The 57493-nt window shown below is 54.5% G+C and carries 54 protein-coding genes and 1 tRNA gene (1 of these 55 running past the window's edge); 27 read left to right on the top strand and 28 right to left on the bottom strand.

All coding sequences use genetic code 11. From position 1 onward, the window contains the following. Window positions 1–155: 155 nt before the first annotated feature. From hutI to hutU, 4 genes are all read right to left on the bottom strand, one after another. Window positions 156–1379 (bottom strand): imidazolonepropionase, encoded by a 1224-nt coding sequence (gene hutI / locus H8K27_RS05010; RefSeq protein WP_186862121.1) that lies wholly within the window; start codon window positions 1377–1379, stop codon window positions 156–158. Next, the gene (locus H8K27_RS05005; protein WP_186862120.1) at window positions 1379–1990 is read right to left on the bottom strand and encodes a HutD/Ves family protein; all 612 of its coding nucleotides are present in this window, start codon (window positions 1988–1990) and stop codon (window positions 1379–1381) included. The genes hutI and H8K27_RS05005 overlap by 1 nt, the downstream gene beginning before the upstream one ends. 2 nt (window positions 1991–1992) lie before the next feature. After that, the gene (gene hutH / locus H8K27_RS05000) at window positions 1993–3534 is read right to left on the bottom strand and encodes a histidine ammonia-lyase (protein WP_186862119.1); all 1542 of its coding nucleotides are present in this window, start codon (window positions 3532–3534) and stop codon (window positions 1993–1995) included. A gap of 96 nt (window positions 3535–3630) precedes the next feature. Further along, window positions 3631–5334 carry a urocanate hydratase gene (hutU, locus tag H8K27_RS04995; protein WP_186862118.1) on the bottom strand — a complete coding sequence of 568 codons (1704 nt, stop codon included), beginning with the start codon at window positions 5332–5334 and terminating at the stop codon, window positions 3631–3633. A gap of 227 nt (window positions 5335–5561) precedes the next feature. Here hutU and hutC point away from each other — a divergent pair, with 227 nt between their 5' ends. The 4 genes from hutC to H8K27_RS04975 all read left to right on the top strand — a co-directional run bounded on the left by hutC (window position 5562) and on the right by H8K27_RS04975 (window position 7659). Further along, on the top strand, window positions 5562–6272 hold the full coding sequence (gene hutC / locus H8K27_RS04990; protein WP_329604342.1) for a histidine utilization repressor: 711 nt from the start codon (window positions 5562–5564) through the stop codon (window positions 6270–6272). 90 nt (window positions 6273–6362) lie between these two features. Further along, on the top strand, window positions 6363–6560 hold the full coding sequence (locus H8K27_RS04985) for a hypothetical protein (RefSeq protein WP_186862117.1): 198 nt from the start codon (window positions 6363–6365) through the stop codon (window positions 6558–6560). 160 nt (window positions 6561–6720) lie between these two features. Then, complete coding sequence (locus H8K27_RS04980) at window positions 6721–7398, top strand: DUF2242 domain-containing protein (protein WP_186862116.1); 678 nt, start codon at window positions 6721–6723, stop codon at window positions 7396–7398. A 42-nt stretch (window positions 7399–7440) separates the two neighbouring features. After that, the gene (locus H8K27_RS04975) at window positions 7441–7659 is read left to right on the top strand and encodes a DUF3820 family protein (protein ID WP_186862668.1); all 219 of its coding nucleotides are present in this window, start codon (window positions 7441–7443) and stop codon (window positions 7657–7659) included. A gap of 155 nt (window positions 7660–7814) precedes the next feature. Here the strand turns inward: H8K27_RS04975 and H8K27_RS04970 are convergent, their stop codons facing one another. Then, window positions 7815–9530, bottom strand: a complete 1716-nt coding sequence (locus H8K27_RS04970; protein ID WP_186862115.1) for a M14 family zinc carboxypeptidase — start codon at window positions 9528–9530, stop codon at window positions 7815–7817. A gap of 87 nt (window positions 9531–9617) precedes the next feature. Between H8K27_RS04970 and H8K27_RS04965 the strand changes: the two genes are divergently transcribed. Then, window positions 9618–10721 (top strand): threonine aldolase family protein, encoded by a 1104-nt coding sequence (locus tag H8K27_RS04965; protein WP_186862114.1) that lies wholly within the window; start codon window positions 9618–9620, stop codon window positions 10719–10721. Between the two features lie 68 nt (window positions 10722–10789). Here the strand turns inward: H8K27_RS04965 and H8K27_RS04960 are convergent, their stop codons facing one another. The 6 genes from H8K27_RS04960 to H8K27_RS04935 are packed head-to-tail and all read right to left on the bottom strand — an operon-like array spanning window position 10790 to window position 16539. Then, entirely contained in the window at window positions 10790–12133 is a 1344-nt protein-coding gene (locus H8K27_RS04960; RefSeq protein WP_186862113.1) for a TAXI family TRAP transporter solute-binding subunit, read from the bottom strand. Then, entirely contained in the window at window positions 12133–12936 is an 804-nt protein-coding gene (locus H8K27_RS04955) for a competence/damage-inducible protein A (RefSeq protein ID WP_186862112.1), read from the bottom strand. Before H8K27_RS04955 ends, H8K27_RS04960 begins: the two co-directional genes overlap by 1 nt. Before the next feature lie 34 nt (window positions 12937–12970). After that, window positions 12971–13795: an EI24 domain-containing protein gene (locus H8K27_RS04950; RefSeq protein WP_186862111.1), complete on the bottom strand. Its 825-nt coding sequence runs from the start codon at window positions 13793–13795 to the stop codon at window positions 12971–12973. Continuing rightward, entirely contained in the window at window positions 13792–14784 is a 993-nt protein-coding gene (locus H8K27_RS04945) for a sterol desaturase family protein (RefSeq protein WP_186862110.1), read from the bottom strand. The genes H8K27_RS04950 and H8K27_RS04945 overlap by 4 nt, the downstream gene beginning before the upstream one ends. Then, complete coding sequence (locus H8K27_RS04940) at window positions 14781–15602, bottom strand: polysaccharide deacetylase family protein (protein ID WP_186862109.1); 822 nt, start codon at window positions 15600–15602, stop codon at window positions 14781–14783. Before H8K27_RS04940 ends, H8K27_RS04945 begins: the two co-directional genes overlap by 4 nt. Then, entirely contained in the window at window positions 15565–16539 is a 975-nt protein-coding gene (locus tag H8K27_RS04935) for a YVTN family beta-propeller repeat protein (RefSeq protein WP_186862108.1), read from the bottom strand. Before H8K27_RS04935 ends, H8K27_RS04940 begins: the two co-directional genes overlap by 38 nt. A gap of 265 nt (window positions 16540–16804) precedes the next feature. Between H8K27_RS04935 and H8K27_RS04930 the strand changes: the two genes are divergently transcribed. Then, entirely contained in the window at window positions 16805–17161 is a 357-nt protein-coding gene (locus tag H8K27_RS04930) for an FKBP-type peptidyl-prolyl cis-trans isomerase (RefSeq protein WP_186862107.1), read from the top strand. A gap of 137 nt (window positions 17162–17298) precedes the next feature. On the opposite strand, the gene orn is transcribed toward H8K27_RS04930, so the two are convergent. Beyond that, a complete protein-coding gene (gene orn / locus H8K27_RS04925; RefSeq protein ID WP_186862106.1) occupies window positions 17299–17886 on the bottom strand; it encodes an oligoribonuclease in 588 nt (195 codons plus the stop codon). 39 nt (window positions 17887–17925) lie between these two features. Between orn and H8K27_RS04920 the strand changes: the two genes are divergently transcribed. From H8K27_RS04920 to rsgA, 3 genes are read left to right on the top strand one after another with little or no spacing between them, the layout of a single operon-like run. Further along, window positions 17926–19191, top strand: a complete 1266-nt coding sequence (locus H8K27_RS04920) for a M48 family metallopeptidase (protein ID WP_186862105.1) — start codon at window positions 17926–17928, stop codon at window positions 19189–19191. A 24-nt stretch (window positions 19192–19215) separates the two neighbouring features. Then, window positions 19216–19566, top strand: coding sequence for a 4a-hydroxytetrahydrobiopterin dehydratase (locus H8K27_RS04915; RefSeq protein WP_186862104.1), 351 nt, complete (start codon window positions 19216–19218; stop codon window positions 19564–19566). Beyond that, window positions 19566–20471, top strand: a complete 906-nt coding sequence (gene rsgA, locus H8K27_RS04910) for a ribosome small subunit-dependent GTPase A (protein ID WP_186862103.1) — start codon at window positions 19566–19568, stop codon at window positions 20469–20471. The genes H8K27_RS04915 and rsgA overlap by 1 nt, the downstream gene beginning before the upstream one ends. 17 nt (window positions 20472–20488) lie before the next feature. On the opposite strand, the gene H8K27_RS04905 is transcribed toward rsgA, so the two are convergent. The 4 genes from H8K27_RS04905 to H8K27_RS04890 form a co-directional block, all read right to left on the bottom strand. Continuing rightward, window positions 20489–21634 (bottom strand): alginate O-acetyltransferase AlgX-related protein, encoded by a 1146-nt coding sequence (locus H8K27_RS04905; RefSeq protein WP_186862102.1) that lies wholly within the window; start codon window positions 21632–21634, stop codon window positions 20489–20491. Between the two features lie 9 nt (window positions 21635–21643). Continuing rightward, window positions 21644–23041: an MBOAT family O-acyltransferase gene (locus H8K27_RS04900; RefSeq protein ID WP_186862101.1), complete on the bottom strand. Its 1398-nt coding sequence runs from the start codon at window positions 23039–23041 to the stop codon at window positions 21644–21646. Window positions 23042–23061: 20 nt separating this feature from the next. After that, window positions 23062–23718 (bottom strand): alginate O-acetyltransferase AlgF, encoded by a 657-nt coding sequence (locus tag H8K27_RS04895; RefSeq protein ID WP_186862100.1) that lies wholly within the window; start codon window positions 23716–23718, stop codon window positions 23062–23064. Between the two features lie 93 nt (window positions 23719–23811). Next, complete coding sequence (locus H8K27_RS04890; protein ID WP_186862099.1) at window positions 23812–24471, bottom strand: SGNH/GDSL hydrolase family protein; 660 nt, start codon at window positions 24469–24471, stop codon at window positions 23812–23814. Window positions 24472–24874: 403 nt separating this feature from the next. Here H8K27_RS04890 and argF point away from each other — a divergent pair, with 403 nt between their 5' ends. The 4 genes from argF to ppnP all read left to right on the top strand — a co-directional run bounded on the left by argF (window position 24875) and on the right by ppnP (window position 27887). After that, the gene (gene argF, locus H8K27_RS04885) at window positions 24875–25789 is read left to right on the top strand and encodes an ornithine carbamoyltransferase (RefSeq protein ID WP_186862098.1); all 915 of its coding nucleotides are present in this window, start codon (window positions 24875–24877) and stop codon (window positions 25787–25789) included. After that, window positions 25786–26184, top strand: coding sequence for a VOC family protein (locus H8K27_RS04880; protein ID WP_186862097.1), 399 nt, complete (start codon window positions 25786–25788; stop codon window positions 26182–26184). Before argF ends, H8K27_RS04880 begins: the two co-directional genes overlap by 4 nt. A 72-nt stretch (window positions 26185–26256) precedes the next feature. Further along, window positions 26257–27489, top strand: coding sequence for an argininosuccinate synthase (locus tag H8K27_RS04875; RefSeq protein ID WP_186862096.1), 1233 nt, complete (start codon window positions 26257–26259; stop codon window positions 27487–27489). An 80-nt stretch (window positions 27490–27569) separates the two neighbouring features. After that, window positions 27570–27887, top strand: a complete 318-nt coding sequence (gene ppnP, locus H8K27_RS04870) for a pyrimidine/purine nucleoside phosphorylase (RefSeq protein WP_186862095.1) — start codon at window positions 27570–27572, stop codon at window positions 27885–27887. A 182-nt stretch (window positions 27888–28069) separates the two neighbouring features. Here ppnP and murJ read toward each other — a convergent pair whose 3' ends face one another. Further along, window positions 28070–29623, bottom strand: a complete 1554-nt coding sequence (gene murJ / locus H8K27_RS04865; RefSeq protein WP_186862094.1) for a murein biosynthesis integral membrane protein MurJ — start codon at window positions 29621–29623, stop codon at window positions 28070–28072. A 178-nt stretch (window positions 29624–29801) separates the two neighbouring features. Here murJ and H8K27_RS04860 point away from each other — a divergent pair, with 178 nt between their 5' ends. After that, the gene (locus H8K27_RS04860) at window positions 29802–30953 is read left to right on the top strand and encodes a serine hydrolase domain-containing protein (RefSeq protein ID WP_186862093.1); all 1152 of its coding nucleotides are present in this window, start codon (window positions 29802–29804) and stop codon (window positions 30951–30953) included. Window positions 30954–31100: 147 nt separating this feature from the next. On the opposite strand, the gene H8K27_RS04855 is transcribed toward H8K27_RS04860, so the two are convergent. After that, a complete protein-coding gene (locus tag H8K27_RS04855; protein WP_186862092.1) occupies window positions 31101–31583 on the bottom strand; it encodes an Lrp/AsnC family transcriptional regulator in 483 nt (160 codons plus the stop codon). A gap of 196 nt (window positions 31584–31779) precedes the next feature. Between H8K27_RS04855 and kynB the strand changes: the two genes are divergently transcribed. The 11 genes from kynB (at window position 31780) to H8K27_RS04800 (ending at window position 40315) form a co-directional block, all read left to right on the top strand. Continuing rightward, a complete protein-coding gene (gene kynB, locus H8K27_RS04850) occupies window positions 31780–32454 on the top strand; it encodes an arylformamidase (protein WP_186862091.1) in 675 nt (224 codons plus the stop codon). 45 nt (window positions 32455–32499) lie between these two features. Beyond that, window positions 32500–33756 (top strand): kynureninase, encoded by a 1257-nt coding sequence (gene kynU / locus H8K27_RS04845; protein WP_186862090.1) that lies wholly within the window; start codon window positions 32500–32502, stop codon window positions 33754–33756. 60 nt (window positions 33757–33816) lie between these two features. Then, entirely contained in the window at window positions 33817–34668 is an 852-nt protein-coding gene (kynA, locus tag H8K27_RS04840) for a tryptophan 2,3-dioxygenase (protein WP_186862667.1), read from the top strand. A gap of 356 nt (window positions 34669–35024) precedes the next feature. Next, window positions 35025–35246 carry a hypothetical protein gene (locus H8K27_RS04835; protein WP_186862089.1) on the top strand — a complete coding sequence of 74 codons (222 nt, stop codon included), beginning with the start codon at window positions 35025–35027 and terminating at the stop codon, window positions 35244–35246. Window positions 35247–35355: 109 nt separating this feature from the next. After that, window positions 35356–35985: a LysE family translocator gene (locus H8K27_RS04830; protein ID WP_186862088.1), complete on the top strand. Its 630-nt coding sequence runs from the start codon at window positions 35356–35358 to the stop codon at window positions 35983–35985. Between the two features lie 158 nt (window positions 35986–36143). Further along, entirely contained in the window at window positions 36144–36335 is a 192-nt protein-coding gene (locus H8K27_RS04825) for a YgaP family membrane protein (RefSeq protein WP_186862087.1), read from the top strand. Window positions 36336–36453: 118 nt separating this feature from the next. Continuing rightward, window positions 36454–36528: transfer RNA gene (locus H8K27_RS04820), tRNA-Arg, on the top strand. A 17-nt stretch (window positions 36529–36545) separates the two neighbouring features. Then, complete coding sequence (locus tag H8K27_RS04815) at window positions 36546–36755, top strand: hypothetical protein (RefSeq protein WP_186862086.1); 210 nt, start codon at window positions 36546–36548, stop codon at window positions 36753–36755. 18 nt (window positions 36756–36773) lie between these two features. Further along, window positions 36774–37511 (top strand): substrate-binding periplasmic protein, encoded by a 738-nt coding sequence (locus H8K27_RS04810; protein WP_186862085.1) that lies wholly within the window; start codon window positions 36774–36776, stop codon window positions 37509–37511. Between the two features lie 122 nt (window positions 37512–37633). Further along, complete coding sequence (locus tag H8K27_RS04805) at window positions 37634–39568, top strand: ATP-binding cassette domain-containing protein (RefSeq protein ID WP_186862084.1); 1935 nt, start codon at window positions 37634–37636, stop codon at window positions 39566–39568. A gap of 63 nt (window positions 39569–39631) precedes the next feature. After that, window positions 39632–40315 (top strand): DUF4124 domain-containing protein, encoded by a 684-nt coding sequence (locus H8K27_RS04800; RefSeq protein WP_186862083.1) that lies wholly within the window; start codon window positions 39632–39634, stop codon window positions 40313–40315. A gap of 442 nt (window positions 40316–40757) precedes the next feature. Here the strand turns inward: H8K27_RS04800 and murB are convergent, their stop codons facing one another. Further along, a complete protein-coding gene (gene murB / locus H8K27_RS04795; RefSeq protein WP_186862082.1) occupies window positions 40758–41783 on the bottom strand; it encodes a UDP-N-acetylmuramate dehydrogenase in 1026 nt (341 codons plus the stop codon). An 84-nt stretch (window positions 41784–41867) separates the two neighbouring features. On the opposite strand from murB, the gene H8K27_RS04790 reads away from it, so the two are divergent. Both H8K27_RS04790 and H8K27_RS04785 read left to right on the top strand, forming a co-directional pair. Beyond that, window positions 41868–42359 carry a YajQ family cyclic di-GMP-binding protein gene (locus H8K27_RS04790; protein ID WP_186862081.1) on the top strand — a complete coding sequence of 164 codons (492 nt, stop codon included), beginning with the start codon at window positions 41868–41870 and terminating at the stop codon, window positions 42357–42359. 12 nt (window positions 42360–42371) lie between these two features. Continuing rightward, window positions 42372–43022: a retropepsin-like aspartic protease family protein gene (locus H8K27_RS04785; protein WP_186862080.1), complete on the top strand. Its 651-nt coding sequence runs from the start codon at window positions 42372–42374 to the stop codon at window positions 43020–43022. 33 nt (window positions 43023–43055) lie between these two features. On the opposite strand, the gene aroG is transcribed toward H8K27_RS04785, so the two are convergent. The 9 genes from aroG to tldD all read right to left on the bottom strand — a co-directional run. Beyond that, window positions 43056–44123, bottom strand: coding sequence for a 3-deoxy-7-phosphoheptulonate synthase AroG (gene aroG / locus H8K27_RS04780; RefSeq protein WP_186862079.1), 1068 nt, complete (start codon window positions 44121–44123; stop codon window positions 43056–43058). A 358-nt stretch (window positions 44124–44481) separates the two neighbouring features. Beyond that, entirely contained in the window at window positions 44482–44895 is a 414-nt protein-coding gene (locus tag H8K27_RS04775; RefSeq protein ID WP_186862078.1) for a tetratricopeptide repeat protein, read from the bottom strand. 3 nt (window positions 44896–44898) lie between these two features. Further along, complete coding sequence (locus H8K27_RS04770; protein ID WP_186862077.1) at window positions 44899–49200, bottom strand: cellulose biosynthesis protein BcsC; 4302 nt, start codon at window positions 49198–49200, stop codon at window positions 44899–44901. A 141-nt stretch (window positions 49201–49341) separates the two neighbouring features. Beyond that, window positions 49342–53868 (bottom strand): UDP-forming cellulose synthase catalytic subunit, encoded by a 4527-nt coding sequence (gene bcsA / locus H8K27_RS16700; protein ID WP_186862076.1) that lies wholly within the window; start codon window positions 53866–53868, stop codon window positions 49342–49344. Then, complete coding sequence (gene bcsQ, locus H8K27_RS04760; protein ID WP_186862075.1) at window positions 53868–54635, bottom strand: cellulose biosynthesis protein BcsQ; 768 nt, start codon at window positions 54633–54635, stop codon at window positions 53868–53870. Before bcsQ (H8K27_RS04760) ends, bcsA begins: the two co-directional genes overlap by 1 nt. After that, a complete protein-coding gene (bcsP, locus tag H8K27_RS04755; RefSeq protein WP_186862074.1) occupies window positions 54632–55204 on the bottom strand; it encodes a cellulose biosynthesis protein BcsP in 573 nt (190 codons plus the stop codon). The genes bcsQ (H8K27_RS04760) and bcsP overlap by 4 nt, the downstream gene beginning before the upstream one ends. A 17-nt stretch (window positions 55205–55221) precedes the next feature. Continuing rightward, the gene (bcsD, locus tag H8K27_RS04750; RefSeq protein WP_186862073.1) at window positions 55222–55713 is read right to left on the bottom strand and encodes a cellulose biosynthesis protein BcsD; all 492 of its coding nucleotides are present in this window, start codon (window positions 55711–55713) and stop codon (window positions 55222–55224) included. Between the two features lie 518 nt (window positions 55714–56231). Beyond that, window positions 56232–56999 (bottom strand): cellulose biosynthesis protein BcsQ, encoded by a 768-nt coding sequence (gene bcsQ, locus H8K27_RS04745; RefSeq protein WP_186862072.1) that lies wholly within the window; start codon window positions 56997–56999, stop codon window positions 56232–56234. 33 nt (window positions 57000–57032) lie between these two features. Next, window positions 57033–57493 carry the 3' end of a metalloprotease TldD gene (gene tldD / locus H8K27_RS04740; protein WP_186862666.1) on the bottom strand. 1000 nt of this gene lie beyond the right edge of the window, so the window shows 461 of its 1461 coding nt (coding positions 1001–1461); its start codon lies beyond the right edge, outside the window — the gene reads right to left on this strand; the stop codon is at window positions 57033–57035.

The raw sequence follows: 57493 nt of genomic DNA, 5'->3' as shown, positions 1-57493 counted from the left end.
CCAAATACGGGTTGGTTTTGCCGTACGTCGCTTCTGCTGATGCACAAGCACACTGACATTATACGTCGCTGGCATGAGATAAAAAACAAGACAGCCAGCCGGATAAGGTCGCCAGGCTTGCAGGTATTGCCGGAAATCCGTAAAAATCTGCCGGTTTACAGCCGGGGCTGGCCGGCAAAGACGACGTGACGCAAGGAGTTGGCGCCGATGTGGTACGCGAGGTCGGCAGGCCGGGTAATGTCCCACACCACGAAATCGGCGGCCTGACCGGTTTCCAGCGTACCGGTTTCCTGCTGCAGGCCAAGTGCCTGCGCTGCATGGCAGGTCACGCCCTGCAGGGCTTCCATCGGTGTCATGCGGAATAAGGTGCATCCCATATTCATGGTCAGCAACAGAGAGGTCAATGGCGAGGTTCCGGGATTGCAGTCGGTCGCCAGCGCCACCGGAACACCGGCAGCACGCAATGCGGCAACCGGAGGCAGCACGGTTTCCCGCAAAAAGTAAAAAGCACCGGGCAACAGCACCGCAACCGTGCCATGCGCTGCCATGGCGCTGATACCATCTGCAGACAAATGCTCCAGATGATCGGCAGATAATCCCCGGAAACGCGCGACCAATGCCGCACCGCCCTGATCGGACAATTGCTCCGCATGCAATTTGACGGGAATGCCTGCCGTCTGCGCTGCCAGAAAAACACGCTCGGTTTGCGCCGGAGTAAAGCCGATTTTTTCGCAAAAAACATCAACCGCATCCACCAGCCCTTCTCCGAGCAGAGCGGGCAACATGACTTCACACACCTCCCGGATATAGTCATCAGCACGGCCCGCATATTCGGGCGGTAAGGCATGCGCCCCCAGAAAGGTCGTTCTGACACGCACCGGAAACTCGCGTCCGATACGCCGCGCAACCCGCAGAATCCGGGCTTCCGTCTCCAGATCCAGCCCGTAGCCGGATTTGATCTCAAGCGTTGTGACACCTTCTGCCAGCAACGCGCGCAGACGCGGCAGTGCTGCCGTCAATAATTCCTCTTCGCTGGCAGCACGCGTTGCCCGGACTGTCGATAAAATCCCGCCGCCTTGCCGCGCGATCTCTTCATAGGAAACGCCATTCAGACGCGCCTCAAACTCATTGCTGCGATTACCGCCATACACCAGATGCGTGTGGCAATCGATCAGCCCCGGCGTTATCCAGCCACCGCCGCCATCGCAATGCTGTTTTACACGGAAATCCTGAGGCAATTCTGCACGGCGCCCCAACCAGGCGATTCTGCCGTCGCGGATCGCCAGTGCACCGTCTGGTATTTCGCCGTACGAGCCACCATCTCCCCTACGCATTGTCGCCAGATGGACATTGGTCCATAAACTGTCCCACACCATCATCAGCTTTGCCCCCGGTTCAAAAAATGGAGGGTGATCAGGTACAGCAGAGCATCTTCCGTGGCATGGCACTGGAACTGCACACCATGACCATCTCTTTCTTCTTCAAACTGACATAAATCACCCGGCGACATGGTGTGCCCCTGCCCCAGCGTTGCCTGGCCGGACACACAGTACAGCAATACCTGCTGGGCATCAGCCGCATCAATATCGTGCTGACCCGCGGTGAGCTGACGCATAAAATGCGAACACACGGCACGGTGCGTCATCATGTTCAGATCAAGGATTGGTCCATCCAGCAGTGATGCGCTGATGGATGATTCGCCCTGAAAACGGTAAGGCGCACTGTCTGTCGTCAGTTGTACCGGCGGAACCGCCGGGTCATCGTCATGTAAAACCAGTCCGGCACCTTCCAGTACTGCGAGGCTGCGGTCAATTTGCGGAAAATGAGAGAACGGACCATCGGCATGAACACTGGCGGTACTGAGCCGCCAGATAAAATGATCCAGACGCGCACCCACCGGAAAGATCGCCAGTTCAGTCGTGATACCGCCGCCATTTTTCCACGGCATGGTCTGATAGTCTGCGGTATGCCAGCGGTGCGTCAATGCCATATTCAGTCCTGATAAAGCGGTTGAAATAACTGACTGTGTCCGGCGCTGAGCGTGCCATCCAGCACCAGCGCTTTGGCAGCAGCAATGTCCGGCGCAAAGAAACGGTCTTTGTCGTAAAAACTGACCTGCTCACGCAGTATCTGATGCACGCTGCCCAGCATAGCAGAGGTCTTCAGCGGTGCATGAAAATCCACGCCCTGCGCCGCGGCCAGTAATTCAATCCCGACGATGGTCGCCGTATTATGCGCCATTTCATGCAAACGGCGCGCGCCATAGGTCGCCATACTGACGTGATCCTCCTGATTCGCCGAAGTCGGAATCGTATCGACGCTGGATGGATGCGCGTGGGATTTGTTTTCCGACGCCAGCGCAGCAGCAGTCACATGCGCAATCATGAAACCGGAATTCAGACCCGAAGATGGCACCAGGAAAGGCGGCAGACCAGAGATAGACGCATCGATCAGCAGCGCAATACGGCGCTCGGAAATTGAGCCGATTTCCGCAATCGCAAGTGCCAGCGTATCGGCCGCAAACGCGACCGGTTCGGCATGGAAATTACCGCCGGAAATGACTTCGCCGGTTTCGACAAACACCAGCGGATTATCGGTGACCGCATTGGCTTCGATCAGCAAAGTACGCGCTGCATTGTTGATGATATCCAGACAGGCGCCCATGACCTGGGGCTGGCAGCGCAGGCAGTATGGGTCTTGCACGCGCTCGTCATTGACCAGATGGGACTGACGGATTTCACTGCCTGCCAACAGCGAACGGTAAATCGCAGCAGTCGCGATCTGCCCCGGCTGACCACGGCTGCTATGAATGCGTGCATCAAACGGCGCATCGCTGCCTTTGGCAGCATCGACCGACAAAGCGCCGGTCATCGTCGCAGCCTCCAACAGACGCTCTGCCAAAAACAGACCGTGCAAAGCCAGTGCGGTCGATACCTGGGTACCATTGATCAGCGCCAGCCCCTCCTTGGCGGCCAGCACCACCGGCGTAATACCTGCAGCGTCCAGTGCCTCGCGCGCAGGCTGCAACTGTCCGTTTACCCTGACTTCACCCTCACCCAGCAATGCCAGCGTCATGTGCGACAAAGGCGCCAGATCGCCCGAAGCACCGACCGAGCCCTTGACCGGTATCGCCGGCATGATGCCAGCGTTGACCATCGCGATCATGGTGTCGATCACCGAGGCGCGGATGCCAGACACGCCACGTGCCAGACTGGCGATTTTCATTATCAGGATCAGGCGTACCACTTCATCCGAGATCAGTTCGCCCGAACCAACGGAATGTGACAAAATCAGATTACGCTGCAGCAACTCCAGCTGTTCATCAGGAATGCGGGTCTTGGCCAGTTTGCCAAAACCGGTATTGATACCGTAAGCCGCATCGCCTTTGGCGACGATCTGGCTAATGGTGTCGGCAGAAGCGTTAATCGCAGCATACGCAGATGGCTTCAGCTTCAGGGTCTGCGGCTTGTTCCAGATAGCACGCAAATCGGACAGGCTGAACTCGCCCGGTTGGATTTCAAAACAATTAGTCATGGTTAATCTCTCTTTTTTTCTGGCTTGACTGAGTATGCTGATTCAACATCACTCAGTGCCGGCGAATCTGTTGATCGGTATTCTGTGTCAAACCCGTTATTTAATCATGGGCAAATTCAGGCCTTCGCGCTTGGCGCAAGCGACGGCCTGTTCATAGCCGGCATCCGCATGGCGCATTACGCCGGAGCCGCAATCGTTGACCAGCACGCGTGCCAGACGCTTAGCGGCGGCATCCGTACCGTCGGCCACAATCACCATACCGGAATGCTGGGAATAACCCATACCAACGCCGCCACCGTGATGCAAAGAAACCCAGCTGGCGCCACCGGCGGTATTCAGTAAGGCATTCAGCAAAGGCCAGTCAGAGACGGCATCGGTGCCATCGCGCATGCCTTCTGTTTCGCGATTCGGGCTGGCGACCGAACCGGTATCGAGATGATCACGACCGATCACCACCGGTGCTTTGAGTTCGCCGTTTCTGACCATCTCATTGAATGCCAGTCCGGCGATATGACGCTCGCCCAGACCCAGCCAGCAGATACGTGCCGGCAAGCCCTGAAACGCAATACGCTCACCTGCCATGTCCAGCCATTTATGCACACCTTTATTGTGCGGGAACAGCTCCTTGATTTTGGCATCGGTTTTACGGATATCTTCCGGATCACCCGACAAAGCCACCCAGCGGAATGGCCCCTTACCATCGCAGAACAGCGGACGGATATATGCCGGTACAAAGCCTGGGAAATCAAAGGCATTTTTGACACCGGTATCGAATGCGACCTGGCGGATATTATTGCCATAGTCAACAGTAGGTATGCCCATCGCGTGGAAGTCCAGCATTGCCTGTACATGCACGGCACAAGCCTGAGCCGCATCGGCCGTCAGCTTCGCATGTTGCGCCGGGTCTTGCTGGGCGGTTTTCCACTGTTGCACGCTCCAGCCTATCGGCAGATAGCCATTGATCAGATCATGAGCCGACGTCTGGTCGGTCACCAGATCCGGTTTCATGCCGCCCGCTTTGGCGCGCTTAACCAGTTCAGGCAGAATTTCAGCGGCATTGCCGAGCAAGGCGATGGAAACCGCTTCTTTACGTTCGCAATGCTGCTGTATCAGCGCCAGCGCATCGTCCAGGTCTTTCGCTTGTTTATCGACATAGCGGGTACGCAGACGGAAGTCGATACTACTTTGCTGACATTCGATATTCAGCGACACCGCACCGGCAAAGCTGGCCGCCAGCGGCTGCGCGCCACCCATGCCACCGAGACCGGCGGTCAGTATCCAGCGCCCACCCCAGTCACCGTTGTAATGCTGGCGTCCGGCTTCGGCGAAGGTTTCATAAGTACCCTGCACGATGCCCTGAGTGCCGATGTAAATCCAGCTGCCTGCGGTCATCTGCCCATACATGAACAAGCCCTTACGGTCGAGTTCATTAAAGTGTTCCCAATTAGCCCATTTCGGCACCAGATTGGAATTCGCGATCAGCACACGTGGTGCATCTTCATGGGTCTGGAATACGCCTACCGGTTTGCCGGACTGTATCAACAGGGTTTCATCAGCTTCCAGCGCCTTGAGTGAAGCCAGTATCTGGTCATAGCACTCCCAGTTACGCGCAGCGCGACCGATGCCGCCATACACCACCAGATGCTTGGGATTTTCAGCAACGGCCGGATCCAGATTATTCTGAATCATGCGATAGGCAGCCTCAGCCACCCAGGTTTTACAGACTTTTTCGGCACCATGCGGTGCGTGAATAACACGGCTGGCATCCCAGCGTGGATCGTTTTGCAATTGGGTCGTCATGAATTGTCTCCTGTCAGGGTGAAATGTCCGGTCCTCAGCCGCCCGCTGAGTATGGCTGTGTATGGCTGTAAATTGTTGTGTGATCAGTTTAAGTTGTATATACAACTTTTGCAAGCGGAATTTACATGCGACAATGCGCATCTCTGTACATGCAGAAAATGATGCCGTGCCCGTTTATAGCTCCGTGTGAGCCAGTTTCAGAATTTATTTATTTCAGCAGGAATCACGTGTCCACCTCCCAAGCCAGCGCCCCCGCCTTTCAGACGATCAAAGATTATTTGCTGCGGGAAATCCAGTCCGGCACCTGGAAAGAAGGTCAGGCGATTCCCTCGGAAGCCATGCTCGCAGAGCAATTTTCAGTGTCACGCATGACCGTCAACCGCGCCGTGCGGGAGCTGACCAGCGAACAAATCCTGAACCGGATTCAGGGCTCTGGCACCTACGTTGCGCAACAAAAATATCAGGCAACCTTAGTCGAGATTAAAAGCATTGCCGACGAAATCCGCTCCCGCGGACACGTCCATCGCAGTGAATTACACGAGCTCAGCGAAAAAAGCGCCAATGAGCAACTTGCGGCAGAATTTCTGGTCAAACCCGGACACCGCCTGTTTCATTCGGTGATCGTTCACTTTGAAAATGACGTGGCGATACAGGTGGAGGACCGCTGGGTCAACTCCAGCGTGACGCCGGATTACCTGGTGCAGGATTTCAGCAAGATGACGCCGAATGAATATCTGGTCGCCGTCGCACCGCTGCAGGGTGTGGATTATCTGATCGAAGCCACACTGCCGCCGAAACAGATTGCCGACATGCTGCATATTTCCATCAAGGAAGCCTGCCTGGTATTAAGGAGAAAAACGCGTTCGCAAGGAAAAATCGCCACCAGCGTGACGATGTGGCATCCCGGCAGACATTACCAGTTCGCCGGCAGTTTTTAACCCCGGGAAAATGCCGGTAACAGGCTTGTCACAGCACCTTGTGCTCGGGCAGGCTAAAATACGCACTGCAACTTCAAAAAAGGATACGCCATGGCCAAAAAGAATGATCTTGATCCTGAAACAGAGGCACTGATCGCCTGGTGTACGGATGTCGAAGGTTTTTTAGTCGCCGGCGGCGCCACCCGCGATCAGGCGCAGACACATATCGAAGAACAGATTGAGTGGTTTACTGATCTGTTTTTCGACGGGCTGACGCCGCAAGAAGCTGCGAAGGAAGCACTGGCCTGATCCGGCAAAGCTGACCGGATTACAGCCCCCTCCCGCAATGAACTGCGGGCGTCTTTGCTGTCATCGCGATTCACTGGCAAAACGTTATTTCTGCTCAGCGTCATTATCCGCATCAGCCCAACTATCAGACCAATCTGTATTAAACATTCAGTCAAAGAAAATGAGCCGTCGACTTTTGTCTTTCCCGTTGTTGCTGGCCTTGCTGTGCGCCGGCTGCAGCACCACCCGCCCTCAGTCCGCCCTGCAGCATGAGGAATTCGGAGAAAGCGGCGTGTTTACGCGCAGCTTTCCCGGCACCGAACAAGCCGCCTGTGAAGCAGCACGGCGCGCGCTATTGAGTCAGGGTTATGTCATCAGCGACTGGAAACCCGCGATTATCAAAGGCCGCCGCAAATATCAGCATGATGCAGAAGTCCATGCAGAAATTGAATTCAATGTCGTTTGCGTTGCCAACAGCCAGGGCAGCAACAGTACCACCGTGTTTGCCAATGCCGTGCGCGACCGTTACTCGCTCAAGAAAAGCAACACGTCCGCCAGCATCGGCGTCAGCGCCATCGGCTCAGTATCGCTGCCCTTCGGCTCGACAGATGATGCGCTGGTAAAAGTCGCCAGCGAAACGATACCAACCGGTCAGTTTTATAACCAGTTTTTTGATCTGGTGGAGCGCTATCTGGATGTGAGCCAGATTCCGGCAGATACAGACAGCAGCAAAAAAGAAGGCAGCTCCGAAACACCTGCCGCCGCCATTGCGAACAATGCCAGCAATGCGGAAACCGTCTCCGTCAATCCTGAAAAGACGGACGCCGGCGCAGGGCGAAAAAATGATGTCGCTCAATAGGCGATCTGCATGAACGATCTGCACAAACCATTCGGCAAGCCGATGCAAAACGATGATTTGCAGCGCCTGCTGGAGTTAAAAATGCCCTACGGTAAATATCAGGGGAAACTGATGGCCGATTTGCCCGGGCATTATCTTGGATGGTTCGCCCGCCAGGGCTTTCCCAAAGGCGAAATCGGCAGACTGCTGGAACTGATGTACGAGATCGATCACAACGATCTGCGCAGCCTGCTGCTGCCGTTACGCCGTCAGGAAAAATAATCGTTCAGTATCCGACTGTTTCTTTCAATCATGTGCGCTGCAAATCAGTCCGCGATTGTTAACGCAACATCCGCCTGGTCTGAAATCTCGCCAACCGCCTTTTGCACGGCTGACTCAATCCGGTCGTTTATTCCAAACGGAATATAGATCAGCTCTCAGACCGGAGACTTCATGATACGAAACACCGGATAACGCAGCCATTCCGGCTCTCTGAAGCGCTGGCAATGTGCAAAAATGAAATCCAGAACGGCATCCTGCCGAGTCAGCAGTGCCGGATTATCCTGTTTCCACTGTTCAAAGGCTGCGCGGGTATCCGGCTCATCACGCAAGATTTCTGCTGCCGTGTCTTCGAACACGTAGTCCGAGTAGTGTTCTTTCTTTTCGAGCACACTGTTGAAAAATCCCCAGCGGAAAAAACTGTCATGCGCCTGCGGTTCCAGCGTTTCGATGACATAACGCGCCTGTGGCTGGTCCAGCCGGATCAGATAATCCCCGGCTTCGGCGAGCACTGCCTCGCTGCTGGCTGTCAGTTGAATCTGGTCATGAAATAAATGCCCCTCATACGCACCTGAACGCGACTGCACCGACTGAATCCGGTAAACTTCGGCCTGTATCGTGCGTGAGTTTTCAAGACGTTCCATCTGAACACCGTTCCATTGCAAACGTTCAATGACATGGCGCCATGCCTGCGGCAGCAGATAAGCCTGCGGCTGCTGAACCGTAATATCGGCAACGAAACGATTGAAGTAAGGAATCTCTTTTTCCCAGGACTGATGCCGGTCATAAGACAGACGGGTGTAACTGCCGATCTGACTGGGACGGTACACCGCCTGATAGCCTCTGAACAGGAAATGGGAAGGCTGATCCCGGTCTGCCTTCCAGCTGACGGCAACTTCCCGATGAGCGCTTGCGGCGGCGCGTGCCTGCTGGCGCAAACGCTGAATATCTGGTGCATTTCTGACAGTCAGCTCGAGTACCGTTTCCACCAGCGCCCGCATCGACGCATAGCGATCAGCAAATGGTTTCAGCATGTGCGTTTCAGGCATGAAACCAATCGTGTGATGCAAGGCGGCATATCCGGTAGAAAAACGCGGCGTTTCGAGAAAATCTTCAATGCCGTGATCGGGAATATCGCTGACCGGATTCACATACGGACAGGTTGGCCAGCCACGCTGCGCCATTCCGGCATAAATCTCCGGCAGCATCACATCACGCAGATAAGGGCCAAGACCATTTCCCAGTTTATCGGTCTGGGTCTGAATCAGGGTCATGGTGTACTGGTAATCGGCACCGTTGGAAGTGTGCGTATCCACCATCACGTCCGGGCTCCATTGACAGAAAAACCGGTTGAACACCTGTGCGTTCAGGCTGTCGCATTTGATGAAATCCCGGTTCAGATCCAGATGCAGACTATTGCCGCGAAAACCAAAAGATTCAGGACCGTCCTGATTCACGCGGGAAGTGTTCTGGCGATTCAGGCTGCCATCGACGTTATACAGCGGAATGAACAGAAAAACTGTCTTTCCCAGAGCTGCCAGCCGTTCTGGCTGAGTGCAAAAATCACGCACCAGCGCCATGCAGGCATCGACACCCTCCGGCTCACCGGGATGAATACCGTTGTTATTAAAAAATACCGGGCGCCCTTCCCGCAGTATCTGTTCACGGTCAAACACGCCATCTGCGGTCACAATGCCGGCATGCAAAGGCCTGCCGGCATCAGTATGACCGATCACCGCGAAGTGGAGTATCCGGGGAAACTGCTCAGCGAGTCTCTGGTAAAAATCAATACACTCAACCCAGGTCGTGGTCTGATTCTGGTTGCCGGATTCATACGGTGTGAGCGGCAGCGGATGAGAAGTCGGAGTGATCATGGGAATAATCGCGTGGAATAAAGAAGCAGAGATTCTAGCTGATATCTCATGGCATACTGCACGGGATAATGACTTATGGAGTGCAATATGACGGATGCCGAATTACTGCAATTAAAACAGTCCTGCCACAGTATTTTCTCCGGCCATGCACTGCTCAGTCCGGCAGACAGTTTTTCCAGAATGGCGCAGTGGTGCGCGCAACAGCAGGTTCAGCACGATGTGTATGGCGAAGGTGAGTTCATTCAGACATTTGAAACGAAGATCGCCTCGCTGCTGGGAATGGAGGCTGCCGTGTTCTGCATGACCGGTACGCTGGCACAGGTAACGGCTTTAAGGCTGGCCTGTACCGAACGTGGCAGCCCGCTGGTAGCTTTGCACCCGACCTCGCATATCTTGCTGCATGAACGCAGTAATTTTCAGGCACTTGGCCATTTCACCGCACTGCAAATTGGCAATCCGCACCACCCGTGGGATGTGACCGATTTACAGAAACAAGCTGAAAAGATCGCTGCTGCCCAATATGAATTGCCAATGCGCGAAATCGGCGGACAACTTCCGGACTGGGACAGTCTGGAAGCCATCAAATCTTATTGCCATACACAGAATATTCATCTGCACATGGATGGTGCCCGGTTGTGGGAAGCCAGTGCCGGCCTGAACAAGAGTCTGCCGGAGATTGCCGCCGGTTTTGACAGTGTTTATGTGTCGTTTTACAAAGGGATAGGTGGCTTGGGCGGTGCCATGCTGCTGGGGAATAAAAACCTGATCGCCAAAGCCAGAGTCTGGATGCACCGGCAAGGAGGAAATGTGTTCCGGCGCACCCATTATGTCGTCGCTGCGGCAATGCAGTTTGACCAGCAACTGGCACAGATGCCCGCCTGTCTCGCCAGAACCAGGGATGTATTCAGAATTTTGCAGGACTACCCAGAGTTCCGGACCAACCCGGCTGCGCCGCAGGTGAATATGTTTCACCTGCATCTCCCGGTGGATAAAGATACGGCAATCCAGCTGCGCAATCAGATTGCGGCGGAACACGGTATCTGGCTGTTCAATCAGGCAGTTCACGCAAGCCTGCCCAATTACAGCATGTTTGAATGGTATGTCGGGGATCAGTTACTGCACCTGAGCGATACCGTGATCCGGCAAGGGCTGGACCGGTTACGGTCAGGCATACAGCAACGCAATTTCTGATACCGGAGGCTGTCGGCAGCGCGGCACATCAGGCACAGTAACCGGTCTTCTGCTGGTCCATAGAAGACCTACGGGTTCTGCACACCCTGCTGAACAAGCAGACTCTGCACTCGGTTGCGCACAAAGTGGATATGACTGCGCAAGCCGTATAATTCCTCGGCATAAGACAAGGGAACGCTGATGTGGTTGACCTTGTTTTCAATCTCATCCAGTCGGCGCAATTGCCTTTCCAGCACAGGGATTTTGTCTTCCGGGCTCAGATGATCAATCACTTGTTCGACCGTTCTGAGCTGGCCATACCAGCGATAAATACGGGAACGGATACGCCAGACATACAGCGGCGGAATAATTTTTGACAGCGGCAGCAATAAAGCGCCCAGTGCCACCAGCACCACCCACATGCGCTCGACAAAATTTGCCATCCAGAACGAGAGATAACGCTGCAATACCGGTGGGCCGTTTTTATAAAATTTTTCGGCTTCCGCAGCCACCGGAATTTCTGTGTAGCGATCGGAAGGAAATTCTCCCTGCCGGCTCAGCCAGTCCGCTTTGCTGTGAATTCGCTGCGCTGCCTGCAGCAACTGCCCCATCAGCGCCGGATGCAGGCTTTCATGCGCCACCAGCGTGGCAGTGGGTGAAATCAGGTGGTAGTCGCGTGAAGGAATATCCAGTCCGATATCGACAATCCCGCGTGGCAGCACCACTTGTGACAGGTAAGGAAAGCGCCGGGTGTATGCCTCTGCCTGGACAAAATCAAACAGCCGGACTCCCGGTGTCTGCAACAGCATCTGCACCAGCGGTGCATCGCTGGCCGTACTGAATACCAGCACATCCATTTTCCCATCCAGAAACGCCATCGTTGCCGGCGTGTCTTCGAGCCGCTGCAGGCTGACGTCTTCCGGACTCATGCTGTTGACGGAGAGTATCTGCTCAAAGATACGCCGCACACCGGTGCCTTCGGCACCGATATTGATGCGTTTTCCGCGGAACTGACTGATGGTCGTCAGCTCTTTTTTATCGCGATAAAAAATCCAGATCGGTTCGTAAAACAGACTGCCCAGAGAAACCAGCCCTTTTTCTGACGCCTGTACCGGATCGGTTGAACCGCTGCGCACAAATCCGGCTTCAATTTCCGAATCCGGATCGCTGATGCGCTCCAGATTCTGACTTGAGCCCTGAGAGGTATGAAAGCGCAGGGTAATCTGATTTTTTGCCAGCTCTTCGGCATAGCGTTTTGCCAGACGCTCGTAGCCGCTGTTTTCCGGCCCGGTAGACATATCAATCACACGCGACGGCGCCGGATCAACCAGCCAGAGGCCGAGGCCGCCAACGATCAGCACCATCAGCGTCACCGGGCCAAACGCCACGATCAGGTCGCGCAGGGAAAACAACGTGAATTTAATCTTCTGCATCAGTCCGCAGCCGGCAAGGTAACCGGAACATATTCTGAACCCAGCTGATCCAGCCCTGCACACATTTTGACAAAGGCGGCTCCGGTCTGTGCCGGCTCTCCTTTCACGCCGAGTTCGATATGACGCCGTTGCGTGGCGCTGCCGACACTCGGCAGGCTGAATACTTTAACCAGTGGAAATTCCGCTTCCAGCGCTTCCATCAGCGGCGTCAGCGCAGACTCAATGCCTTCATAGACCAGCACCGATTTTTCGGTACGCTGCTGCTGATGAAACAGATGGGAATAATGCGTGTCCAGCACCCAGGCGATCATGGGCCAGGCCATGACCGGAAATCCGGGAACAAAATAATGACTGGAAATGGCAAAGCCCGGAATTTTGTTATAGGGATTCGGGATCAGCTCTGCTCCCTGCGGAAACTCACCCATTTTCAGGCGCTGCCGGTTATCTTCGCTGTCCAGATCCACCGTCTTGCCGGCTTCGGCAGCCATGTCCAGAATACGCTGCTGTATCAGCCGTTTCGCTTCAGGATGCAACTGCAATGGCAAATCCAGCGCGGCCGCTGCACACTGCCGGGTGTGATCGTCCGGCGTGGCGCCAATACCGCCGGTTGAAAACACGATATCGCCGCTGGCAAAGCTGCGTTTCAGCACCGCCGTGATGCGGTCGCGGTCATCGCCGACATATTCGGCCCAGTCCAGCTGTAATCCGCGCTCATGCAAAGTAGCAATCACTTGCGGCAAATGCTTGTCCTGTCGTTTTCCGGACAATATCTCGTCACCGATAATGATTAAACCAATTCCCATCCGCATTCTCCAGAGTCAGATAGCTTGTAGATCGTCAGGCGGCTTGCGACACTGGTTCGGTCCGAACCCGCATCTTAGCCAGCGCTGCCAGACAGTAATGCTGAAACCACAAGCCGGTAAACACAAATACCAGAACATACAGCCAGATAGCCAATCCTGCCAGCACCGGCAAAAACATCACGGACAACACGCCGCCCAGCCATAATAAACCCGGCGCTGCGCCAAAGAGCCCGGCGATCGTTCCCATCAGCAGCAAAGCACCGCGATGCTGCCGGATCAGTGCAATACGCTCTTCCCTGTCGGCATGCGCCGACAGCGCATCATAAGCCATCACCCGATAGGTCAGCCAGCCCCATAACAAGGGCTGAATCACCAGGCTTGCCAGCGGGAACAGGGTCAGCGGCAGCGTCAGCAGCCACAGCACGGCAAAAATCATGAATGACATCAGCGAATACCCCAGGCTGCCCAGTAAGGAACCACCCTGACGCTGCTCCAGCTGCGGATAATGACGGATACCGACATGCCGGCTGATCGCGGGCATCGCAAACAAACCAATGCACAATAAAGCGGTAAACACCATCAGCGGTAACAGCAGCCACATCGCCACCAGCGGCACCACCATCGCCTTGAACGCAAACAGACCCAGCATGCCCAGTACATCACCGGCAGTCTGAAAGCTGTTATGCGCGGCAAACCACTGCTGGATGTAATCGATCATCGCCTGCAGGCCAAACCACATGGCAACGCTCCAGATCAGCAATGCTGCCAGAAATGGTGCGAATGTCAGCAGCAGCATGCGGATGTGCAATTGTGCTGCCACCGCCCGCCCCCACGCGATTCCTACTGCAGCGAAATTCATTCTGCCCCCTTACTGACCGCCCGATCCAGTCCAAGCATACGCTTTAAGCCCAGCCACTGCTGCGACCAGAACCCTTTGCCATAGTCGCGCGCGGTACCCTCGGGGGCAGGCAGCTGATCACGAATACCGGTCATCACAAATTCCCTGCTGAACAGCGCTGTGCCGAACAAGACATCCCAGACCGGAAACAAGACCGCAAAATTATGCCCGCCCAGCGTGCCTTTGCCATGAGCTTCATGTCCCAATCCGATGGCATGATGCAGGCGATGATAGCGCGGTGACACCAGCAGGTATTCCCCCAGACGCCCGAAGTGGATGCGGACATTGGCATGCTGCAGGCTCTGCAGCATCTGCGTTGCCATCACCAGCAACACATATTGCCCTGGTTCAATGCCGATCACCAGAGCGATCACGCCCATGTAAATGCCGCGCAGTAAATCATCCAGCAAATGATTACGGTTATCGCTCCACAGATTCAGATTACGCTGACTGTGATGCAGACTGTGCAGACCCCACCACCAGTTAAACTGATGCTCCGCCCGGTGATACCAGTAATCGAAAAAATCCAGCGTGATCAGATATGCCAGAAACAGCAGCGCGGGATGCGTCAGAAAACCCGGCCATAAATCTTCCAGATTAAATGGTTTCAGACCTTCGAGATGCAAAAAGCCTGTCACCGTATCGAACACGGGTGTCAGGATAAAAAAAGCTGCCAGTGAAAATGCTCCCAGCCGGTGCAGCGCTGTGTAGAGAAAATCATTCCATCGGGCAGTGCGGTCCGTGACCGGGTGCACCGGAATCCAGGCCTCCAGCGGACGCAGGACAATCAGCAGAATGATCAATTGCAGCACACCCAGCACAAACCATTCCACACCCTCAAATGAGTCTTCGACATACTCGCCCAGTCCGAGAAAAAACATCGCAGGCTGCACGATGCTTTCAAAAATCCATGCCTGCAGATTCGCCAGTAGATCGGGTAAATTCATCATTGCTTCAGCTTGTAAGAAGGATGCTCACGTAATGTGGCAAAACAAAAATTTTTCTGCTCCAGCCCGGTAATCAGCGGCTCCAGATTTTCTGGCATCCAGGCTTGCCGGCGCGACCAGATCCCCAGATGCGCCATGAAAATGTCACCGTCCGAAAGATGGTCAAGCAGCTTTTTCAACAACACCGGATTAGGAAATTTTTCACTAGACAATTCATCGCCGGAAAATCCGGCAGGAGACCAGCCGACATGACGATAACCGCAGGCTTCGCCCGCTTTGAGCAGTTGCGGCGTGAGCTTGCCGCCGGGCGCGCGCCACAAGGGATCAAGCCTGTGACCGGTCAGCGCACTGAAACGTTCATCGACGCGGCGTAATTCCTCGCAATACTGCTGCGCGGTCCAGCTCTGGGGCTGACCGGCGTGCGCGCCGAATTGCGGTTTCACCAGAATCCGCCCGTCCGGCAGGTCACGGATGACATACACATGATCAAACGTATGCGTGCCAAAAGCATGCCCGTCCTGCACCAGACTTTTCCAGTAGGCAGCCCAGGTGGGATCAAGCGAATAATCCTGATTCACCGTTTTTTCATTTGCGAGAAAAAAGGTGGCCCGGATATGATGCCGGCGTAATACAGACGCGATGAAAGCTGCCTGTGACTGGCTGCCGGTATCGAAGGTCAGGTACACCGTACCCTGGCAGCCAGAAGTAGCCTTTGCCGGTGCGGCTGCGCTCTGTTGCACTGGCCAGAAGGCACTGGCCAGCCATAGCGCAGCGACCGCTTGTTTACATATTCGGCGCACGATTTGCAAAGAACACACCATGCGGGGAACGGCCGACAGGAATCAGCCTGATCACTTTACGGGAAGGAATATCGACAACAGCGACTTTTTTAATCCAGCGCAGAGTCGCCCACAAAGTCTTGCCGTCGGCACTGACCTCCATACAGTCCGGACCGCCGGGCACGGCAATGTTGCCCACCATTTCCAGTGTCTGCTGATCCAGAATATTGATTTCATTGGAGGTGCGGTTAGACACGAAAATATGTCGCCGGTCACCCAGAGCGCGGAAATTATGTGTGCCCACGCCGGCCTTGATACGTTTGACGGTTTTCTGCGCCCGCCAGTCGATCACTTCCACATAATCCTTGCCCATGATGCCGACCAGCAGGTATTTATCGTCCGGAGTCATGGCGATCCCGGCAGGCAACTTGCCAACCGGAAGTGTCCATTTGATTTTTTGCGTGGCCAGATCAATCGCCGAGACCTGATCGCTGCCCTGCTGCGTAATAAAAACCGTCGTGCTGGCCGCATCAAATGCCATGTGACTGGGCAATTTCGCCAGGGGAACTCGATTCACGATTTTCAGGTCAGTGCCATCAAAACGGTAAAAATCAACCCGGTCCAGGCGCAGCGAATTGGAAACAAACCATTTCTGATCAGGAGAAAAACCGATCTGATAAGGGTCTGCCACATCCTTGACCCGGCGCTGGATCTGTCCGGTTTTCGGATCGAGGAACACCAGTTCATCACCAACGGCATTTGCCACGATCAGCGATTTATTATCCGGTGTCGCCATCAGGTGATGCGGCTCTTTACCGACCGGAAAAGTACTGATCTCTTTGTAGGTCTGCTGATCCAGCAGGCTCACCGTCGCATCCCGCGAATTCAGTACCACCACGACATTGTCCTGCGTCGCTGCCGAGAACGCCGGAAAAATAAAGCCCAACAATAAAGATGCCACCAGGAAACGACTACGCATGAAAGAAAACCGCCAATAAATAAATCAAGACTGCATTCTACCGTGCCTCTTCCGGACCGGCTTTGTTTCGCTTTATTGTTTTTCCGCTTTTCTACCGGTATTGAGGCAAATCAAAGCACCGGCACGCTGCGACAACATTAACTTTCGCATCCGGGCAGACAACGGCGGCGCGTCGCAGTTTCAGTCAATATCCGCTGAAATGGCACTTATGTTTTACAATTGCGCCACTTTGTGACATTTATTTGAATATTTGAAAGGAAATTTCATGAGCACAATCACTACCGTCAGCGGCCTGCAGTATGAAGATAAAGTCGTTGGTGAAGGCGCCGAAGCGCAAGCAGGTCATCACGTCGTCGTTCATTACACAGGCTGGCTGCAAAATCAGGATGGCAGCGCAGGCAAGAAATTTGATTCCAGCAAGGACCGTAACGATCCGTTTTCCTTCCCGCTCGGTGCCGGTCACGTCATCAAAGGCTGGGATGAAGGCGTGCAGGGCATGAAAATCGGCGGCACCCGCATCCTGACCATTCCTTCCAGCTTGGGCTATGGTCCGCGCGGCGCTGGCGGCGTGATCCCACCGAATGCAACCCTGATTTTTGAAGTAGAGCTGCTGGGTGTGTAAAACATTGCGAACAGGCAGGCTTGCAAACGTGAATCGCGGTGCCGTCAGTTCATGACAGTACAAATAAAAAAACGGCACACTCTGCCGTTTTTTTATTGCGCTCTCTATTTCAGAGAGCTTCAGAAAATTTCAGGGAATTATTCCTGAATGAAATGCTGACGATAGTACTTCAGCTCTTCAATAGATTCGACAATATCGGCCAGCGCAGTATGTTTCTGATGTTTTTTAAAGCCGGTTGAGATCGCAGGTTTCCAGCGGCGGCACAATTCTTTCAGCGTCGAGACATCCAGGTTACGGTAATGGAAAAATGCTTCCAGCTTCGGCATTCCGCGTGCCATAAAGCGACGGTCCTGACAAATGGAATTACCGCACATCGGCGATTTTCCTGCCGGCACATACGGCTTCAGGAAAGCAATCAACGCCTGCTCGGCATCTGCCTCACTGACCGTCGATGTCTTGACCTTGTCGATCAGACCGGAACGTCCGTGCGTTCCCTTGTTCCAGGCATCCATTTTATCGAGCGTCTCATCGGACTGATGGATCGCAAAGACCGGTCCTTCGGCCAGGATATTCAGTTGCGAATCGGTGACCACCACGGCAATCTCGATAATCCGGTCATTATCGGGGTCCAGCCCGGTCATTTCCAGATCAACCCAGATCAGATTCATCTCGTTTGGACGTGCTGGCGGAGTGCTGTTTGTTTGCAGGTCGGTCGCTTGTGACATAATTCTTCCTTAGCTTTTTTACGAATGTCACATTTTCCCATGAATTCCCACGTCTTTTCGGTTTTCTTCATCACCGTTCTGCTACTGACGCTGCTGGTGCAGTTCTGGCTCGCCTCCCGTCATATCCGCCATATCCTGCAACATCGTGCTAAAGTTCCCGCCCAGTTTGCTGCCAGTATTCCGCTGGCAGCACATCAGAAAGCAGCTGACTACACGATCGCCAAAACCAAATTATCTCTGGTGCTGCTGATCTTCAATGCGCTGATACTGACCGGTTTTACCCTGTTTGGCGGCTTGCAATGGCTGTCGGCGAACGTTCTGGCGCTGACCGGTCCCGGCATGATTTACCAGCTGGCACTGCTGGTCAGTTTTGCAGTGATCAGCAGCGTGCTGGAGCTGCCGTTTTCCTATTATTCTCAATTTGTTCTGGAACAGAAATTCGGATTCAATAAAATGACTCCGGCACTGTTTTTCAGCGACCTTCTGAAAAGCACGCTGCTGGGCGCCGCGATTGGTCTGCCGCTGATCTGGGTTGTGCTGACCCTGATGGACAAAGCGGGTGAACTCTGGTGGCTGTATGCTTGGCTGGTCTGGACCGGTTTTCAGCTCCTGATGATGCTGATTTACCCCAGTGTGATTGCACCGCTTTTCAACAAATTCACACCGCTGGAAGACGACAACCTGCGCGTCCGGATTGAAGGTCTGATGCAGAGAACCGCATTTGCGTCCAAAGGACTGTTTGTCATGGATGGCTCAAAGCGCAGCGCGCACGGCAATGCATATTTCTCCGGTTTTGGCGCAGCCAAGCGTATCGTGTTTTTCGACACGCTGATCGCACGCCTGGCACCGCAAGAGGTAGAAGCTGTGCTGGCGCATGAACTGGGGCATTTCAAACTGCGTCACATCATGAAACGGATGGCCGTGATTTTTATCCTGTCGCTGGCGTTCCTGGCGCTACTCGGCTATCTGAAACAGCAAGTCTGGTTCTATACCGGTCTGGGAGTGGATCCCCTGTTGCTGGCGAAAAATGATGCGATGGCGCTGATTCTATTTATGCTGACCCTGCCGGTATTCACCTTTCTGTTCTCGCCACTGAGTTCACTCAGCTCGCGCAAACATGAATTTGAAGCCGATGCGTTCGCAGCGAAACATACCAATGCCGGTGACCTGATCACCGCGCTGGTCAAACTGTACGAAGATAATGCCTCGACGCTGACCCCGGACCCGCTGCATTCTGCATTTTATGATTCACACCCTCCTGCATCCGTCAGGATTCAGCATCTGCTGCCCGCCCGTGCAGCGTAAATGGTAACCATGCAAGGAATAATCATGCTCAACACGAATGATCTGCTGTCCCGCAAATCACAACACACCGAAACGGCATTGCCGGAATCGGCTCTCGCTGAATATTTTGCGGCCACACCAGGCTGGACGCAGGATGGCCCGCGTATTGTGAAAACCTATCAGTTCAAAAATTATTATGAAACGCTGGCATTCATCAACGCCATCGCTTATGTCATTCATGCGGAAGATCATCACCCGGAGCTGACCATTACTTACAATCGCTGCGTGATCCGTTTTGACACCCACACGGTGAATGATGGCAAAGGCGGCATTTCAGAAAATGATTTCATCTGCGCCGCTAAAGTGGATGCGGTGTTTGAGCAGAGTTTTTCCTGATGGGACTGCAACAGGGTCTGGTGATTGCGGCTCACGGGCGGCATTATCTGGTGCAGGCCGAAATCAATGGCGCTTCCTGCAAACTGCACTGTGTCACGCGCGGCAAAAAAAGTGATGTGTCGGTCGGTGATCTGGTAGATTTTGCCCTGACCTCAAAGGATCAGGGCGTCATTGAAGCGATTCAGCCGCGCCGGACATTGCTGTACCGCTCGGATCAATACAAATCCAAAATGCTGGCGGCCAACCTGACCCGGCTGCTGATTGTCGTCGCCACAGAACCCAGTTTCAGTGATGATCTGGTATCACGGGCGCTGGTCGCTGCCGAATCTGCAGGCATACAACCACATCTGATTCTGAACAAAACCGATGTCAGCGCCGCCTTGCCAAAGGCGCGTGAACGGGTCGGCCTGTATGCGAACCTGGGCTATCCGGTGCACGAAGTCTCGGTCAGGGCGGAGCCTGAAGCGACGCGCGCCTTGCTGATACAACTGACGCAGCATCAGAGCACTATCCTGATCGGCCAGTCAGGCATGGGAAAATCATCGCTGATTAATTTGTTAATACCGAATGCAGAAATAGCGACACGGGAAATTTCCGCTGCGCTGGATACCGGGAAGCACACCACAACATTTACCCGTTTGTATCAGATGGATCAGGATTCACTGGTGATTGATTCACCGGGTTTTCAGGAGTTCGGATTGCATCATCTGACGGAAGGTATGCTGGAACGGGCATTTCCGGAATTTATACCTCACCTGGGACACTGTAAATTCTACAATTGCCATCATCATGCCGAGCCCGGCTGCGCCGTACTGGCGGCGGTCGGCAACGGCCAGATTGCAGCGATGCGGCACCAGCTATTTAAGCAGCTGGTGCATGAATCCGCTCAAACCATCGGTTATTGAAGTCAGCAGAGCCGTTACTACAGGCGGCCCTGCTTCAGGTCTTCCAGCCAGACCCGCTCAGACGGTTTGAATGGCTTTTGCAGCATGCGTTCCGGAATTTCCCATACCACGACCTTGGGCGGCTCCTGCTGAAAAGTCTTGCCATGCAAATATGCCGTAGCAGAACCGTCAAAATCGCCGCCATCCTTGGCCAGATTGGCAACCGGCGCACCAAGATGCTGGCTCAGCATGGGAACAAAATTGCCGCGCAGGCTGAACGATGTGCCGATCAGCGCAACAGCCGGCAAACCTGTGTCGCCAAACAGATCATCGCTCTGGCTGACCACCGGTGCGACCACGCTGGTCGCCGTTTTTTCAATGGCAGGCCGCCACCACTCCGGCAGACCTTCCAGATTGGATACCCGGAACAAATCCCCCATACGCTCTGCGATACTGGTTTTGACCGCATCCGCCGGTATGCCGTGGGCAGGCTTGTCCACCAGTTGCAACTGCGCCAGATGCGCAGCAATCGCTGCTGCTGCTGCATTGGCACCGGCTTCATTCCAGTGAGAATCGGTCCGGTAATAGCGCTCGCCACGGAATGCTGTCAGCGGCACGCTGAGATCAATGACGTCCACCTGGCGGGAACGGACGGTACTCATCCAGTCCTGCGCCCTCTGGGTGAATCCGGCTGGCCGGTGCAGGCCGCATAAATGCTCCTGCTCGATCCGGGACTTGTCAGGTGTGACGGCAACCACCAGCCGGATATTTTTTTTCTCCAGCAACTGAGCAACCTGCCCGACCATATAGGCACGGGCATTGGCATTTTGTGAGCCACCATCAAAGGTCGTTAATTCTTCCGACAGGAAAAACCAGCCTTCACATCCCGTACGGACGGATGGGCCGGTGTCTCCGGCGATCTTCCAGTTCACGGCGCGCTCGATTCGGGCGAACGGTTTGCTCCACAAAAAATGCTCATTCAGCTGACTGGTGAAGCGGCGTGTGGATTCTCCCTGAAGAATCGGTTTCAGATGCGCCATCTCCGCCCATTTGGCGGCAGGAACTTCGCGCAATGAGCATGTCGTGACGGCGAACCCGGCTATCAGGATCAGCGCAAAAGAACCGGCCGGAATAAAGCGCCAGATACCGGCACTTTTTGCATCAAAGGAAAAAGATTCACTCATATTTTCCTCTTAGAACTGAAAATATAAAAATGGAATCGCCTTCTGCCCGGCCAGCACAATCACTGCATAGGTAAAGGTCATCACCGGCCAGATCATGCTCCAGCTCATGATTCCCAGACCGCCACGTTTCGCGATTCGGGTGGCGGGATACAGCACGCAGACCAGCCCCAGTGCAAAGGTCAGCAGGATGCTGGGACGCAGCGCGAGAATCACTTCATCTCCGATCGCCATGCCATTGAGCCCCAGCTGTCCTGACCACATCGTCAGCGCATTATCAAACCCGGCTGCGCGGAAGATCGTCCAGGCAAACATCACCGCCAGCAGGGTCAGCGTGCGCGACGCAAAATCCGGCATGGACCAGCCGCGCTGGGTAAACGCCCGGTCACAGCAGAGTGCTGCACCGTGAATGAAGCCCCAGATCAGATAATTCCAGTTATCGCCGCCGTGCCACAAACCGCCGATCGCCATGGTCAGCATCAGATTCACGTAAGTGCGCGTCTGTCCGTGACGGTTACCGCCAAGGCTGATATACAGGTAATCCCGCAGCCAGGAAGACAATGTCATGTGCCAGCGGCGCCAGAAATCCTGTATCGATACCGCCAGATAGGGATGATTGAAATTTTCTTCAAAACGAAAACCCAGCATCAGGCCGAGCCCGATCGCCATGGCGCTGTAACCGGCGAAATCGAAGTACAGCTGCAGCGTATACGCAATGCACCCAACCCAGGCATCGTAAAAGCCGGGATGCTTCAATCCGAATACCAGCGCCACGAGAGGGGACAACGTATCGGCAATCAGCACCTTCATTGAGAAACCGATCATGAAGCGCCGCGCGCCGAGCGTAAACTGATCGAAAGAAAAGACCCGTTCGCGCAATTCGCGGTCAATGACTTTATAGCGGACGATCGGCCCCGCAATCAGATGCGGAAACATCGCCATATAGGCGCTGAAGGAAATGAAGCTGTACTGTGCAGGCACTGTTTTACGCCGGACATCGACAATATAGGAAATCGCGTGCAGCACAGTGAATGACAGGCCTATCGGCAGCATCAGGTTTTCCCACGGAATGACCGGCATCTGCCTGCCCGTCAGCATCGTGTTGAGTGAGGCCACGACCATGTTGGTGTATTTGTACCAGACCAGCGACACCAGATTCAACACGATCGTTGCGGCCATCAGGCGGGTCTTGATTTTTTCGTCGCGTGCCCGGTCGATCAGTATCGCAGCACCCCAGGCGAGGATGGTCAGCGCAATGATCAGCAACAGGAATTTAGGTGTCCACCAGGCATAAAACAACCAGCTGCCGACCAGCAGAGTGTGATTGCGGTAATTCTGGGGCGTTACCAGATACAGCGCAAAAAACAGCGGCAGGAATAAGGTCAGAAATTCTAATGAGGCAAATACCATGGCAACAGCTCTGACTCAAATCAGGAAGTAGTATCGCGGACGAAAAATGCCTGTCTGCCCTTTTTAGCTGGAATCACAATCACACTGTAACGCTCTCCGGCCTGCAATTGCGACATATCCACGGCAGCACCGGCCAGATCCGCACCGCAATGCGCCTGCACGGTCAGCGCTACCGGATTGACCAGGCGACGCTGCGATGCGGCAGGTTTCACGTTTTCAAAAATCATGGCACCTTTGGCACCGCCGGTCAGCGAGGCCGTAGCGCAGCTGTCATCGAGATTCATGAGGGAAATGGAAGATCGCATTGCGTTAAAGTCCGTCGGTGTTTCCCGCACCAGCAGGCTGTCGATGCCGTTGGATTTGCTGACAACCGCGACGGTAATAAATTCACCAGGCTTGGCTACCAGCTCGACGGAATTCTTGCTGTTACCGGACTGAACTGTCGCATGCAGTTTGTCGCCCGCCTTGACTGGATAAAAACGGGAAGCACGGCCATCATTTTTACTATCCAGACTGACTTTGGCACTGCCATTGACGACCGTCACTTTATCCTGACTGGCATTGAGAAAACGCACAAAGGACGAATCCTGTCCCGGGCCGGTTTCATACAATGGATTATCGGCGTGGGCAGTCACAGAAATCGCAGAGACAAGAGCAGTCAGGATGAGCTTTTTCATTTTTATTGTCGGTAGTTGCAGGTTCAGATGTGTAGCATTTTTGAGATGCCGGCAGATCATGCCCGCCGCCGGCACCCTTACAGTCAGTGTGGCTTATCGTTTGACCGTATTCAGCAATGCCGGCGAACTGATAACATTGCCAATGGCAGCACCCCATGCTTTATAGCCGGCATTGTCAAAGTGCTGGCCATCAATTGTTCCCCACTCACCCGGCTTCGAGAGCGTCAGGGAATCGACATAAGTGCACGGTGCAACGATTTCGGACAGGTAACCGGACATTTCTTTGGCACGTGCGAAAGTCTTATTGAATTTACCGCCCTCAGTTCCCCATGCAGGGCCAACCCAGGCACAGGCAACACCGTTATTTTTCACGCCTTTGGTCAGGCGGCTCACCTGCTGCCAGATCCATGTCTTTGGTAATTCCGGCTGGCTGTAAGAAGCCATCGTATCGCCATTCACCACCACCACCAGATTCGGCTTGTAGGTCTTGATCAGTTCATTAAATGGCCGGGTCATGGCATCCTGACCGGTCTTCACTTCCACCGGACCATCCTTGAGGCGTACTGCTCCGCCACAGGAAGACTGTGTCTTCACCATCCATTCACCGGCGGCAACACCGCAGGCTCCAAACGAATACACCACTGCGCCCTTATTCATCAAGTCGTCATGCAGGGTGGTGATCAGATAATCAGGTGTTGACATGTGGCTGTCGCCAATGATCAGTACGGTCAGTCCGGCTAAAAGTGCGCTCATGATAGATAAACTCGGATAATGGGGGTTGTACTCATTCCGTCAGCCGCAGAACAGATACCTGATTGGCCGGCGGAACACTTTTTTTGTCCAGCAAGTAATTGTTTCAAGATTGCATTATAAGTAGGAAGCATATTTTTGATACTGACAGAAGAACAACTTCTTCAAGTTGAATTACTTTTTTTTACAAATTCACAAAAATTAACAAGTCTGAACAAGCCAAAACGCGCCCGTTTCCCAAAAACCATTTTTCCGCTCTTTTTGTCCGATCTTTTTTTGAAAAACATCGTAATATCCTGTACAAAGAGTACTTCCCCTGAATTTAATATGGGGGAGCAGTTGCAATCCCTTATAATGAAGCAGTTATGACAGGCGGCGGCAAGCTATCTTGCTGCCCGTTTTATTTATGGCTATCAAACATTACCTGCAATTTTCCGATTTCACGCTGTCTGAATATGAGTATCTGATGCAGCGTGCCCGCATCATCAAGCAACGTTTCAAAGCTTACCAGACTTATCACCCGCTGCTGGACCGGACACTAGTCATGGTATTTGAAAAAAATTCCACCCGCACCCGCCTGTCGTTCGAAGCAGGCATGCACCAGCTCGGCGGCGCCGCCATCTACCTCAATACCCGCGACAGCCAGCTGGGACGGGGCGAACCGGTGGAAGATGCAGGTCAGGTCATGTCCCGCATGTGCGACATCATCATGATCCGCACGTTTGAACAGGAAATGATTGAACGTTTTGCGGCGAATTCCCGCGTGCCTGTGATTAACGGCCTGACCAATCAGCATCATCCCTGCCAGGTGCTGGCCGATGTCTTTACGTATATAGAGCACCGCGGTTCGATTACCGGCAAAAAAGTAGCCTGGGTCGGCGATGCCAACAACATGCTGTATTCCTGGCTGCAGGCGGCGCAGGTATTCAATTTTCATCTGCATGTCTCAACCCCGAAGGGTTACGACATGGATATGTCGCTGGTGGCTGCGGATAACCGCCATTACACTTTGTTCGACAATCCATCCGATGCCTGCGAAGGTGTTGATCTGGTCAATACCGACGTCTGGACCAGCATGGGCTACGAAGCGGAGAATCAGGCGCGACTGAAAGCTTTCGATGGCTGGATCGTGGACGAGGCAAAAATGGCGCGCGCCAATCCCGATGCCTTGTTCATGCACTGCCTGCCCGCCCATCGCGGCGAGGAAGTATCGGCTGGCGTCATCGATGGCCCGCAATCCGTGGTCTGGGATGAAGCAGAAAACCGCCTGCACGTACAAAAAGCATTGCTGGAATATCTTGTGGTAGGGGAAATACGATGATTGATCACAGCGGCATTACCGTCAGCGATTATCCGCGCAGCAAATCGTTTTATACCCAGGCGCTGGGTGCCATTGGCTACCAGTTGCTGGTTGAAGTGCCGGCAGCCGTGACTGGCACCACGGATGTCGCCGGTTTTGGTGAAGCGCCGAAACCGGATTTCTGGCTGTCCAGAGCCACTCCGGAAAAGCCCGCGCACCAGCAGCCGGTGCATTTTGCATTCCGCGCCGGCAGCCGCGCTCAGGTCGATGCGTTTTATCATGCCGCGCTGGCAGCCGGCGGCCGCGACAATGGCGCCCCGGGGCTGCGTCCTCATTATCATCCGGATTACTACGGCGCTTTTGTGCTGGATCCGGATGGACATAATATCGAAGCGGTCTGTCACGCACCGCTATAATTTCACTACCCGTTATTGAAGCACCCGATACTGATTTCATACTAGTCCCACTGCAATTTCTGAAAGAACATCATGAGCGATATTAAGAAAGTCGTCCTCGCCTATTCCGGCGGCCTGGATACCTCGGTAATCCTGAAGTGGCTGCAAGATAATTATCAATGCGAAATCGTGACCTTTACGGCCGACCTCGGTCAGGGCGAAGAGCTGGAACCGGCACGCGCCAAAGCCATCAAATTCGGCATCAAGCCGGAAAATATTTACATCGACGATGTGCGTGAAGAATTCGTACGCGATTTCGTATTTCCGATGTTCCGCGCCAACACCATTTATGAAGGTGAATATCTGCTCGGCACTTCGATCGCCCGTCCGCTGATCGCCAAACGCCTGATCGAAATCGCCAAAGAAACCGGTGCCGACGCGATCTCCCACGGAGCGACTGGCAAAGGCAATGATCAGGTGCGTTTTGAGCTCGGTGCCTATGCACTGATGCCGAACGTCAAAATCATCGCCCCATGGCGCGAATGGGATCTGCTGTCGCGTGAAAAACTGCTGAAATATGCAGAAGATGCCGGCATCGACATCGACATGAAACACAAAAACGGCGGCGCACCTTACTCGATGGATGCCAACCTGCTGCATATCAGCTTTGAAGGCCGTCACCTGGAAAACCCGAGCGCTGAGGCAGAGGAAAGCATGTGGCGCTGGACCGTCAGCCCGGAACAGGCACCGGATGCGCCGGAATATCTGGACATCGAATTTGAACGCGGTGACATCGTTGCACTGAATGGCAAACGCCTGTCACCAGCCGCTGTCCTGACCGAGCTGAACCGACTGGGCGGCAAGCATGGTATTGGCCGCCTGGATCTGGTGGAAAACCGCTACGTCGGCATGAAATCCCGCGGCTGCTACGAAACCCCGGGCGGCACCATCATGCTGCGTGCTCACCGTGCGATCGAATCGATCACCCTGGACCGCGAAGTCGCGCATCTGAAAGATGATCTGATGCCGCGTTACGCCAGCCTGATTTACAACGGCTACTGGTGGGCGCCAGAGCGCGTCGCGCTGCAGACACTGATCGACCATACCCAGCAGACTGTGAATGGCTGGGTGCGCGTGAAGCTCTACAAAGGCAATGTGATCACCGTCGCCCGTGACTCCAAAACAGATTCCCTGTTCGACATGAACATTGCAACTTTCGATGAAGATGGCGGCGCTTACAATCAGGCGGATGCCGGTGGCTTCATCAAGCTGAATGCCTTACGGATGCGCATTGCAGCCAACGCCCGCGCAAAACGCGGTCAGTAACCCCCCAGTTCAGCATCACACCAACACGGCCTGCCAGATGATGTGCGGGCCGTTTTTTCAGGATATTTCAGGATATTTTTATGAGCACTCAATTCGATCAGGTCAGCGTCGTCAAAAAAGCCAATATCTACTTTGACGGAAAATGCGTTTCCCATACCGTGTTACTGACCGACGGCAGCAAAAAAACCATCGGCGTGATTTTTCCATCCAGCCTGGTATTCAACACCGCTGCAGCGGAAATCATGGAACTGAACGCAGGTAAATGCCGCATCCGCGTCAAAGGCAGCGACAGTTGGGACAGCTATGAAGGCGGGCAGCAATTCAGCGTGCCAGCCAATTCCAGCTTTGAGATTGAGACGCTGGAAACGCTGGACTATGTATGCCATTTTGTCGCCTGAAAACGGTGTGCATAACAGTACAAAATAGTGCTGAATCAGCGCGGATAAAAAGTCTGACGATGGCGTAACGACCGCCACCGGTTGATTAAAAAAGGGATGCGATGCATCCCTTTTTTAATACGGTACGGCAAAGCTGTCAGAAACAGGCCGGCAAACAAATAAAAAACAGACAGGCAGACAGCTCAGACTTTGGTCGTTTTTTTGAAATCACGCGGACGGAATCCCATCACGCCCAATGCGGCAAAATAGGCTGCGGCAGAAGCAAGGATCAGCAACGCAAGTGCTCCGGCACGCAATATGGGCGTATGTTTCATCTCCAGCCAGTGAAACTGGTCCGAGATCCACGACGAGACAGCTGCCATCAGCAACAATGCCGCCGTCAGCTTCAGCAGGAACATGCCCCAGCCTTTTTTCGGGTGAAAAATACCGCGGCGGCGCAGGCCAATAAACAGCAGCAATGCATTCACGCAAGCGCCAAGGCCCACCGACAGCGCCAGCCCGGCATGGGCGATCCACGGCACAAACAGCAGATTCATGAGTTGCGTTGCAATCATGACGCTGACGGCGATTTTGACCGGCGTGCGGATATCCTGTCGGGCATAGAAGCCGGGCGCAAGAATTTTCACCACAATCAGGCCGATTAGTCCGATACCGTAGGAAACCAGCGCTTTGGACGTCATTTGCACCGCATGGGCGTCGAACTTCTGATGATGGAACAGGGTTGCAGTCAGCGCTTCGGGGATCGTTGCCAATGCCACCGCAGCCGGCATCGCCAGTAAAAAGGTCAGGCGCAGACCCCAGTCCAGCAAAGCCGAATATTCTTCCGTATCGCCATCGGCATTGGCCTTCGACAAACCCGGCAACAGGATCGTGCCCAGCGCCACGCCCAGCAATGCGGTCGGAAACTCCATCAGGCGGTCGGCACTCGCGAGCCAGCTGGTACTGCCTTCCACCATTTTGGAAGCAAGACTGGTATTAATCAGAATGCTGATCTGCGATGCCGACACTGCCAGAATCGCAGGCAGCATATTGCGTACAATCCGCCGCACACCTTCATCCTGCCAGGCAGTGCCGGGCCGCCAGCCGATACGTGGCAACATGCCTATCCTGATCAGCGCCGGCACCTGAATCGCCATCTGCAACACACCGCCGACAAACACGGCAATCGCCAGCGCGTAAATCGGCTGCTCCAGATAACGCGACAACCAGAGTGAGCCGGCGATCGAACTCAGGTTATAAATAACCGGGGTAAACGCCGGAATTTTAAATTCCCGCCAGGTATTCAGAATGCCGCCAGCCAGCGCCACCATGGACATAAAGCCGATGTAAGGAAACATGATGCGCGTCATCACCACGCTGGCGTGAAACACGGCTGGCCGGTCCAGCAAGCCGTTGGCCGCCACATACAGGATCACCGGTGCGCCGACGATGCCGAGTGCGCAGGTCAGCAGCAGCGCCCAGGTCAGCAGCGTGCCGACATGATCGACCAGGTCTTTGGTGGCGGCTTCGCCTTTCTGGGTTTTATATTCGGCCAGAATCGGCACGAATGCCTGGGCAAAAGCGCCTTCGGCAAATAGGCGCCGCAGCAGATTGGGAATGCGGAAAGCAATGTTGAAGGCATCGGACAGGGCATTAGCCCCAAACTGCGAATTGATCAGAATATCGCGGGTCAGACCGGTAATGCGTGACAGCATAGTCATGCCGCTGATGGAGGCAAGGGTTTTTAATAAATTCATGGTGCGGCATTATAGCCCGACACGCTGCGGTTAACTCAGTCGACCGCCGGGTCAGCGGCAGGAAAATGCTGTAACAAGGAAAGGCGATGCAGCGCCCGGCATCATCCTTTGCTACACTGCGCATCACAACCTGCACAGGTTATCCTCACACCGTCCGAATGTTGCCAGGAGCCCGCTGATGCTGCCGATGTTAGATTTTTCCAAGACTGTTTTTTCATCTGTGTCAGTGCTGCGGCAATCACTGCAGCGACGGCTGTGGCGCAGCGCAGGCCGTTTGCCGCTGTTGCTGGCCTGGCTGCTGATATTAGGCAGCATCCCGTCCCAGCCGTTGCAGGCAAAGGAAAACAGTGCGCTGGAGACTGCCGCCAGCCAGCTGGAGCAATCCGGATTCCGCGGCATAGTGCTGGCGGCACGCGGTGACCACGTGTATCTGCAAAAGAGTCTGGGAACCGCTGGCAATCTGAAGCGCCCTTTCCGCTTCGCCTCGGTCACCAAGCAAATGACCGCGATTATGGTAATGCAGGAAGTCGAGGCAGGCCGCCTGCAGCTTGATGCGCCGCTGAGTCATTACTGGCCTGATTATCCGAATCCGGCGGCGCGCAAAGCGACCCTGCGCCAGTTGCTGATGCATTATTCCGGCCTGTTCAATGAAAACGCGGTACCAACATTCCACATGCTCAATGCCAATAATGGCGACAACATGCAGGCATTTGCCACCGGCATCTGCGCCGGACCAATGAACAGTGCGCCCGGCAGCCGTTTTGATTACAACAACTGTGATTATCTGGTGCTCGGCGCCCTGCTTGAAAAAATCACCCGCCAGCCGTTTGTGCAATTGCTGGAGCAGCGCATCTTTAAACCGGCGGGCATGAATTCTGCCGGTCTGTACCAGGCAGCCATGCCGGATAATCCGGCGCATCTGCACGGCACGCTGGGCGGCCAGCCGGAACCGGAAGTCAATCTCGCCAGCTATGGCGCGGCAGGTTCCACCTACGGCATGCTGGGCGACCTGCTGGCATTTGACCGCGCATTTATCCGCGGCAAGCTGCTGTCGGCTGCTTCGCGCGCTGAAATGACCCGTCCCAATGCCACCGGCGGCGCGCTCGGCGTCTGGGTTTATCCGTTCAAAGGCGCCAGCGAAACCAGCCCCACCGTGATTGTCGAACGCCAGGGCTGGATCGCCGGAGTACGTATTCTGAACCTGATTGATCTGCAGACGGAAAATATCCTGATTCTGGTCAGCACCAACGGCGACCTCGATCTGACCCAGACCTGGGCCAATCAGGGGCCGGCCGCACCGCTGCTGAAGGCGCTGATCGAAACCAGATAATGCTGCCGCCATAGACGGCAAAAAAACCTTCCGGGTGTATTCAGGGCATTTCCATCCTCAAATATACTCCCTCTGAGTATATTTGAAACCCCTTTGATTATCTGGGCATCAGGCCGAAAAAATAGGATACTCCCCTCAAAGTACAAATCAGCGCTGCTGATCCGTCATCAACTCAGTCGCAATCTGACGGGTGTCTTTCAGGGTCTGGAGCACGATATTGGAACGGATGTCCAGCACGCCAGTGGTTTTGTACAGTCTTTCCAGCACGAAGCTGGAGTAATGTTTGAGATTGCGGGCGCGCACGCGCAGCAGGTAATTGGCATCGCCCGTGATGATGTAAGAGCCGATGACCTCCGGCCACTGTTGCAGGGCTTGCGAAAAATTTTCATGCCATTGCTCGACATCGCGCCGCATCGTGACCTGCACAAAGGCATCCACTTCCAAGCCGACTTTTTCAGCATCCACCACGGCGCAGTAATGGTGGATGATGCCCGCCTCCTCCAGCATGCGCACCCGCCGCAGGCAGGAGGATGGCGACAGAAACACCTTGTCTGCCAGCTCCTGATTGCTGATGCGCCCGTCACTCTGCAATTGCTGCAAAATTTTAAAATCGACCGGATCCAGTTGCATGAATGACTCCATCATGACAGATAGCTGCAATGCACAAATACATCATTGCAGATTATTTCAATAAATATCAACATTATCGCAGCAAATTCCATTTATCAACATTTCATCGAATCACTTTGCAAGAAATTGTCAGCCATTCCGGCATAAAATCTCTGTATTGATCACACGCATCCGCACTCACGCAACAGGAGCCAGCATGTCCGGTACACAGCAACTCTGGGATATCACGCCCGCCATTCGCCCCGGGATTCCGGTCTGGCCCGGCGACAGCGCATACAGCGCCGAAACCACCTGGCAGATCGCCGATGGCTGTCCGGTGAAAGTCAGCAAGATCACCATGTCCACACACACCGGGGCGCATTGCGATGCACCTTCGCATTACGATCCGGCAGGCAAGGCGATCGACGAAGTGGCGCTGTCCACCTACATCGGTGCTTGCCGCGTGATTCACTGTACAGGCGTCAGTCAGGTGCTGCCGGAGCATGTGCAGGCCTCTTTGCAGTCGGTGCCGCCGCGCGTGCTGTTCCGTACTTATCAGCAGGCGCCACAAATGGCGTGGGATGCGGATTTCCCCAGCATTGCCAGCACCACCATAGAACTGCTGGCGCAGCATGGCGTGCAACTGATCGGGATTGACAGCCCTTCGCTGGACCCACAGGAATCAAAAACCCTGGATGCGCATCTCTGCATGAAAAAACACGGCATGGCGATTCTGGAAGGCATTGTGCTGGATGATGTCGCCCCCGGCGATTATGAGCTGATCTGCCTGCCGCTGAAACTCGCCGGGCTCGATGCCAGCCCGGTACGCGCCATTCTCAGGGCGCTGCCATCCTGCGATGCGCCGTCTGCCAGCGGATGCGCCCATTCCTGATCACTGAACTTGGATACCTACACCAACAAACTCCGGAGACTGACCATGACCACACTCCCCTCACTCACCCGCGAACACTGCGCAACGCTGGACGCGCAAGATCCGCTGGCCGCGCTGCGCAACGAATTTCTGCTGCCGCCCGGCGTGATTTACCTCGACGGCAATTCCCTCGGTGCGCGCCCCAGAGCCTCCCTTCAACGTGCGCTGGAAGTCATCAGTCAGGAATGGGGGCAAGACCTGATCACCAGCTGGAACAAGGCAGGCTGGTTTCAGATGCCCTCGGCACTGGGTGACCAGCTGGCGCCGCTGGTCGGTGCTGATGCAGGTGAAATCGTGGTCACCGACACCACCTCGGTGAACCTGTTTAAAGCGATTGCCGCCGCCCTGCAGATGCAGTCAGCCAGTCCGGAGCGCCATACCATCATCACCGAGCGCAGCAATTTTCCGACCGATATTTACATGGCCGAAGGCATCACGCGCTGGCTGGACCGCGGCTACCGGATACATCTGATTGATTCGCCGGAACAGCTGCCCGCAGCGATCAATGCGCAGACAGCGCTGGTGATGCTGACGCACGTGAATTACCGCACCGGCTATCTGCATGACATGGCCGCCGTGACTGCGCTGGCGCATCGTCACGGCGCACTGATGCTGTGGGATCTGGCCCATTCGGCAGGCGCGGTGCCGGTGGCGCTGAATGCCGCAAACGCTGATTTGGCGGTTGGCTGCACTTACAAATATCTGAACGGTGGTCCGGGTGCGCCAGCGTTTATCTGGGTTCCGCAACGGCATCAGGCAATTTTCCGGCATCCGCTGTCCGGCTGGTGGGGTCATGCGAATCCGTTTGCCATGCAGCCTGGCTTTGAGCCGGTCGCTGGTGTGCGCCGCGCGCTGTGCGGCACGCAGCCGATCGCGTCACTGGCGCTGGTTGGCTGCGGGCTGGATGTGTTCGGTAAAACCGACATGCACGCTATCCGCAGCAAATCACTGGCGCTGACCGACCTGTTCATCCGGCTGGTTGAACAGCGCTGTCAGCAGCATGCGCTGGAGCTGGTCACACCGCGCGATCATGCGCAGCGCGGCAGTCAGGTCAGTCTCCGTCATCCGCATGCGTATGCCGTGATTCAGGCGCTGATCCGGCGCGGCGTGATCGGCGACTACCGCGAACCGGCGATTATGCGCTTCGGCTTCACGCCGCTGTATATCGGCTTTACCGATGTCTGGGACGCGGTGGAAGCCCTGCGCGATGTTCTGGACAATCAGGATTACGACGCCAGTGAACAACGTCATGCGGTCACCTGAAACCATCAGCCCGACACCGCCCTGCCCAGAAAACACTTCAGACAATACAAAGGAATAATGATGAGCAATCCGCAGGAACCGGGCAAATGCCCGATGTCATGGCATGGCGCCCAGATGGATTTTTCGGAATCCATGAGCTATGGCGACTATCTGGGTCTGGACCAGATTCTGAGTGCGCAGCATCCGCTGTCGCCAAATCACAATGAAATGCTGTTCATCATCCAGCACCAGACCAGCGAATTATGGATCAAACTGATGCTGCATGAACTGCATGCGGTGCGACGCCAGATTCATCTGAATGACCTGCCGCCGGCATTCAAGATGCTGTCACGTGTGGCCCGCATCATGGATCAGCTGGTTCATGCATGGGATGTGCTGGCCACCATGACGCCAAGCGAATACACCGCTATCCGTCCGTACCTGGGGGCGTCTTCCGGCTTCCAGTCGCATCAGTACCGTGAACTGGAATACCTGCTGGGCAATAAAAATGCTGCGATGCTGGCCGTCCATGAAAGCAAGCCGGAAATCCACGCCAGTCTGCAGGCCACCCTGCGCACGCCGTCGATTTACGATGAAGCCATCATGCTGATGGCCCGCCAGGGCTTTGCAATTGACCTTGCGCGCCTGCAGCGTGACTGGACCCAGCCAGTCACCATGAATGACTCGGTGAAAGCAGCATGGCTGCAGGTGTATCAAGCGCCTGAGCAACACTGGTCTTTATACGAGCTGGCAGAAAAACTGGTCGATATGGAAACCGCATTCCGCATCTGGCGCTTCCGTCATGTGACCACCGTTGAACGCATCATCGGTTTTAAAACCGGTACCGGCGGCACCGCAGGGGTGAGCTATCTGCGCAAAATGCTCGATGTGGTGCTGTTTCCTGAGCTGTTCGCCCTGCGTACCGAACTCTGATCCCGCCCAAACCGGCCGGGTACAGCACACAGCAGGTGCGGCACCCGGTCATTAAGACATAAGTGACGCATAAGCGACTTCCAGATTCAGCGTTTTTATGTCAAACCATTCATTTGCAGCATGCCACAATTACAAATAAATACTTTTTTAACATATCAAAACATTAAATTATTTTTTCTTTTATCCCCTATGCATGAAATTTATTGAGGCCGGACAAGTTTACCCACCTGTCCCGGCATATAATCGGGAGTGAAACAAGGAGACATTTTTATCTCATCGCAAGTGACCGGGACAAGCGCGCGGCAGTTCAGTAATGCCGCATTACAATGGCTGCCAGGTCTGGAATGGAGTTTGACATGGTTCCGAGTAATCTCAGTATCGCCCCCGTAATCACCAAAGACATATTGGCGCAACGACGCACTGAAGACATCATTGCGGCCTATATTGACACCGGCATCAGCCTGCAATCTTCCCACGGCACCAGCTGCGCGCTGGAATATCTGCAATCGCATGGTGTTGCACCCAGCATCATCCAGCGGGTACTGAGCCGCCCCGGTAAACGGCGCAATCCGGCCTGAACACCTCTCACCGACCGACAGTTTCAGGCTGAAGCAATCAACACCGTTCAGGCAGGGCTGCTATTCGCTGCCAGATCGCCGATAATGCAGTTTTCTCTGCGAGGACATCATGCTGGGTTTTCAGACTGCACTGAGCTTTTTCGGCGTTTCCATTTTGCTCGGATTATCCCCCGGGCCAGACAATCTGTTTGTCCTCATGCAGTCGGCCATACAAGGCCGTAAGGCTGGCATGCTGGTGGTGCTCGGCCTTTGCAGCGGCCTGATCGTCCACACGACCGCCATTGCGATGGGATTAGCCGCCGTGTTTGCCGCGTCAGCCACCGCTTTCATTGTGATGAAATTCATCGGCGCGGCCTATCTGCTATACCTCGCCTATCAGGCGTTCCGGGCACCTGTCAGCAACGCGGATGACAGCCAGGGCGCAGTCAGACTGCAGGCACGGGAACTGTATCTGCGCGGTATTGTGATGAATCTGACGAATCCTAAAGTGGTGTTGTTTTTCCTCGCTTTCCTGCCGCAGTTTGTCTCGGCAGAAAAAGGGGCGATTGCCTTCCAGTTTTTCCAGCTGGGCGGAATCTTCATTCTGGCAACCTTGCTGGCATTTGGCAGCATCAGTTATTTTGCGGCCACCGCCGGGCAGCGACTGCGCCATTCAGCCACGGCCCAACGCTGGATGAACCGCAGCGCGTCCGTGGTATTCGCCGCGCTGGCGGTGCGTCTGGCGCTGTCTCAGCGCTGAAATACGCCGGCAGCGCGACCTGAGCCGCCAGCACACCGCATACCGATTCCAGTGGCAATCTGTCTGCAGTGTTCGCACAGAGTTCGATGCAGATCACAGACAAAGTGTTGCAGACGTGCTGTAATACTTATCCGATTCATCAACTCAAGGAGTCCGTCATGAAAGTGAATGTTGGCAGCATTGACCGTATTGTGAGAATCATCGTGGGCCTCGCCCTGATCGGCTGGGCACTGGCCGGTGGCCCGCTGTGGGCATGGATAGGTATTGTCCCGCTGGCAACCAGCCTGTTTGGCTTTTGCCCGCTGTACTCGATTCTGGGTCTGAATACCTGCGGTCTCAAGGGCAAATAACGCCGCCGGTCGTACTAACTGCCGGCAGACCGTCGTCAGGCGATCTGCTGCTCTCGCGGCTTGCCCGGTTCTTGTGTTGTATAGCCGCTTGTTCTGATGCTATAGTAGCGGGCTTGCCGTCCCTGTAGTTCAATGGATAGAACAGGTTCCTCCTAAGAATCAGATCTGGGTTCGATTCCCGGTGGGGACACCAGGCAACCATCGCACAATATGGTGATCGTCGCTTGTGCACCAGACAAAACAGGTAGCTCCGGCTGCCTGTTTTCATTTCTGGTTCAACTTTCCCCCTATTCTCCTCGTCAAACTGACTTTGCAGCCACATTGCAACATCCCGACAAAGGAACGCTTTGGATTGAAGAAAGCTGGAATTATCCTATCCTGAAAGAAAAAATTCAGGGCTCGTGCCACCACACAGCTTGATGCCCACAGGAGACAGTCATGACTATCCTGCAACGCCTGCTCGCCATTTCCGTGACATTGCTCACAGCTGGCATCACGCATGCGGCCGAATCCGGCAAGGTGCAGACACTGGTCACGGAAGACTATCCGCCTTTCAACATGATGAATCCCAAAAACGGGGAAGTCACAGGAATTTCCACTGAAAAAGTCCAGGAGCTGATGCACCGTGCCAGCGAAAAATACAAAATCAGCGTCTTTCCGTGGTCGCGCGCCATCCAGATGGCGCAGAATAATCCCGATACCTGCGTTTTTTCCACCTCCAGAACACCGGGTCGCGAATTGCTTTACAAATGGGTGGGACCGCTGGTCCGGAATAACTGGGTGATTTTTGCCCGTGCCGACGATACCCGTCATCCGCAGTCGCTCGAAGACCTGCGCACCTATGTCATCGGCGGTTACCGCAACGATGCGGTTTCCGAGTTTTTTTCGCTGAAAGGCTACGTCACCGACCTCGCCAACACGGATTCAGACAACCCGCGCAAACTACTGGCCGGACGCTTCGATTTCTGGGCAAGCGGAGAATTGCTGGGCATGGATATCCTGAAGCAACAGGGACTAAGCAAAATGATCGTCCCCTTGTTTTCGTTCAATCAGGTCGATATGTATCTGGCCTGCAATCTGACGATGGCGCAGGAAAAGATCGACAAATGGAATCAGATCCTGAAGAGCATGGAAAAAGACGGCACCAATGCCGCGATTGAAAGAAAGTACCGCTAAGCGCCCTGCCGGATTTCAGCACGCTTGGGTAATCCGCCATCGCCGGCGCGGTGCTCTCGCGTACAATACGGGTTTTCTTCATTTTTGTCCGGCCATTCCGGCCGCAGACAGCTCAGGAATTTATGGCAGTTATCTCTTTAAGCGATGCACAGCTCGCATTCGGTCACGTTGCGCTGCTGGATCACGCAGAATTTTCTCTCGAAAGCGGCGAGCGCGTCGGCTTGATCGGGCGCAACGGTACCGGCAAATCTTCTTTGCTCAAGATCATCGCCCGCACCTCCAAAATCGACGACGGACTGCTGGTTATGCAGCAGGGCCTGAACATCGCCTATGTGGAACAGGAACCGCAGTTTGCACAGGATATCAGCGTGTTTGATGCTGTCGCATCCGGTCTGGGTGAATTACCCGCTTTGCTGCAGGAATATGAAAGCCTGACCGGGCAATTCGGCGGCGACAATGATGAGGCGCTGATGGAGCGCATGCATGAAATTCAGACCAAGCTTGATGCCGCCGATGCCTGGAGCCTGTCGAACAAGGTCGAGACCACGCTCGACAAGCTGAATCTGGCAAAAGACGCGCTGATGGGAACGCTGTCCGGCGGTATGAAAAAACGGGTGGCACTGGCCTGCGCGCTGGTCAGCGGCCCCGATGTGCTGCTGCTGGACGAACCGACCAACCATCTGGATTTTTCATCGATTCAATGGCTCGAAGGCTTGCTGAAAGACTTTAAAGGCAGCGTGCTGTTTATCACGCATGACCGCAGTTTTCTCGACAATGTGGCGACCCGCATCGTCGAACTGGATCGTGGCAAGCTGACTTCTTATCCCGGTAATTTTTCCACCTACCAGACCCGCAAGGCAGAGCAGCTCGAAATTGAAGAAGTGGAAAATGCCAAGTTTGATAAATTCCTGGCGCAGGAAGAAGTCTGGATACGCAAGGGCGTGAAAGCGCGCCGGGTGCGCGACGAAGGCCGAGTCAAGCGACTGGAACAATTGCGCCTGCAGCGCAGCGCCCGCCGCGAACAGCAGGGTCAGGTGAAACTCGACGTCACCACCGGCGAACGCTCAGGAAAAATCGTGGCGGAGCTGGACAACGTCTGCAAGTCGTTTGGTGACAAAGTCATCGTCAAAGATTTCTCCAGCATCATCCTGCGCGGCGACAAAGTCGGTCTCATTGGTCAGAATGGCGCGGGCAAGACTACATTGCTGAAGTTGATCCTCGGCGAAGATGCGCCGGACAGCGGCACCGTGAAACAGGGCAGCAAACTGCAGGTAGCCTATTTTGACCAGATGCGCGCCCAGTTGAATGAAGACACCAGTCTGGCCGACACCATTTCCCCCGGCAGCGACTGGGTGGAAGTCAATGGCCAGCGCAAGCATGTGATGTCCTATCTGGGAGATTTCCTGTTCGCGCCGGAGCGTGCGCGCTCGCCGGTGAAATCGCTGTCCGGCGGCGAACGCAACCGGCTGCTGCTGGCACGCCTGTTTGCCAAACCGGCCAACGTGCTGGTGCTGGACGAACCCACCAATGATCTGGATATCGACACACTGGAATTGCTGGAGGAATTACTGGAAGATTACACCGGTACCGTCTTCCTGGTCAGCCATGACCGTACCTTCCTCGACAACGTCGTGACGCAGGTGATCGTGGCGGAAGGCGCTGGTCAGTGGCGCGAATTCATCGGCGGCTACACCGACTGGGAGCGTTACCGCGATACCGTCAGCAGCAATAAGGTTTCCTCCAAGACAGATTCCCGCGCCGAGTCCAAAACGAACGCCAAAGCAACAACAACAGCCAGCAGCACCGCCAGCAACGCGCCTGCTAAAGGAAAAAAACTCAGCTATAAAGAACAGCGCGAACTGGAGGAATTGCCAGCGCAGATTACCGCACTGGAACAGGAACAGGCATCGATCACGGGCAGGCTGGCAGATCCGGATCTGTATAAAAACGGCCCGGACGAAGCAACCCGGCTGAATGCACGTTTTGCCGAAATCGATGAAGCGCTGCTGGAAGCACTGGACAAATGGGAACAGCTGGAAGCCAGAGCCAAGACCTGAGCTGCCACCACACGCAACCATATGCCGCCACACAAACCACGCACCGTCAGAAATGAGGACCAGATGCCGAAAACACGCAGGATGACAACCCGCCGGCAACTGGCGTTGCTCGGCACTTTGGCGGTGCTGCTCTGGCCAGTCGCCACACCGGCGCAGACACTCTATCGCTGCGGCAATACCTATCAGGATCAGCCGTGCGGCAAAGGCCAACAAGAACGGGTGATCGGCGTCTTGCATGCACCACTGGAAAACCCTGCCGCCAATATCGATGTCGGTTGCCGTCAGCGGGGCGAAGAAGCGAAAAAGATTATCTGGATGCGTGAAGCCGGCGCCACGCAGGAGCGCCTGCTGGCAGACGGCGGCAGCGAAGAACGGCGCAAGCTGATCGGTGACATCTATGCGCAGCGCGGCAACTCAGCAGATGTGCGGGCAGCGGTTGAAAAAGACTGCATGGAAGAAAAAAACCGCAACCGCCCGCCGCAAAAATCCGGTACCGGCAACAATCCCGCTGCGAAACCGGAAACCACCGGCGATGCAGCCAGTGCCTCGGCCGCCGCCAGCGCCAATACCGGCAAAAGCGATGCGACCCGTACTCAGGGACTGTGCAAACAATTACGGGAAGTGTTGGGTCAGATGCAAAACGGCGAACGCAGCGGCGGTAATGCTGAGGAAATGGAGAGCATGAAAACGATGCGGCGCGATACCGAAAAAGAAATGAAAAACCTGGGCTGCAGCAACGCCCGCTGAACCGTCAGATACCTGCGGAGATAACCGAGACTCGGAACGGCAAACTGATTTTACGCACTCATGTTGCCAATTGTTTTTGCAAGTTGTTTTTGCAAGCCGCAGGTTCAGAACATCTGCGATGCCAATACGCCCGTCACCGCGCAAACCGGCGCATCCACAGTTTCAGATCCATGCAGCAACGATGCGCCCGATAATGGCGATTGCCTGAGATGGTCACCGGATCGGTACAGGTCGTTTCAGGGTTTGCGCAGCAAAAATATACTCCCCCCAGTATATTTTAAAACCCTTACTTTATTTTGACGTCAGCTCGCTTTTATGAAAAACAGGGTGGAGTATCTGACTTACTTACATCCTCACTTGCCTTGATCGCAGGGACGCATACTGGTTGCATGTATCCCTCTCCCGCAAATCGGCCGGCCCGACACATTCAGGTGATGCCGTATCAGAAAAAAACCGGTTCGATATCGAGCTGCACACCGAATTTCTGCAGCACATCGGCCTGCACCGCCTGCGCCAGCGTCCGCACCTCGGCGCCTGTGGCACCGCCGCGGTTCACCAGCACCAGCGCCTGCTTCTCATACACGCCGGCACGGCCCAGATTGCGCCCTTTCCAGCCGCACTGCTCGATCAGCCAGCCCGCCGCCAGTTTGAATTGTCCTGACGGCTGGGCATAGCTGACCAGCCCCGGATAGGCTTGCAGCAAAGCCGCACGCTGCGCGGCGCTGACCACCGGGTTTTTGAAAAAACTGCCTGCATTGCCGGTTTCTGCCGGATCGGGCAATTTGGACTGGCGTATCGCGATCACTATGGCACTGACTGCCTGCGGCGTCGGCACGATCCCCTGCTGCTGCAATCGGGCTGCCAGATCTGCATAATCCAGCTTTGGCTGCCATTGCCGGGGCAAGGCAAAACTCACATTCAGAATCAACATGCGGTCACGGTAAGCATGCTTGAACACGCTGTCGCGGTAGGCGAACTGACAGTCCGCCTTATCCAGCGTGACGATGTTGCCGGTCGCAAAATCAAAGGCTTGCAGAGAATGGAAGCAATCCTGCATTTCGGCACCGTAGGCGCCGATGTTCTGTATCGGCGCAGCGCCCACCGTGCCGGGAATCAGCGACAGGTTTTCCAGCCCGCCCCAGCCCTGCGCCAGCGTCCATTGCACAAACGCATGCCAGTTTTCGCCCGCAGCAGCCTGCACGTAAAAAAATTCCGCATCTTCCGCCAGCAGCTTGCGCCCTTTCAGGCAGACATGGATCACCAGCGCATCGAGCTGATCCGACAGCACCAGATTGCTGCCGCCCCCCAGAATCAGGCGTGGCAAGGCGCTGAGCGCGGCATCCTGCCGCAGTGTCTGTAATTGCGTGCTGTCAGTGAGTGTCAGCAGCCAGCGCGCCTGCGCTGCGATGCCGAAAGTATTGAGCTTCTGCAGCGAAGCATGGGCAGAGAGAGGGAGATTCGTTGTCATAAGCCGCAAATTATAACTGCCGCGCCCGGTGGCGGCTGTGCATTTGCTAAAATGGCGTATCTAATTTTTCTGCAAGGAAGTGCTATGCCCTCATTCGATACCGTCTCTGAAGCGAACATGGAAGAAGTAAAAAATGCCGTCGTTCAGTCTAACAAGGTCGTCACCAACCGCTTCGATCTCAAAGGCACCAGCGCCAAAGTCGAACTGAAAGACAAAGAGCGCGAAATCATTATCTATGGCGACTCGGAATTTCATCTGGAACAGATCATCATCGAGGTGACCCAGACTATGGGAAAACGGAAGGTCGATGTGCGTTTCCTCGATATGGGTAAGGTCGAGAAAATCGGCGGCGACAAAGTCAAACAAGTCATCAAAGTCAAAAACGGAATCGAGACCGAAGATGCCAAGAAGATTGTCAAGGCGATCAAAGACAGCAAGATGAAGCTGCAGGCCAGCATTCAGGGTGATGCCGTTCGCGTGCAGGGCGCCAAACGCGACGATCTGCAGGCAGCGATGGCCTTGCTGCGCAAGGAGATCAAGGATCTGCCGCTGGAATTCAACAATTTCCGCGACTGACCCGGTACTGCCATGCGCCTGCTCTCCCGACTGACGTCCTGCCTGCTGTTACCGGTTTTTTTTGCTGGTGGCGACGCGGCTGCCACCGATGTCGGAGTGGTCGGCCTGTTTCCCGGTAAGGCGATTCTGGTGGTCGACGGAGCGCCCCCCAAAGCCTATGCTGTCGGCAGCATGATCAGCGAGGATACCAGGCTGGTCGATGCCGACCGCGATGGCGCGACCATCACCACCAATGGCAAACGCTACGTGCTGGCAATGGGGGAAAGCGCGCGTCGTTCAGCACCTGCCGGCAGCAACAGCAATGTGGTGCTGACGGCTGGCGAAGGCGGCCACTTCATCGCTCCGGCAATGATCAACGGCGTCAGCATCCGGATGATGGTCGATACCGGCGCCAGTCTGATCGCTCTGCCCGCCAGCGAAGCCATCCGCCTCGGCCTGAATTACAAATCTGGCCGGCCGGGTCGTGCCAGCACCGCCGGCGGGATAGTCAACACTTACCTCATCAAGCTCGATACGGTCAAAATCGGCGAGATTGAACTGCATCAGGTTGATGCCTCAGTGATTGAAAGCGGGCTCAATATCCCCCTGCTCGGTATGTCTTTCCTGAACCGCATGGAAATGCGCCGTTCAGGAGACCAGATGACGCTGACGAAACGTTTCTGAATCGCCAGCTTCTTTCTCTGGTTCAGCGCAGGCTCACGCCGCCTTGGACTGATGCACGCGACGCTCACGGACTGCGGCTGCCAGATTTTCCAGCACCTGCACGCTGGACTCCCAGTTGATGCAGCCGTCGGTAATCGACTGACCATACACCAGCTCTTTGCCCGGCACCAGATCCTGACGGCCAGCCACCAGATGCGATTCAATCATCACGCCAACAATCCGGGTATCACCTGCCGCAACCTGCTCGGCGATATTGGCGCAGACCGGAATCTGGTTGGCCGGATTTTTTGAACTGTTGGCATGCGAGGCGTCAATCATCAGGCGCGACGCCAGTCCTGCACTGGCAATGTCTTTACAGGCTGCATCGACGCTGGCCGCATCATAATTCGGCGTCTTGCCGCCCCGCAGGATGATATGGCAATCCTCGTTGCCATTAGTTGAAACAATCGCGGAATGGCCGCCTTTGGTCACCGACAGGAAATGATGCGGCTGGGATGATGCCTTGATCGCATCCACCGCAATTTTGACATTGCCGTCAGTACCGTTTTTAAATCCCACCGGGCAGGACAGGCCGGAAGCGAGTTCGCGGTGCACCTGGGATTCGGTGGTGCGCGCGCCGATCGCTCCCCAGCTGATCAGGTCGGCAATATACTGTGGGCTGATCACATCCAGATACTCCGTACCGGCAGGCAGACCCAGTTCATTGATATTCAACAGCAATTCGCGGGCAATGCGCAGCCCATCATTGATGCGGAAGCTGTTGTCCATATACGGGTCATTGATCAGGCCTTTCCAGCCTACTGTGGTGCGCGGCTTTTCAAAATACACTCGCATCACGATCTCAAGTTCGCCGGCAAAACGCTGGCGTTCCGCCGCCAGACGGTGCGCATATTCCATGGCGGCTTTGGTGTCATGGATAGAGCATGGTCCGATGACCACCATCAGACGGTCGTCCTGTCCATGCAGAATGCGGTGCAGCGCGTGACGCGCATTGGCGGCGGTTTCTGAAGCTTTTTCGGAGCAGGCAAACTCACGGATCAGATGTGAGGGTGGAACCAGCTCTTTCATTTCGCGGATGCGTAAATCGTCGGTACGTTGCATGTTCTCTCCTGTGTGGTTCAGATGTAAATATCAGATGTAAATGTCAAGGACTCAATGTTTTTTGCGTATCCGGTGTCAGTACCCGGCATTTAAAAAAATTCCGGCTAAAAAAAAACCGCCACATCTGGCGGTTTTTTGAATTCTGGTTCAGCTCTTTTTCTTTGTGCGCTTACCTTCTTCCGACCGCCTGTGGCTTGGAATAGCTAAAATAAAAAAAGAAAAAGAAGTGCGTGAATTTCATAAAAATTGGGTATCTGCGCTGAATCGATATATTTTATTCAGAAAAAACGGATAAAGTACAAGGTTCATATTGCATCAAATTTCAGCACTTGGCAAGCCCTGCAGATCAAGATTTCCTTTATTTTTTCCATAAGGCGGGTGGTTCCGGCGGAATATCTGCCTGCGGATACACATTGATCACCGGTTGTGACGGCTCTTTGAGTTTGATTTGCGGCGCATAGCGGGCAACCCAATTGCGCATTTCGCTCAGATTGGCAGCGATATCATTCCGGTTGGGCGCCAGTTTCACGGCCCGTTCCAGCAGATTCAGCGCTTTTTCATTTTCTCCCTGCGCGGCATACGCAACGGCCTGATTATTCAGCGCAGAAGCATCAAACGGATTGATTCTGGCTGCCTCGGCAAATTTTTTGCTGGCGGCACTCGTCTCCCCCTCGGACATCAGCACCCTGCCTTCACTCTGCAGATCCGCTGCCCCGGCCGCGCCAGAGCCCAGCATGCACAGCGTCAGCAGAAAATAAGGACATATTTTCATGACTTAATTTCCCGAATAATAAGGTTTTGGCGTGACAGGCGGGAATGATACCTGCCCGCGTCTCGGCTCAAACGTGTAACGCAGGTAAACCATGCCGGAAGCATCGGTAAAGTCACCTGAATTATCCGCAGAAAATTTGCCGCCGATCGAAAAATTCGGCGTCAGCAGATATTCCAGCACGCCGCCAATCTTGTATTGCAAGCCGGTATGGCTTTGCCCCGGGTAACTGGTCGGGATATTGATGGACGGATTCGCAGCGGCAAACAATTCCAGTTCTGCCTGATCGCTGCTCTGCAGCGGATAATACGGCGTCGCATCTTCGCGGAAATGCTGCACGCCGACCGATGCGCCAACCTGATAAGACAGCTTGCCGTAACGTCCGGCCACTTCCAGCGGCAGGTTCACTGCGGCATAAGATTGCGGGCTGAAATAGCCGCCATGACCGTAGGTGAAATAACGCAGGTTCTTTTTGAAGAACATGGAATTGAGTCCCAGTCCGGTCGTGACAATCATGTCTTTGGTGCGGTAAGCACGCCAGTAAACACCGGCACCGGCATCAACCGAGGTATTGCGGACGACGTTTTTACCGGTCAGCCCGTACACGCCGAATCCACCATAGATGCCGCCCTCGTCGCCATCATAAGAGGCGTCCAGGCGCAATCCGTTTTTGGTGACGCCGCCCCAGCTGAGTCCATACAGCGTATCTTTAGCGCCGGCATACGACAGATAACTGTCGGTCACCGAACGGCGCGCCAGTTCGGCGCTGAAACTGATGCCGTCTGTCTGGGTACTCCAGCGCAGCCCGCCGACCACGTTCTGAATCGGGAAATTCATGGGGCTGGAACCAGCGTCGAGTTTGAAACCTGCCAGTTCGTAGCTCAGGTTCAAGGCCACACCTTTGGCAACCTGATCCAGCGCAGCCACATCGGACAGGCCGCGTTCACGGGCGACTTGCGGGAGCGTGGTTTTTGCGTATTTGGCGCGTTCGTTAAGGATGGTATTACGTCCGAATTGTCCTGCCACGCTGGTGTCATTCAACTGCAGGGTGCCGGCATCAATCATCACCGGAATCACTTTGAGCCCGAACTGGCCCATGCCGAGAGTCGTGATATGCGCTTCAATCGGGGTTTCGATATCTTTTAGCTGCGATAAACCGCTTTGCCCGCTGCGCGCTCTGGCGGTGGCGCCAATGGTGACTTCGGAGCGGTTCAGCGCATTCAGATCATCAATTTCTTTCATCAGCGCCGCCTCTTCCGGACTGATGACCGGATTTGCGACGACATTGCCTGCTGTCTTTTTACCAATGGCTGTCGTTGCTGCCAGACTGCGGGTATCTGTCGCCAGCGTCACGCTCCCCTTTGCAGCAGGAGCTGCTGCCACCGCACTCAGTACCGGCGCCACCGTGCCGGCGCTGTAAGCAGCCCCGCCACCGGAAGTCGTCAGTACAGGGCGACTGGCCGGAGCCTGTGCCGGGGGAGGATTGACGCTATTGGTGATGCTCGCCGGTAATGATGGCACTACCGGTGCTGCGGATGACGGTGCCGGGACAGCAGTCACGACAGTATTGGCCGACGCACCGGAAGGCGCCGGGCTGACTGCCGGCTTGCTGATGCTGCCGGGTAATACCGGCAGCACATGCTGCGGCCCCAGCTGCGGCACTTCTTTGAGGGCCGGGGCAGGAATGCTGCGACTGGCAGGATCTGCCTTGCGGGCAGCAAACGGATTCACGCTGAAATCATTGACTGCATTGACCGGAGCCGGTGTTACGAGGCGCAGGCCGCTGGCACCCGCGCCTGCCAGCGGCCGCTGCGCCTGTTCCAGCGCCAGCGCTTTTTTGAAATACCCCAGTGCGGTACTGTTATGTCCCTGAGCCCGCGCCACATTTCCTGCGAGCGCAATGAAGCGCGGATTATCCGGCTGGAGACGCATCAGTTTGTCGAGGTAAGTCTGCGCACCGGCAAAATCCTTGATCTGCATCGCTGCGAAAGTCAGTCCCTGCAAGACCTCCGGATTATCCGGGTCCGTTTCCAGCACTTTGTTATACAGTTCGCGGGCGGCATCGGTATCACCGGCCGATGCGTAAATGCGGGCCAGCGCCAGCAACAGCAGGTTATCTTCCGGCGTTTCGATCAGCATTGGCTGAATGTAGGTATAGGCACGGGCATAGTCACCCGCCTCGCGGAAACGCTCGCAATAGCGCATCGCCAGCGCTTTCTGCAACTGCTTGAAGGATTTGATTTCGTCTTCTTCCAGCTTTGGCATGGCGGCAACCCGGCGCATGACTGCTTCCAGCTCGGCTTCCTGATTCATTTGCATCAGGATGCTGGCGTATTGCAGCAACAGACTGGCAGACGGCTGCCTGGTGTTCTGCACAGCCTGCCGGATCATGTTGAAACCGCGCTCGGTATCACCCAGTTTGATGTACAGCGCGGCGACGGTGCCGACAAATTCAGGATCGCTGCCAGCCGCTGCTTCAATGCTGTCCAGAATCGATCTGACCTGATCGCTCTGTCCTCGCCGGTTCAGAATATCAATCCGGTCCAGCTGCACCCGTATCCATAACTGCTTTTGCAGCGCATACATCTCCGGTTTGCGCGCGTTGGCCGGTACTCGTTCCAGTGTTGCCAGCCCCTCCCACCAAAGTTGCTGCATCTGGCTTAGCAAGGCACTGACGTACAAGGCTTCCGAATCCGGTTTTTCCACATTCGTCAGCGCATCAAGCAAAGCCTGCGCCTGCCCTGCCATGTTCTGCTTCAGATACAGTCTGGCCAGCGCCATTCTGAGCCAGGCATCTTCCGGCTTGATGAAAATCGCATCTTCCAGGCTACGCTGCGCTCCGGCGATATCGCCCGCGGCTTCCTGGGTTTTCGCTTTGGTAGCCAGCGCTTCGGCTTTCATATTCGCCAGAATCGCCAGATGGCGTGGCAGCATATACGGCTCCAGCGCCTCCATGTCCGGCAAGCGCTTTTGCAGCACGTAGATACCGATCAGGCCGTCAATCGCACGCAAATTGGTCTTATCTGCATTAAAAACCTTTTTATAATTTTCCTCTGCGCCCGCCATGTCATTATCGGCCTGCAGCGCTTCTGCCAGCTGTAAAATACCGGACGGCTCCTTGTCGTTCAACGCGATGGCCTGGCGCAGCAAACCAATGCCTTTCGGGCTGTCTGCGTCTTCAAATGCCGTTCTGGCTTCTTCAATCAGAGCCCAGTAATGCGCGCCCTCGAAAGCCTGCTTCCAGTTGGCTTTGCCTTTTGCGGGAGAAAGATCCATTGCCTTTTGCAACAGCTTGCGGGCTTCGACAAATTCCTCCTGCCGCATTTTGACCAGCCCCATGCCGCCATAGCCGACCGGATCTTTAGGATGGGATTTGATCAGCGCCTGAAATTCCTTTTCTGCTGCCGGAACATCATTACCGTCCAGTGCTTTGAAACCTGCCGTCTGCCCCTTGATCAAAGGATTTTCCGGTCTTGGCTTGGCAACTGTCTTTCTTTCTTCCTTCACGTCCTGATTCACAGGACGGTTCAGACTGGTTAATTTATCCTGGATAGTTTTGTCATCCGGATGTTTTTCCAGATAACGCTGAAAATACCGGATGTTGGCGGGCTGCGCGCCCATCCAGCTCAATGCCTGACGCCAGCCGTCATTGGCTTGTTTCGCGACTTCCTGACGCGAACTCAGACGCTCCAGTGCAGCGATACCCTCTGTCCGGCTTGCTTCGCGATAGGTCAGCGCCAGCGCATAAGCCAGTGCATAACGTGGATTATCCGGATTCTCTTTAGTGAGTTTTTCCAGGCCGCGCTTACCTTCTGCGTAGCCGGTCTTGGTACCGACCAGAACCTGATAATATTCAAACGCAGCATCGCTCCTGAGATTAGCAGGATCGACCGCCAGCCGGTAAGTCTGCGCGGCAGCCTCCGGATCGCCCTGCTGCGCCAGCCGCCGGGCGTCATCCAGCGGTGAGGCAGCGCCGCCGGGGCCGCGCCGTATTGCTTCCTCGACCGGCCTCGTCTGCGCTCCGCTGGCACGCAATTCGCGCAGCTTCGCCAGATGGACTTTCGCCATTTCGGTATTTCCGCTGCGCGCTTCGTAGATTCCCAACGCAATCAGTGCATCAATATTCGCTGGCGCCACTTTCAGGACTTTGCTCCAGGCATCGGCAGCGTTATCACTGCGGCCGCGCTGCTCCCAGAAATGCGCCTGGTCGATCAGTTTCTGCTCCAGAGGGGAATTGGCAAAAGCGGCGCCGCTCTCCGCAAACATCGCAAAAAGCGCCAGCACAACCGCTTTTTTCTTTAACTCCATTGCTATATCCCCTGTTGAACTCTGTAACGATATCTGTTTTACATGAGCAGTCCATATTCCGCAAAAACAATATTGTTTTGACGTGTGCCAGCTGCTGCGCAGCAGCCGGCGTTATCTGAACAGCTGCACGGCTACTGGTATTTATTCATGCCCTTCGCCGATTTGCAGGCGCTGGGCTGCTTTCCGCTTCAGGAAGCGGAATAACAAGGTTGCAGCGATCAGCGACGCCAGCATCAGAAATATAATCAGAATCACCGGACGGCTCGACAGATTCCATTTGATCGCAGTCCACAATGGCAGGCTGCCGGAATAATAGGTGTCGCCAATCAGTGCATTCAATACCTTATCTCCCTTCACCAGCACCAGATCGCCCTGATATTTACTGCGGATATCCGGCTTGATCAGACCATCGGTAATATCCAGCAACGCAGACGGCGTGCCGGCAGTCAGCACCACCACATTGCGGCTCGACGACAAGGGGGATTCAAATTGCATCATCACACCAAATGCATTACCGGTTGCCGCCAGCATCTCGCCGGAACGCCGCTCCATATTATCGAGGTCTTTACCTTCCCAGCGCGCAAGAAAACGCAGGAAGCCGGTTGGCAGCTGCAGACGGTTTCCTTTTTCGTTCATGACAAAGGGCATGTATTTTTCCCATGTCTGCAACAGTGGCTGATTACCGGCACTGGCGATCACGATCAGATCTTTATCGCTGAATTTTCCGGTATCACCGCCACGGATCACATTCAGATTCAATGCCGGATAACCTGTTGACTCGCCCATACGTCCCATCAGGTTCAGATAAGTACTGATTTCCTGATTATTGGCACGGTCCGGCATCACAATCGCGGTTTCAGAAAGATCAGCGTATTTGGTGAAGGGAAAACCGGAATTTGCGGTATATGCCAGGTTCGGATAGGTCGCGTAATGCGGAATCTGCGAAAAATCGATCGTGGAGTCAGGATCAATGGCGGAACGCACATTATCCAGATACACATCCTTACAGGCACCCTGCTTCGGATAATCGTAAAAGAAGTGGAATTGCAACTGGTTCTCGGCACCGATCCTGAAGGCCGGAATCTGAATTTCTTCCTGGGCAAAACGATGTTTGTCCTTGAAAAACTGCAGAACGGATTCCTTGATTTTATTTTTCTCAGCATCCATCCCCGACAAAGACAGTGCACGCACAAAACCGTCGTTGACGGAGATATTCAGCGTGGACTTGTCAAGCGTCGGGCGCGGCGTGTAACGGTAACGTAAATCCAGCGGAACGCTGTCGTGCTGCCAGGTAAATAAATCCGGCGCCATACGCATATTGATGCGGATCAGGTCGGGAGTCAGACCCTTGACCTGCAGGCTATCCATACTGACCAGCTCGCCCAGTTTTACAGGGCGGGATGTCGGTATCCAGTTCGGTGCGTCATACGATTTGCGGGCAGCTGGTTCCTTGAAATCGCGAATCAGGGCACTTGGTCCGGCAAACACGGTTTGTCCGAGCGTCAGCGCGGTAACGGCGATTTTCAATTCTGCCTGATCGCGCCCCAGTACCAGCAATAATTTAGTTTTTGGATTTTGAGGATTGTTAATCACCGTCAGGGTAGGACCATTAATAACTGGCAGCGAAATGCCGGCAGGCGCTTCCTTGCTGGTGGCAAAAACAATCGCATGCGTTTTGGGCAATTGGTCCGCCACAGGGAAACGGGCGCCGCGATAAGACGCCAGATGACCAAACCAGGAAGCGACAACACCGGCATTGCGCAACACATCCAGCGACGGAGATTGCGGCAGGACGAATGGCAGCTCCAGCAGTCTGGAATCACGGCGATCAAAGAAAGGCGCTGGCAATAATGACAGATCGTTAGCCAGATCAATCTGATTCACGGTCAGTTCAAGATAAGTCGTATCGCTGATCCGGGACCACAGGCTGGAATGGAACGGGTCTTCACAATCGCGGGTGTAATGGCCGATAAACCGGAAACTGAGCTGGTTGAAATCAGCAAAAAAACGTGGATCAATCGTATCGTCCCTGACAATGCCTTTCGTATTTTCTTTGGGCAAAGACACGACGCTTGCCAGCTCGTTGTTCACCAGCACCTTGATATGGGACAGCTCAGGAATCAGCGATGGCGAGTAAGCGATACCGTAATGAAGTTTGGCGGCAGTAATGATTTCATCGCTGCGAACGGTAAAAGGAAAAGACCGCTCCCCCTCGACACCGCGCAACTCGACGCTGCCGATCTGCCCCATCTGCTTCAGGCTGACGTTATAGGTTTTTTGTCCGGACGGATTGCTGTTCGCCGCTGCATCTGACTGCGACGGACTGATCACTTCCTCCGTCGCAGCTTCGGCTTTAGTCCGCTTCGATTTCGCCTGCACACTGTCATGCCCGGCCAGACTCAGCGCGGCAATCATTGCCAGTCCAAGCGTTGATTTCGCGGCACGCTTCCAAGGTAATTTGGCGATTATTTTTTTCACGGTATCAGCTTTGTTAGTTGTATTCATATGCCCGGCGTTTTTCTTCAAGTACTGCATTATTCCTGATCCAAATCGTGCAAACCCCCGCATGCTGTGGTGTGCAATTTCCTTCAACCCATTCAACGGATGATCGATACTGCGATCCTCCGACCACTTCAGCCAGACATCGGCACGTCCGATCGTGCAATTGATCAGGCTCATCTGCTGTTCCATATTCAGCTCACCGAACTGCATGCTCAGCAGGCGTTCCTTGGAAAACACCACCTTTGCCGGAAACGGGCATTCGCCATTCGTCCCATACAAAGAGATCATCACATCGTCACCCTTTGCCGCGGTAACGCCTTCCGGCACTCTCAATGACATGCCGCCCATGGAAAAATCTTCCGTTTCACAGACAATCGAATGGCCATTCGGCAAACGCAAAATGGCGCTCAGAGTTGCACGGACCCGGTGTGAACGGCGGACTTGCTTGGATTCCGTTGCCACGGCCAGCGTGGCCCCTAAAATAACGAGGTTGTACACCGTCCACAGCAAATTCAGAATCACGGTGTCCATTTCATAGGTGTTCCACCAGAGCGCCCGGCCGATGCCGATCAGGAAACCCAGTATATTCAGTCCCAGCATGACCAGATAAGGTTTTGAAATCACCCAGTCAAAGTGTTCCTGCTCAACCAGACCACCCTTGGCCGTCACGTTGAATTTACCGAGCTTGGGATTAATCAGCGCCACCAGTGTCGGGCGGAAAATATACCAGGCCAGCGTTGCCTCATACACTTCAGCCCAGAAAGAGTGCCGGTGTGCGCCCTGGATACGGGAGTTGGTCAGATTGGCATGCAGCAGATGCGGCAAGGAATAAGCCGCAATCGTCAGCGCCGATGCCTTGATGATATGCACTTCAAAGAACAGATAGGAAATGGGCGCCAGCAAAAAAACCATGCGCGGCAAGCCATAAAAGAAATGCAGCATCGCATTGCTGTAACACAGTCTCTGGCCAAAAGTGAGCCCTTTTCCGAGCAAGGGATTATCCACCCTGAAAATCTGCGCCATTCCCCGTGCCCAGCGGATACGCTGCCCCACATGGGCGGACAAGCTTTCCGTTGCCAGCCCGGCAGCCTGTGGCAACGCCAGATAAGCCGTGTTATAGCCGCGGCGCTGCATTTTCAGCGCGGTATGCGCGTCCTCAGTCACGGTTTCAACAGCGATGCCGCCAATCTCTTCCAGGCAATGTCTGCGCAAAATAGCACAGGATCCGCAAAAGAAAGTCGCATTCCATAAATCATTGCCATCCTGAATCAAGCCATAAAACAGTTCACCCTCATTCGGAACATTACGGAAAGTCTGCAGGTTTCGCTCAAACGGATCTGGCGATAAAAAATGGTGCGGCGTCTGGACCATGGCCAGTTTGGGATCTACCAGAAACCAGCCCATGGTGTATTGCAGGAATGAGCGGGTCGGCATGTGATCGCAATCAAAAATAGCGACGAATTCCCCCGATGTTCTCTTGAGCGCAGCGTTAATATTCCCGGCCTTGGCATGATTATTATCCGGCCGGGTAAAACACTGAACACCCACTTTTGCAGCAAACTCGGCAAATTCAGGGCGGCGTCCATCGTCCAGAATAATCACATTGAGCTTATCTTTGGGCCAGTCAATGCCCAGGGCTGCCATCACGGTCGGCGCGACGACGCTCAGGTCTTCGTTGTAGCTGGGTATAAACAGATCCACCACCGGCCAGGTGGACGTGTCGGCAGGGAGAATCACCGGCTTGCGTTTGAGCGGCCAGGCTGTCTGCAGATACCCCAGCAGCAACACCAGCCATGCGTAAATCTCCGCACCAATCAGCACCAGTGCGAAAAACAGGTCCAGCAGATTCTCGGTATCGATGGTGTAATTAATGCGCCAGTAAATATAGCGGCTGGTGGCACTGACGGAAAACATCACCATGATCAGTGAAATCAGTGTTCCGGTATATCGCCGCAAATACAAGGCAGTTAAAAATACGGCCGTGGAAAAAAAAGCCTGCAACGGCAAATCCAGCGGGATACTGATGGCAAACCAGTAAAAAAAAGCGGCAACGACCAGCGCAATGATGCGTGACAATGGCAAATTCCATCCAGACCATTTCACCAGCTGGCGACCAACCTCGTTGAGCCGGCCATATAAGTATCTGGAATTAAGTATGGAACGCATTAATCAATCAATCCGAAATTTTTCTGCAGCCACGTTGCAAGTTGCTGTATGTCATGCGTTGCCGAGCTGTGTTGAGCATAATAAGACACGGGAGCCTGGCAAGCCAGCGCTTCGCTGACAGCTTCATCCCGGTGTATGGCAGATGCGACAAACCGCTCTTTAAACGTCGCACGCAACATACCGTACACATCCCGGCATAATTGCTTAGAGGCATCCATTTGATTCAAGACGTAACAGCATCCCAGGAAATCGGTACGCTTTTTCGTGTAAAACTGCACCAGGGATTCAATCGCCGGCACGGTGGAATAAGACGCCGCATCAGGCCGCAACACGACCAGGCCGACATGCGCCACGCTCAACACCTGCTGTAAATAAATACTCGGTCCTGGCGGAGTATCAATCAGCACGATCTGCTCTTCCGGCAACGCCAGTTCCTGCAGACGGCTGCTGAGCCAGAGCAGATCATTCTTGATACGCTCTTCCAGGATACTGCGCTGTTCTTCGTCGATATTTCCATAAGGCAAAAAATCAACTCCATACTGACTGTGGCAAACCGCCCCGCGCCACCCGGTGCCGGCAAGATCATGATCAGACATCCCGGCAGGGTCTTCATAAGACATCCCGAAATGCAAGCGCAAAGCATTCTGCGGGTCCAGATCCAGCACCATCACCTTGCCGCCAAAGCGTACCAGTGATGCCGCTAAATTTGCCGTCACTGTTGTTTTTCCTACCCCGCCTTTCGGAGAAATAACAGCAACAATCCTCATGATTTAAAGATTTTTTTGAAGAATGAATTGACCGGTGAAGGCTCATCCCGCACAGGCTCCGGCTTGTTGGCCAGACGTTGAAACACCTCGCTGACGGAATGTTCTTTCGAATAGGCCGGTTCTGTCGATGTACTTTTACCGGCGCTATTGGTATGCGTGATTTCTGCTGTCTTGCTGAGTGCCTGAGCTATAAAAGACTGATTTTGACTGACTTCGCCACGACGTTGTGTGCCTGTGGCAGCGACTGCAACTTGTGGTTGGTCAGCACGAAGAATTTGATCTTCAGTTGTCTGCCGCTTCAGAAACACGGGTAATTCCCGGGTGTTTGCAACGGGAACAGGTGCGTTGCTCACCATCGCAACAGCAGGGTGCGCGGGATGTGATTCAGAAGCGCCGTTCAGGCTGGTATCTGCGTGAGAGAAGTGATCTGGCGTTGCATACACCCGCACATCGCGCAGCAAAGGCCAGCGTTGTCTGGCCTGCTCACTTTCGGTTTCACGGTTAATTTCCTGGTAGCCTGGCCCGGTATGTCCGAATTTCTGAAAAAGATTTTTTACATCATCATCCATGATTTTTCTCAACCGTTTCAGCGACGCGCAAAATAGTGGGATTCATCCTGCTGTTTTTTGAGTTCATATACAAACAGCTGACCGTCTTCCGCCGGTTCACCGCGCTGAGACAGGCGCAGCGACTGGTCCATGCCGAGTTGCTCAAAAATCTGCGCATAGATTCCTTCCAGCAATGCGGGGGACCAGGGCAATGCCTCTGCCCCAAAAGCAACTTTTAACGGAGAGGCATGATGTGCCACGATCAGGCTTTCGCGCTCTTCCATCATTTCTATCCATCCCCAGTTCATCTGAAACAAGATAGCGTTGATACCGTCTTCCAGCGCTTGCAGGCTGCTGCCATCCAGTGTCTGCCATTGCTTTGCCATGATCCGCCCGAGCTGATGCATCAGTGCCCGTAAATCCCGGGTCTCGCCTTTCGAAGCAAATTCTGCTGAAAAAGCAGCCAAAAATGCCTTCCATTGCGGCGGGCATTGCTGCGCTTCATAGTATTGCGCGTTATTTTTGAACATGCTGAAGACTTCCCTAAGTAACTGTACTGATATTTTGTCAGCGGGTATTTGTTACATAAACGGCTTGATTCGTTACAACTTTACCACTTGGGCTTATTTGCAGTCCAGCACTCAATCATAGACAAATGTCAACAATCTATACGCAAAATCAGGGATCGCAAGCGATCACCCCGTAGTGCACAGAACCGGAACAGTGAAGTTAATTAGCGAAACAAGCATTAATATTTCCACAAGGAAATTTTAACAATCTCACCTCTTTTTACTATTCACCTGAAATGCGGGTTTTATCATGGAAAATCCCCGTATCCGGCATGAACGGAGAAGAATGCAAGAAACAGACCATCAATGACTGAGGCTGACTTATGTGTCACTGCATGCAGCGACAGACCGAGCGCCCGAGAAATCCGGCAGATACAATTTTGCTACAAAACTTCTGGGTCTTTATTTTAATGGGTTGTGGATTCATTCAAACAGGTCACCCCAACAACACATAGCAGCTAAGCAGACCTTGAACCGCCTCAGCGTGACGGCGGAAGGCGGTGCGCAATCCAGTCGGCGATAGAGCGGATAGTCTGCGCAGCGGGATTTTCCGGGCGATACGAAAGTAACGGCCGTTCATGGGCCAGCGCTTCTTCCACTTCCGGATTTTCCTGGACCACATAAGGCACCATCCGCGCCCCGAGGCGATCAGCAATCAATGTCAGCACATCCTGCGCCAGCTGACGCTCTGCGGTCTGGTTAATGATATAGGCCGACCCGACTTGCCCGGACGGGCGGCTGCCGTAGGCAGCAATCAGCTCTTCCATTTCCGGCACGGTGGAATACGATGCGGCATCGGCCAGCAACACAACCAACAGGTAATCAGCAGCACGGATCGCCTGCTTCAGATAGACAGACGGCCCAGGTGGCGTATCCAGCAGCACCACCGTATTGTCCGGTAAGTTTGCGCTCAGTAATTTGTTATATAACCAGTCGTCCTGTCTTTCCAGGGCATTTTCAAACCGTAACCGCTGCGCTTCGCCGCCATGACCAAAAGGCACAAAATTCACCTGATAAGGGCTGGAATGCATGACACCCGCCAGCCTTGTCCGCGAACCGGTCAAGGCGCTGATTCCTTTACAATCATTCTGATCCAGCCCACCCAGATGCCATTGCATCGCATTTTGCGGATCGAGATCCACAATCAGCACGGGATAGCCGCGCTGGGCAATTCCCACCCCGAGATTGGCAGATAAGGTGGTTTTACCCACACCGCCTTTGGCGGAAACGACCGCGATTACAAACATGGGTAATTTTCCAGAATAAATTTTTTCATCAGATCAGGCAGTACCGCCCACTGTCAGGCTATCAATCCGCAAACTTGGTTGTCCGACGCCCACTGGCAGGCTCTGTCCTTCCTTGCCGCAGACACCGATACCGGCATCGAGTTGTAAATCGTTACCGATCATGGACACATGATTGAGCACCTCCGGGCCGTTGCCGATCAGTGTCGCACCTTTGACCGGATACGTCACTTTTCCGTTTTCAATCATGTATGCTTCACTGGCAGAAAAAACGAATTTCCCGTTCGTGATATCAACCTGCCCACCACCAAAATTCACTGCATACAAACCGTTCTTGACCGAAGCGAGAATTTCTTCCGGATCTTTGTCACCGGCCAGCATGTAAGTATTGGTCATGCGGGGCAACGGCAAATGCGCGAACGATTCGCGCCGGGCATTACCGGTTACCGCCATCTTCATCAGGCGGGCATTCATCGTATCCTGCATATAACCTTTCA

Origin of the sequence: Cognatundibacterium griseum (assembly GCF_014284195.1) — a bacterium.
Taxonomy (GTDB): domain Bacteria; phylum Pseudomonadota; class Gammaproteobacteria; order Burkholderiales; family Burkholderiaceae_D; genus Undibacterium; species Undibacterium griseum.
This window is presented reverse-complemented; position numbering and strand designations above follow the sequence as displayed.

Bases quoted from the DNA above. Each gene is read 5' to 3' on its own strand.
- hutI (WP_186862121.1), bottom strand. From the start codon at position 1,379: ATGATGGTGTGGGACAGTTTATGGACCAATGTCCATCTGGCGACAATG.
- H8K27_RS05005 (WP_186862120.1), bottom strand. From the start codon at position 1,990: ATGGCATTGACGCACCGCTGGCATACCGCAGACTATCAGACCATGCCG.
- hutH (WP_186862119.1), bottom strand. From the start codon at position 3,534: ATGACTAATTGTTTTGAAATCCAACCGGGCGAGTTCAGCCTGTCCGAT.
- hutU (WP_186862118.1), bottom strand. From the start codon at position 5,334: ATGACGACCCAATTGCAAAACGATCCACGCTGGGATGCCAGCCGTGTT.
- H8K27_RS04985 (WP_186862117.1), top strand. From the start codon at position 6,363: ATGGCCAAAAAGAATGATCTTGATCCTGAAACAGAGGCACTGATCGCC.
- H8K27_RS04980 (WP_186862116.1), top strand. From the start codon at position 6,721: ATGAGCCGTCGACTTTTGTCTTTCCCGTTGTTGCTGGCCTTGCTGTGC.
- H8K27_RS04975 (WP_186862668.1), top strand. From the start codon at position 7,441: ATGCAAAACGATGATTTGCAGCGCCTGCTGGAGTTAAAAATGCCCTAC.
- H8K27_RS04970 (WP_186862115.1), bottom strand. From the start codon at position 9,530: ATGATCACTCCGACTTCTCATCCGCTGCCGCTCACACCGTATGAATCC.
- H8K27_RS04965 (WP_186862114.1), top strand. From the start codon at position 9,618: ATGACGGATGCCGAATTACTGCAATTAAAACAGTCCTGCCACAGTATT.
- H8K27_RS04960 (WP_186862113.1), bottom strand. From the start codon at position 12,133: ATGCAGAAGATTAAATTCACGTTGTTTTCCCTGCGCGACCTGATCGTG.
- H8K27_RS04955 (WP_186862112.1), bottom strand. From the start codon at position 12,936: ATGGGAATTGGTTTAATCATTATCGGTGACGAGATATTGTCCGGAAAA.
- H8K27_RS04950 (WP_186862111.1), bottom strand. From the start codon at position 13,795: ATGAATTTCGCTGCAGTAGGAATCGCGTGGGGGCGGGCGGTGGCAGCA.
- H8K27_RS04945 (WP_186862110.1), bottom strand. From the start codon at position 14,784: ATGATGAATTTACCCGATCTACTGGCGAATCTGCAGGCATGGATTTTT.
- H8K27_RS04940 (WP_186862109.1), bottom strand. From the start codon at position 15,602: ATGGTGTGTTCTTTGCAAATCGTGCGCCGAATATGTAAACAAGCGGTC.
- H8K27_RS04935 (WP_186862108.1), bottom strand. From the start codon at position 16,539: ATGCGTAGTCGTTTCCTGGTGGCATCTTTATTGTTGGGCTTTATTTTT.
- H8K27_RS04930 (WP_186862107.1), top strand. From the start codon at position 16,805: ATGAGCACAATCACTACCGTCAGCGGCCTGCAGTATGAAGATAAAGTC.
- orn (WP_186862106.1), bottom strand. From the start codon at position 17,886: ATGTCACAAGCGACCGACCTGCAAACAAACAGCACTCCGCCAGCACGT.
- H8K27_RS04920 (WP_186862105.1), top strand. From the start codon at position 17,926: ATGAATTCCCACGTCTTTTCGGTTTTCTTCATCACCGTTCTGCTACTG.
- H8K27_RS04915 (WP_186862104.1), top strand. From the start codon at position 19,216: ATGCTCAACACGAATGATCTGCTGTCCCGCAAATCACAACACACCGAA.
- rsgA (WP_186862103.1), top strand. From the start codon at position 19,566: ATGGGACTGCAACAGGGTCTGGTGATTGCGGCTCACGGGCGGCATTAT.
- H8K27_RS04905 (WP_186862102.1), bottom strand. From the start codon at position 21,634: ATGAGTGAATCTTTTTCCTTTGATGCAAAAAGTGCCGGTATCTGGCGC.
- H8K27_RS04900 (WP_186862101.1), bottom strand. From the start codon at position 23,041: ATGGTATTTGCCTCATTAGAATTTCTGACCTTATTCCTGCCGCTGTTT.
- H8K27_RS04895 (WP_186862100.1), bottom strand. From the start codon at position 23,718: ATGAAAAAGCTCATCCTGACTGCTCTTGTCTCTGCGATTTCTGTGACT.
- H8K27_RS04890 (WP_186862099.1), bottom strand. From the start codon at position 24,471: ATGAGCGCACTTTTAGCCGGACTGACCGTACTGATCATTGGCGACAGC.
- argF (WP_186862098.1), top strand. From the start codon at position 24,875: ATGGCTATCAAACATTACCTGCAATTTTCCGATTTCACGCTGTCTGAA.
- H8K27_RS04880 (WP_186862097.1), top strand. From the start codon at position 25,786: ATGATTGATCACAGCGGCATTACCGTCAGCGATTATCCGCGCAGCAAA.
- H8K27_RS04875 (WP_186862096.1), top strand. From the start codon at position 26,257: ATGAGCGATATTAAGAAAGTCGTCCTCGCCTATTCCGGCGGCCTGGAT.
- ppnP (WP_186862095.1), top strand. From the start codon at position 27,570: ATGAGCACTCAATTCGATCAGGTCAGCGTCGTCAAAAAAGCCAATATC.
- murJ (WP_186862094.1), bottom strand. From the start codon at position 29,623: ATGAATTTATTAAAAACCCTTGCCTCCATCAGCGGCATGACTATGCTG.
- H8K27_RS04860 (WP_186862093.1), top strand. From the start codon at position 29,802: ATGCTGCCGATGTTAGATTTTTCCAAGACTGTTTTTTCATCTGTGTCA.
- H8K27_RS04855 (WP_186862092.1), bottom strand. From the start codon at position 31,583: ATGCAACTGGATCCGGTCGATTTTAAAATTTTGCAGCAATTGCAGAGT.
- kynB (WP_186862091.1), top strand. From the start codon at position 31,780: ATGTCCGGTACACAGCAACTCTGGGATATCACGCCCGCCATTCGCCCC.
- kynU (WP_186862090.1), top strand. From the start codon at position 32,500: ATGACCACACTCCCCTCACTCACCCGCGAACACTGCGCAACGCTGGAC.
- kynA (WP_186862667.1), top strand. From the start codon at position 33,817: ATGAGCAATCCGCAGGAACCGGGCAAATGCCCGATGTCATGGCATGGC.
- H8K27_RS04835 (WP_186862089.1), top strand. From the start codon at position 35,025: ATGGTTCCGAGTAATCTCAGTATCGCCCCCGTAATCACCAAAGACATA.
- H8K27_RS04830 (WP_186862088.1), top strand. From the start codon at position 35,356: ATGCTGGGTTTTCAGACTGCACTGAGCTTTTTCGGCGTTTCCATTTTG.
- H8K27_RS04825 (WP_186862087.1), top strand. From the start codon at position 36,144: ATGAAAGTGAATGTTGGCAGCATTGACCGTATTGTGAGAATCATCGTG.
- H8K27_RS04815 (WP_186862086.1), top strand. From the start codon at position 36,546: ATGGTGATCGTCGCTTGTGCACCAGACAAAACAGGTAGCTCCGGCTGC.
- H8K27_RS04810 (WP_186862085.1), top strand. From the start codon at position 36,774: ATGACTATCCTGCAACGCCTGCTCGCCATTTCCGTGACATTGCTCACA.
- H8K27_RS04805 (WP_186862084.1), top strand. From the start codon at position 37,634: ATGGCAGTTATCTCTTTAAGCGATGCACAGCTCGCATTCGGTCACGTT.
- H8K27_RS04800 (WP_186862083.1), top strand. From the start codon at position 39,632: ATGCCGAAAACACGCAGGATGACAACCCGCCGGCAACTGGCGTTGCTC.
- murB (WP_186862082.1), bottom strand. From the start codon at position 41,783: ATGACAACGAATCTCCCTCTCTCTGCCCATGCTTCGCTGCAGAAGCTC.
- H8K27_RS04790 (WP_186862081.1), top strand. From the start codon at position 41,868: ATGCCCTCATTCGATACCGTCTCTGAAGCGAACATGGAAGAAGTAAAA.
- H8K27_RS04785 (WP_186862080.1), top strand. From the start codon at position 42,372: ATGCGCCTGCTCTCCCGACTGACGTCCTGCCTGCTGTTACCGGTTTTT.
- aroG (WP_186862079.1), bottom strand. From the start codon at position 44,123: ATGCAACGTACCGACGATTTACGCATCCGCGAAATGAAAGAGCTGGTT.
- H8K27_RS04775 (WP_186862078.1), bottom strand. From the start codon at position 44,895: ATGAAAATATGTCCTTATTTTCTGCTGACGCTGTGCATGCTGGGCTCT.
- H8K27_RS04770 (WP_186862077.1), bottom strand. From the start codon at position 49,200: ATGGAGTTAAAGAAAAAAGCGGTTGTGCTGGCGCTTTTTGCGATGTTT.
- bcsA (WP_186862076.1), bottom strand. From the start codon at position 53,868: ATGCGTTCCATACTTAATTCCAGATACTTATATGGCCGGCTCAACGAG.
- bcsQ (WP_186862075.1), bottom strand. From the start codon at position 54,635: ATGAGGATTGTTGCTGTTATTTCTCCGAAAGGCGGGGTAGGAAAAACA.
- bcsP (WP_186862074.1), bottom strand. From the start codon at position 55,204: ATGGATGATGATGTAAAAAATCTTTTTCAGAAATTCGGACATACCGGG.
- bcsD (WP_186862073.1), bottom strand. From the start codon at position 55,713: ATGTTCAAAAATAACGCGCAATACTATGAAGCGCAGCAATGCCCGCCG.
- bcsQ (WP_186862072.1), bottom strand. From the start codon at position 56,999: ATGTTTGTAATCGCGGTCGTTTCCGCCAAAGGCGGTGTGGGTAAAACC.